Origin of the sequence: Rhodopseudomonas rhenobacensis (genome assembly GCF_014203125.1) — a bacterium.
Lineage (GTDB): Bacteria > Pseudomonadota > Alphaproteobacteria > Rhizobiales > Xanthobacteraceae > Rhodopseudomonas_A > Rhodopseudomonas_A rhenobacensis.
The window spans coordinates 1-56,220 of record NZ_JACHIH010000002.1 but is presented as its reverse complement, the minus strand read 5'-3'; the positions used below and the strand labels follow the sequence as shown (position 1 = coordinate 56,220).

Genomic DNA, 56,220 nt, shown 5'->3' with positions numbered 1-56,220 from the left:
AGCGCGTCGACGATGTGGCGGATCTCCTGGCCCTGCGCGGTGAGCCGGATCCGCACCGAGCGGCGATCGACCCGCGAACGCTGATGATCGAGGAAGCCGAGCTCGACCAGCTTCTTCAGATTGTAGGAGACGTTGGAGCCGAGATAGTAGCCGCGGGTGCGCAGCTCGCCGGCGGTCAATTCCTTGTCGCCGATATTGTAGAGCAACAGCGCCTGCACCGAGTTGATATCGGAGCGACCGCGACGGTCGAACTCGTCCTTGATCACGTCGAGCAGGCGGCGATGCAGCCGTTCCACCAAGGTCAGCGCTTCGAGATAGAGTGGCTGGACCGGCGCAGCACCGGTCGCGGCCGAAGCGGTTTCCACCGCCGTGGCAACGGCTTTGATCATGACATACCCCTGTTGGCTTTTTTGTCGACTTTTTCGACGAAACTTTTGTCCCGCCTGATAGCCACAACTTAAGCCGGGCGTTTGAAGATCCGCTTAAATAAGACAATAAAGAGATCATGAATTTAAGACAGTGAATCGCGGATTAAGCCTGCAAATCAAGGGCTTTTTGCAACCTTTCCTTGACGTTTGAGGCCCTTCGTTCACGCTTCGTCTGCGGCGGTGTCGCATTCAAAGACAGCATCGCTCAAATTCGAAAGGTTCGCGTAACACAGATGACCACGCTGTTAGGGTGACCAGTTTCTTTACGGCGCAAAACAGTAAAACAAATTCGCCCGTCGCGGCGCGCGGCGGCTTTACCAAATGCGATGCGTCGAAATTGACGGATGCAGGACGGCATCGGGGCGATGCCTGGCGCGGCGGAAGCTGCCGCGCATTTGATTCAAATTGCGTCGGACAATCGTCGGCGCGATCCGCGGCGCGCTATGGCGGGCGTTCGCGCGCCGCCATCCAGGCCAGCGCCAGATAGGCCGACAGCAACAGCGCCTCGAGCCCGACCACCAGCAGGCTGCCGCCGTAGATCGCCGGAAACATCAGCTCGATCACCGCCATCGACACCACGGTGGTGAGCCACACCACGGCGCCCCACGGCGTCGCCAGCCACAGCCCGACCGCGGCGACCAGTTCGATCACCGCGAAATACACCGTCGCGGTCTGCCAGGCCATCGGCTGATATTCGAAGGCGTCGTCCTCGCCGCCGACGAAGCCGGTGACCTGCGCCCAATGATACAGTCCCTTGGCGACCGCCAGCACCGCCATCACCCGCAGGAACAGCACCAGCCGCCGCGTCCAGGCGTTGTCCTCGGTCGGCGGGCGCGCGTTGGAGATCGCCGCCAGCGACATCGCGTTGTCGCGGATCGCGTTGTCACGGTTGTGGTCGCGGCTGGACGTGTCAGACATGCCGATCGCTGCTCATGCGGGAAGGACCTCCGGGCGGTGAGTCATGCAGCCTCACCCCCGCAAAATCAATCGCAGTTGCGGCAAATCAAGAGCAAGATGACCATATAATGCCAAACTGTCAGACTATAGAGTCCGTCAAATCATCCCCAGGAGTGATGCTACAATGGCGATCAAATTTGGCCGTCCGATCGAGATGCGCGACACCCCGCGGCAACCGGCCGCCGCGGCCCCGATGCTCGATCTGGTCGTCCGACCGCGCCGCAACCGCAAGTCCGAATGGGCGCGGCGGCTGGTGCGCGAAAACGTGCTGACCACCGACGACCTGATCTGGCCGATGTTCGTGATCGACGGCGACAACAAGCGCGCGCCGGTCGGCTCGATGCCCGGCGTCGAGCGCTTGAGCGTCGACCAGGTGGTGCGCGCCGCCGAGCGCGCGATGAAGCTCGACATCCCCTGCATCGCCCTGTTCCCGTTCACCGAGCCGTCGCTGCGCGACGAGAACGGCACCGAAGCCACCAACGCCGACAATCTGGTGTGCAAGGCGGTGCGCGCCTTGAAGCAGGAATTCCCCGACCTCGGCGTATTGTGCGACGTGGCGCTCGATCCGTTCACCAGCCACGGCCATGACGGGCTGATTCGCGACGGCAAGATCCTCAACGACGAGACCGTCGAAGTGCTGGTGCAGCAGTCGCTGGTGCAGGCGCAGGCCGGCTGCGACATCATCGCGCCGTCCGACATGATGGACGGCCGAATCGGCGCGATCCGCCAGGCGCTGGACGCCAACGGCTTCCTCGACGTGCAGATCATGGCTTACGCGGCGAAATACGCCTCGGCGTTCTACGGCCCGTTCCGCGACGCGATCGGCTCGGCCAAGGCTCTGACCGGCGACAAGCGCACCTATCAGATGGACAGCGCCAACACCGACGAGGCGCTGCGCGAGGTCGAGCTCGATCTCGCCGAAGGCGCCGATATGGTGATGGTGAAGCCCGGCATGCCCTATCTCGACATCGTGCGCCGGGTGAAGGAGACCTTCGCGGTGCCGACCTTCGCCTATCAGGTGTCCGGCGAATACGCGATGATCGCCGCCGCCGCCGCCAACGGCTGGATCGACGGCGAGCGGGCGATGATGGAAAGCCTGCTCGGCTTCAAGCGCGCCGGCGCCGACGGCGTGCTGACCTATTTCGCCCCCGCCGCAGCCGAGAAGCTGAAGAAGCACGGCTGAGCCGGTCTTCACTTCGTCGCGCGGCCGCTCCCGGCCGCGCGAGGACGGGCGGCCCGACAGGCGGCGCGACGCGAGGTGAGCGCGCCGCTGGCCCGCCGCAAGGCGGTGGGTCAGTGAGTCGCGGCGTATGGACGGCACCAGCGCCGGGCACGCGTAGTTGCGCGCGAGCACTTGTAACCGCGGTTGCGCGTCTCCATGTCCTGCGACGTCATCCGGGCGTTTCGGTCCGGCAGGGAGCACCTTGCGATGTCTGACAATGGCGGAAGCGACAATGGCGGAAGCGACAATTCGGCCTGGCGCGGCGGCCCCGATCCGCGCGAGCCGGCGTTCGATCCCTGGCTGCAGCCGGAGCTGTTTCGCGGCGTGCTGACACGCCGGGTGTTCGCCTTCCTGATCGACCTGGTGCTGCTGGCGATCCCGATCGTCCTGGGCGTGGTGTTCATCAGCGTGTTCGGCGTGGTCACGCTGGGGCTCGGCTGGGCGCTGTTCTGGCTGGTGTCGCCGGCCTCGGTGATCTGGGCGCTGGTGTATTACGGCGCCACTCTGGGCGGCCCCTCCTCGGCGACCGTCGGGATGCGGATGATGGATCTGCAGATGCGCACCTGGTACGGCGAGCCGAGCTATTTCGTGATGGGCGCGGTGCACGCCATCCTGTTCTGGGTCTCGATCACCATGCTGTCGCCGTTCGTGCTGCTGGTCGGGCTGTTCAACGGCCGCCGCCGTCTGTTGCACGACATCGTGCTCGGAACCGTGATCATCAACAGCGCGGCGCTCGGCCGGGACGCCCAGCCGCTGCGATCGTTCTAAGTGCAAGTGAACCGCATTGACCATCCGGCCGGACGGCGCGATGCTGCTGCTGCGACGCAACCGGAGTGACCCGTAACCGTGCTGTCCCGCTGCCAATGGAGGTTGACCGCAATCCGTGACTCAGCACTCGCGTGACACCCCGCAGTTCTACCTGACGGCGCCGTCGCCCTGCCCCTATCTGCCGGGCCGGCACGAACGCAAGGTGTTCACCCATCTGGTCGGCAGCAAAGCCGGCGAGCTGAACGACCTGTTGACCCATGGCGGCTTCCGCCGCAGCCAATCGATCGCCTACCGGCCGGCCTGCGACCAGTGCCGCGCCTGCGTCTCGGTGCGGGTGGTGGCCAACGAATTCCGCCCCTCGCGCAACCAGCGCAAGATCCTCGCCCGCAACGCCGACGTGATCGGCGAACTGCGCAGCGCGGTGCCGACCTCCGAGCAGTATTCGGTGTTCCGCGCCTATCTCGACCGCCGGCATCGCCACGGCGGCATGGCCGACATGACCGTGCTGGACTACGCCATGATGGTCGAGGACAGCCACGTCAAAACAAGGATCATCGAGTATCGCCGCCGCGGCCCCGACAGCGGCATCACCGGCCGCGGCGAGGATCTGCTGGCGGTGGCGTTGACCGACATCCTCAATGACGGGCTGTCGATGGTGTATTCGTTCTTCGAGCCCGGCGAGGACAGCCGCTCGCTCGGCACCTTCATGATCCTCGACCACATCGCCCGCGCCCGCAGGCTCAGCCTGCCCTACGTCTATCTCGGCTATTGGATCGAAGGCTCCAAGAAGATGGACTACAAGGGCCGCTATCTGCCGCAGCAGCGCCTCGCGCCTTCGGGCTGGGTCCGGATCGATGCCTCGGGCGAAAGCGCGGTCGAGCCGCAGGATTAGCCGCCAGATCGATGATCTCGTTAACCTGACAGTCATCGCGGTACCACTAGACCACTCTTACCACTAGACCACCCTGTATCGTCCTCACATCTGGAGCACACCATGTTTCGCAGCGTCATCGCCGCCGTTATCTTGTTGCTCCCCTCGGTCGCCCTGGCCGACAGCAAATCGTCCGCCGCCTGCGCCGCGCAGCTCACGCCGGAGGCCAAGCTGATCTACAACACCGCGGCCCCGTCGATCCGGCCCGACACCGTGATCAAGGATACGCTCCCCGGAATCGTGCGGCCGATGGTGATTTCCGGCAAAGTGGTCCGCGCGACCGCGCAGGACAGCGGCAGGGCCGCCGGGCTTTGCTTGAAGCAATTGCAGTAGGCCCGTCAGCTCGCGATAAAATCGAACACCAGCTTGGCGTTGAGCGCGATGATGATCACCGCGATCAGCGCCGCTGCGGCGGTGAGCCAGCGCGGGGCGACGAATTCCCCCATCTTGGCGCGGCTGGCGGTGAACATCACCAGCGGCACCACGGCGAACGGCAACTGCAGGCTGAGCACCACTTGGCTGAGGATCAGCAATTGCCCGGTGGCCTTCTCGCCGGCCCAGATCGTGACGCCGACCGCCGGCACGATGGCGATCATCCGCGTCACCATGCGGCGCAGCCACGGCGCGATCTTGAGCTGGATGAAGCCTTCCATCACCACCTGGCCGGCCAGCGTCGCGGTGATGGTGGAGTTGAGCCCGCAGCACAATAGCGCGATGCCGAACAGCGTCGGCGCCAGCGCCGAGCCGAGCAGCGGCGCCAGAAAGGCGTGGGCCTGATCGAGTTCGGCGACATCGGTCTTGCCGACGTGATGGAAGGTCGCCGCGGCGAGAATCAGGATCGAGGCGTTGATGGTCAGCGCCAGGCACAGCGCCAGCGTGGAATCGATGGTCGCGAGCTTGATTGCCTCGCGCTTTTCCGGAACGCTGTCGCCATAGCCGCGGGTCTGCACCAGGCCGGAATGCAGATAGAGATTGTGCGGCATCACCGTGGCGCCGAGGATGCCGAGCGCAAGATACAGCATGCCCGGATTGGTCAGGATCTGCGTGGTCGGCGCGAAACCGCGGATCACCGCGCCCCAGTCCGGATCGGCCATTGCGATCTGCACCGCAAAGCACGCCGCGATCACGCCGAGCAGCGCCACCACGAAGGCTTCGATCCAGCGGAAGCCGAACGCCTGCAGCGCCAGGATCAGGAACACGTCGGCGGCGGTGATGATGACGCCGATCTCGAGCGGAATCCCGAACAGCAGATTGAGCCCGATCGCGGTGCCGATCACTTCGGCCAGATCGGTGGCGGTGATGGCGATTTCCGCCGAGATCCACAGCGGCCACGAGGCCCAGCGCGGATAGGCGTCGCGGCAGGCCTGCGCCAGATCGCGCCCCGCGCCGACGCCGAGTCGCGCGCATAATGACTGCAGAACGATCGCCATGATGTTGGAGATCAGCGCCACCGCGAGCAGCGCGTAGCCGAATTTCGAACCGCCGGCGAGCGAGGTCGCCCAATTGCCGGGGTCCATGTAGCCGACCGCGACCAGATAGCCCGGGCCGAGGAACGCCACCAGCTTGCGCCAGAATGAGCCGCTCTTGGCGACCCTGATCGAGCCGAACATGTCGGCCAGCGACGGCTCGCCGCGCTCGCCGCGCCAGCTGCCCGGCACCACGGGAATTGCGGCCGGCGTGGCGGCCTGTTCATGAGTTAACAGCGGGGTTTTAGCATCCATTTCGAGAGCCTGACTCGGAACGGGCGTTAATGCAACTGATTTGCATGTGCAAGTGGCCAGATTCCCATCATTTTTCTTCGGAACTTAGAAAGGTTCCAAGAACAACGCAGAATCGGGAACCCGGTTCCATGCTGCCATGCGGGATCGTGCAAAGTCACGCTCGGAGGGGATCGGTGGTGGCGCGAGAGCGACAGCTCGAGCGAACCCGGAATCTCGCAACAGGCATCGAGACGCGGGAAAGTCCGACTTCCCATCGAGCGATTTTTCGCGCAGAACCGCGCCATGAGCGAACACAACGGCCCGCCCGCCACCTTGCAACAGCGCCTGCGCTGGCTGATGACGCCGCCGCAAGCCTATCTGGCCTATGCGCTGGCCGTGCTGCTGATCGGCGGGCTGTCGTTCTATGCCGGCTCGCTGAAGCCGAACAAAAAGAGCCTGGTGCCGCCGCCCGCGGCGCAGCACTCGGCGCCGCCGCAGAACTAAAGCATCTTCGGTTGGGGTTGCATCATCCAACCCAAATGCAGTCGTCATTCCGGATTGCGAGTTCGTCAGAACGAGCAAGTCCGGAATCCATTCTCCCTGCAGGGGTTATGGATTCCGGGCTCACTCGCAGCTGTCGCTGCTCGCGCCCCGGAATGACAGCTAGGGAATCTGGAAGCGCGTCGATCTCACGCGAAAGACCGCCGCGCGTTTGCGCTGCTATTCGATGCCGCGGCCGAACTTGTTGGACTTCGGGAATCCCTTCGGCGGCATCCGGCCGGCGTCGGCGCGGTTGCCGCGCCATTCCGCCAATTCCTTGATCGACGCGGTGAACTCGCGGCCGGCGGAATCCCGCCAGGAGAAGCCGTCCTTGGCGGTGAAGGTGGCGATGTCGGACAATCCGCCGTCCTTGTATTTCTGCAGCCGCACGCCGCGGCCGCGCGCCATTTCCGGCACCTGGTCGAGCCCAAAGATCAGCAGTTTGCGGTTCTCGCCGATCACCGCCACGGTGTCTCCGGAGACGGTGCAGACCGCCCTCGCCTCGTTCGGCATCTCGACGTTGAGGATCTGCTTGCCCTTGCGGGTGTTGCCGACGCAATCGTCCTCGCCGACGATAAAGCCCTGGCCGTCATGGCTGGCCACCAGGAATTTGCGGCCGCCAGTGTGGACGAACAGCGCCACGATCGCGGCGTCCTGATCGAGGTCGATGAACATCCGGATCGGCTCGCCATGGCCGCGGCCGCCGGGCAGTTTGGCGACGTCGAGCGAATAGAACCGGCCGTTGGTGGCGAACAGCAGCAGCTTCGAGGTGGTCTCGGCGAAGAACGCCTTGTCGAGCTTGTCGTCGGTCTTGAAGGTCAGCCCCGACAGATCGGCGACGTGGCCCTTCAGCGTGCGCACCCAGCCCTTGTCAGAGATCACCACGGTGACCGGCTCGCGCTCGACGAAGGCCTCCTCGATCGCGGCGAGATCGTGCTCCGGCGCATCGGCAAACTGCGTGCGGCGCTTGCCGAGCGCGGTCTTCGGCCCGAACATCTCGCGCACCTTGCGGACCTGCTCGGCGACCTTGGCCCACTGCTCGGGCTCGGATTTCAGGATCGCGTTGATGTCCTTCAGCTCGGCGCGCAGGTTCTTGTCCTCGGTGCGGATCTCGAATTCCTCGAGCTTGCGCAAACTGCGCAGCCGCATGTTGAGGATCGCCTCGGCCTGGATGTCGGTGAGGTTGAACGCCTTCATCAACACCGGCTTCGGCTCGTCCTCGGTGCGGATGATCTTGATCACCTTGTCGATGTTCAAGTACGCGATCAGGTAGCCGCCGAGCACTTCCAACCGATGCTCGATCTGCGCCTTGCGGTAGTTGGAGCGGCGCAGCAGCACGTCGCGCAGATGGTCGAGCCATTCGCGCAAGCATTCGGCGAGGCCGAGCACTTTCGGGATGCGGCCCTTCACCAGCACGTTGAGATTCAGCGGGATCTTGCTTTCCAGCTCGCTCAGCCGGAACAGCGATTCCATCAGCAGCTCGGGATCGACGGTGCGCGACTTCGGCTCGATCACGACGCGGACGTCTTCGGCGGATTCATCGCGGACGTCGCCGACCAGCGGCAGCTTCTTTTCGTTCAACAGTTCGGCGATCTTCTCGATCAGCCGCGATTTCTGCACCAGCCAGGGAATCTCGGTGATCACCACCACCCAGGTGCCCCGCGCGCCGTCTTCCTGATGCCATTTGGCGCGGGTGCGGAACGAGCCGCGCCCGGTGGCGTAGGCTTCGGCGATGCTCTCGCGCGAGTCGATAATGACTCCGCCGGTCGGGAAATCCGGCCCCTTGACCCACTTCAACAGCGCCTTCGACTTGGCGTCCGGCTTCTCGATCAGATGCAGCGCGGCGTCGCAGAGCTCCGCGGCATTGTGCGGCGGGATCGCGGTGGCCATGCCGACCGCGATGCCCTGCGCGCCGTTGGCGAGCAGGTTGGGAAAGCCGCCCGGCAGCACGATCGGCTCTTTCGACTGGCCGTCGTAATTGGCGCGGAACGCGACGCCGTCCTCGTCGATGCCGTCCAGCAGCAGCCGGGCGACGTCGGTCATGCGGGCTTCGGTGTAACGATAGGCGGCCGGATTATCGCCGTCGATATTGCCGAAATTGCCCTGGCCGTCGACCAAGGGATAGCGCGAGGAGAAATCCTGCGCCAGACGCACCAAGGCGTCGTAGATCGACTGGTCGCCGTGCGGATGGAACGAGCCCATCACGTCGCCGACGATCTTGGCGGATTTCTTGAACGGCGTGCCGGGGTCGAGCCGCAACAGCCGCATGCCGTAGAGGATGCGCCGATGCACCGGCTTCAGCCCGTCGCGGGCATCCGGCAGCGCGCGGTGCATGATGGTCGACAGCGCATAGGCGAGGTAGCGCTCTTCCAGCGCCTCGCGCAGCTGGACGTCGTGAATCTCCGCAGGCTCAGGCGGAATCAGTCGTTTTCCCATGCCGGGGGATTACCCTCTGGCGCCGACTTCGACAACAAACGAATCGCCGTTGCCGTCCCCCACGGCGACGCTCAAGTTCCCCGTGGCCGGCTGGAATTGCGTCCCCGGCCGCTTTGTCCTAGATTTTCCGGGCAAGGTGTCCCCCGAGTTTCTGGAGCTGGACGATGACCAGCCGTGATATCAGGCTGATGACCCTGCCGCTGATCGCAGCGGGTGTCGCTTCCGCCTTGGCCTGGAGTGCGGCCCTGCTCGTCATTCGCCGGAACATGAGACTTCAGGCCCGCGGCCAGCTTTCGAAGCAATCGCCAGCGCCGGGCGCACCGGACGACGTCACCGACCCCGAAATCGAGCACGCCCTCAACCAGATCCGCATCGCCGTTGCCAAGCGCCGGGCCAGGTCGTGATTCCAAGCACTACTCTGCCGCAGTCCGCGCCCGCAGCCGGACGACCGCGTTGATAAATCCGTCGCGGGCGTCGGAATGGCCCTGCCCGCGCGGCTCCAGTACGTTGCGCAGCAGGAACCGGCCGGTCAGCGCAAAGCCGTCCTGCAGGTCCTGGTCGGACCAGTCGTTGCGGGCGGCTTCGCCCTCGCGCAGGAACGGCGGCAGCCGCAGCAGTTTGTCGCGCCACGGCTCGCCAGCCTGGCGCGACACCGCGCCGCCGGATTTCGGCGAGACATAGATCAGGTCGGCGGTCGTGCCGGTCGCCGCGCAGCTCGCCAGATCCAGCCCGAAGCCGAGTTCGGTCAACATCGTCAGTTCGAAGCGGATCAGATGCACCGCGGCCTCGCCGACGTCATCGAAATCGTCCAGCGTGCGCTCCAGCCGCTCGTAGATCTCCGGCTGCGGGTCGCGCTCCGGCAACAGCCGCGCCAACGACGCCAGATGGGTCACGCCATAGACCGCGTGGCTGGAGGCCAGCAGCATCGCCGCGCGCATCCTGGTGCCTTCCAGCACGTAAGTGCCGAGATGTTCGTCGAGCCTGGCGCGCCACACCGCGCTCACGCTGTTGCCGGGCTGCAGCAGCGGCCGCAGCTTGGAGCCGGCGCCACCGCGCACCAGGCCGAGATGGCGGCCGTGGCCGCGGGTCAACAATTCGACGATGGCGCTACTCTCGCCATGCCGCCGCACCCCCAGCACGATGCCTTCGTCGGTCCATTCCATCGGCCGACTATACAGGACGGGACGAGTCTTCGCAGCCTCGGGCTACTGGTTGAACCAGCCCTTGGCGTCGCCGGTGAACGACAGATACAGCCCGGCGGCGGTGAGCATCGTCGAGACGATCTCGAGCCAGCTGTCGAACTGCAGGCCGGAATCGCCGATGATCTGCACCAGCGACACCGCCGACAGCGCCAGCGAGCCGATCAGCACCCAGCGCGGCCAGGCCTTGCGGCGCTGCGCGGCGAGCCAGACCAGATACACCAAGGTGACGATCAGGCCGGCCGCGATCAGGTTCGCCGCCATGATCACGCCGTCGCCGATATCGAGCGTCGGCGTGCGGTCCTGGAACGCCACCGACAGCGCATCGAGCCCGAGCGAGGCATAGAGCAGCGCCTCGAACAGTTGAACATTCCTGGGCGTCGCCATGATCCGCGCTAATCCTTCGGGAATTCGAGGCCCATCTCGTGATAGCGATTGGGATCGTCGCCCCAGTTCTCGCGCACCTTGACGAACAGGAACAGGTGGACCGTCTGGCCCAGAATCTCGGCGATCTCCTTGCGGGAATCCGCGCCGATCGACTTGATGGTGGCGCCGCCCTTGCCGAGCACGATCTTGCGCTGGCTTTCGCGCTCGACGAAGATCGTCTGCTCGATCCGCACCGATTTGTCCTTGCGCTCTGTCCAGGTGTCGGTCTCCACCGTGGACTGATACGGCAATTCCTGGTGCAGCTGCCGAAAGATTTTTTCCCGGGTGATTTCCGCCGCCAGATGCCGCATCGGCGCGTCCGACATCTGGTCTTCCGGATAGTGATACGGCCCCGGCGGCACCTTGGACGCCAGCGATTTCCGCAGGTCCTCGACGCCGTCGCCGGACAGCGCGGACACCATAAACGTCTCGTCGAATTTCAGCCGTGCGTTGGCGTCCTGCGCCAGCTTCAAGAGCTTTTCCTTGGAGACGATGTCGACCTTGTTGATCACCAGGATTTTTGGATGATTGACCTGCGACAGCTTGGTCAGGATCGCATCGGCCTCCTCGTCGATGCCCTCGCGGGCGTCGAGCAGCACGCACACCAGATCGGCATCGTGCGCCCCGCTCCACGCGGTCTTCACCATGGCGCGGTCGAGCCGGCGCTTCGGCAAGAAGATGCCGGGGGTGTCGACCAGAATGATCTGGGCGTGGTCCTCGATCACGATGCCGCGGATCAGCGCGCGCGTGGTCTGCACCTTGCGCGACACGATGGTGACCTTGGAGCCGACCAGCGCATTGACCAGCGTCGACTTGCCGACATTCGGCGCGCCGATCAGCGCGACGAAGCCGCAGCGGGTCTCCGCCGGCGTCGCCTCATTCTCAGCGCCCGTATCGTTCACAGCTTCATCCACCACTGACACCTTCCCGCGCCAGCATCACCGAGGCTGCGACTTTTTCTGCGGCGCGTTTGCTGCCGCCAACGCCCTCCGCGGGTTCCAGACCGGGCAGATCCACCGCGACCCGGAATTGCGGATCGTGATGCGGCCCGGTGCGTTCGACTTCGCGATAGACCGGGGTCGGCAGACCCTTGCCCTGCGCCCATTCCTGCAACACCGTCTTGGCGTCGCGCAGCGGCCGTACCGGCTTGCGCATCCGCTCCAGCCAGTTGCGCTGCACGAAACTTTCCGCGGCCGGATAGCCGCCGTCGAGAAAGATCGCGCCGATCACCGCCTCGCAGATGTCGCCGAGCACCGATTTGCGCAACCGCGCGCTGGCGCCGGCACCGACCGAACCGAGCTTGATGCCGTCCAAGAGATCGAGGCTGCGCGCCACGTCCGCACAGGCTTCCTTGCGCACCAGATCGGCGAGCCGCTTCGACAGTTCGCCTTCGTCGGCGTTGGGAAACGCCCGATACAGCATGTCGGAGACCACGAGGCCGAGCACGTGATCGCCGAGAAATTCCAGCCGCTGATAGCTGTCGGCGCGGCGCGATGATTTCAGCGCCGAGACGTGGGTGAAGGCGGTGGTCAGCAGCTGCGGGTCGGCGAAGGCGTGGCCGATCCGCGCTTCGAGCGCGGCGGCGGCGGCTTTGGCGTCGGCCTTGCTACGTCGCTTGCGGGCCGCCGGGGTCTCCCGGTCCGCCTCGGGGGCAGCCGCGGTGTCCTCGGGGGTCTGCGCCTGCTCGATGGTGCTGTCCTGCTTCATCGCACGATGTTGAAGATACGATTCCAGCGCACCGCGGTCGGCCAGCGCCAGATCTGCCAGGCATGTTCGCCTTCCGCGATCGAGAAGAAGATCATCTGCGCCCGGCCGATGATGTTCTCGAACGGCACGTAGCCGACCGCCGACAGCACCCGGCTGTCGGTGGAGTTGTCGCGGTTGTCGCCCATCATGAAGAAGTGGCCGGGCGGCACGTTGTAGACGTTGGTGTTGTCGTAGAAGCCGTTGTCGACGCAATCCAGCGACTCATAGCTGACGCCGTTCGGCAGGGTTTCTTTCCAGCGCTTGACGCGCGCGGTGGCGTCGGAGCCGCAGGGGTCCTCGCCGACGAAATCCGACAGCCGCTCGCGCTTCACCGGCACGTCGTTGATGTAGAGCAGCCCCTCTCTCATCTGGATGCGGTCGCCGGGCAATCCGATCACCCGCTTGATGTAGTCGGTGGAATCGTCCTTCGGCAGCCGGAACACCACGACGTCGCCGCGCGCCGGCTCCGAGCCGAAGATCCGGCCGGAGAAGATCGGCGGCGACAGCGGCAGCGAATAGTGGCTGTAGCCGTAGGAATATTTCGAGACGAACAAGTAGTCGCCGACCAGCAGCGTCGCCTTCATCGAGCCCGACGGAATGTTGAACGGCTGAAACAGCACGGTTCGGATCACCAGCGCGATGATCAGGGCGTGGATGACGACGCGGATGGTCTCGCCGATTCCGCTTTCCGGTTTTGTCCCTGAGGTCACGCTCATCGCTTTCTCATTCCCGTCGCGTACGCCGCGCAGCGGCAGTGTTCTCAACAGAAGCGAGACCGCTTCGCGATGAGACTTGATGTGGTGGGCGATTCCCCCGGCCCGCGGGTCGCGGCCCGCGGGGCGCCGCGAGCCGATGGAGACTCCGCGCGGGTTTTAGACCGTTGTTTCATCCCGCGCAATCAACGGCTCCCGGAAAACTTCCTAATACTATGATATATCGACGTTTTTTAGTTTGCGCCGGAAAACTGCCCAGGCCCGGCGGGGTTACCCCTGGCTGATACTTACCGCCGAAATGATGACGAAGGCCTGCGCCAGCGGCCAGTCGTCGGTGATCGACAGGTCGATCCGGGCCTCATATCCCGGCGGGGTCATGGCGTCGAGCCGCGCCTTGGCGCCGCCGGTCAGCGCCATGGTCGGCCGGCCGCCGGGCATGTTGACCACGCCCATATCCCGCCACCACACGCCGTTGCGGATCCCGGTGCCGAGCGCCTTGGAGCAGGCTTCCTTGGCGGCGAACCGCTTGGCATAGGTCGCCACCACCATTTTCTCGCTCTTGGCGCGGCGCGAAGCCTTGGCGCGCTCGACCTCGGTGAACACCCGGTCGAGAAAGCGGTCGCCGTGGCGCTCGATCACCTTGGCGACGCGGCGGATGTCGATCAGGTCGGAGCCGATGCCGAGGATCATGCGGTTGCCTCGAGACTCTCGCGGCCGCGCGCCATCGCGGCGCGCATCCTGCGGATGGATTCGGAAAGACCGACGAACAGCGCCTCGCCCATCAGATGGAAGCCGATGTTGAGTTCGGCGATCTGCGGCAGCGCCGAGATGGTCTGCGCGGTCGCATAGTCGAGCCCGTGGCCGCCGTGCACCTCGAGGCCGACCGATTGCGCCAGCTTGGCGCCGGCCACGATGCGTTGCCATTCCGCCTCGGCCTTCGCCGTATTGCCGGCCTCGACCGCGTCGCACCAGGCGCCGGTGTGGATCTCGATCACCGGCGCGTGCAGCTTCGCCGCCATCTCGATCTGCGCCGGGTCGGCGGCGATGAACAGCGAGGTGCGGATGCCCGCATCGTTGAAGCGCGCAATGAACGGCGCCAGCGTGTTGTGGTGGCCGATGACGTCGAGACCGCCCTCGGTGGTGACCTCCTCGCGGCGCTCCGGCACCAGGCAGACCGCGTGCGGCCTCGTGGCCAGCGCGATCTGCACCATGTCGGGGGTCGCCGCCATTTCGAAGTTCAGCGGCTTGGAGATCTCCGCCTTCAACCGCGCCATGTCGGCGTCGCGGATATGCCGGCGATCCTCGCGCAGATGCGCGGTGATGCCGTCGGCGCCGGCCTCGATCGCGGCCAGCGCCGCGCGCAACGGATCGGGATGCTTGCCGCCGCGGGCGTTGCGCAGCGTGGCGACGTGATCGACATTGACGCCGAGGCGCAGCGGAAGGGCTTTGGACATGGAGAACTCGCGAGGACCAGGAACGAAGAATTAGCCATTCACCCGCTCGACCTTGGCGACCACTGCCTTGGCGCGGAGCTGGTTGATGATCGCGCTGAGATGCTTGAGATCATAGACCTCGATATCGATGTTCTGCTCGGTGAAGTCAGGCGAGCGGCGGTGCATGCTGATATTGTCGATGTTGCCGTCATGGTCGGCAATCACCTGGGCGATCTGCGCCAGGCTGCCGGGCTCGTTGACGTTCTGCACGAACAGGCGCGCCGGAAAACGCTGCGGCGAGGACTCGTCGACGTCCCAACGCACATCGACCCAGCGCTCCGGCTCTTCCTCGAAATCCTTCAAGGCCGGCGACTGGATCGGGTAGATGGTGATGCCCTCGCCCGGCGTGATGATGCCGACGATGCGATCCCCCGGCACCGCGCCGCCGTTCGGGGCGAACTTCACCGGCAGGTCGGAATTGACACCGCCGACCGATATGATCGAGGTGAAGCGACCGGCGCCGTCGGGGGTCTTGACCCGGTCGGCGGTCGCCTTGCGGTTGCTGGTGACGAAGCGACCGACGCGCTCCTCCTTGTAGTCCGGGTACATCGCCCTCGCGACGTCAGACGCGCGCAATTCGCCGCGCCCGACCGAGGCCATCACCTCGTCGATCGAGGGCCGCGCCAGCCGCGGCAGCGCGCCCTTCAGCTTGTCGTCGGCGTAATCGATCTTGGCGCGGGAAAACAACCGCTCGACGATGCGGCGGCCGAGTTCGGCATATTGATCGCGCACCGCGGTGCGGGTGGCGCGGCGGATCGCGGCGCGGGCCTTGCCGGTCACCGCCAGCGATTCCCAGGCCGACGGCGGCGCCTCTTGGGCCGCCGAGGTCAGCACCTCGACCTCGTCGCCGTTCTGCAATTCGGAGGACAACGGCGCGAACTTGCCGTTGATCTTGCAGCCGACCGCCGAATTGCCGACGTCGGTGTGCACCGCATAGGCGAAATCGATGACGTTGGCGGCGCGCGGCAGCGCGATCAACTTGCCCTTCGGGGTGAAGCAGAACACCTGGTCGTGGAACAGCTCGAGCTTGGTGTGCTCCAAAAACTCTTCGGGATTGGAGCTTTCCGACAGGATCTCGATGGTGTGGCGCAGCCAGGCGAAGGCGTTGCTCTCGCGTTTCAGCATCTCGGTCGGCGAGCCGACGCCGTCCTTGTAGAAGGCGTGCGCAGCGATGCCGATCTCGGCGATCTGGTCCATCTCCTCGGTGCGGATCTGCAGCTCGACGCGCTGCTGGCCGGGACCGATCACCGTGGTGTGGATCGAGCGGTAGTCGTTCTGCTTCGGCGTCGAGATGTAGTCCTTGAACCGCCCCGGCACTACCGGCCAGGTGGTATGGACCACGCCGAGCGCGCGGTAGCAGGATTCGACGTCCTTCAGCACGACGCGGAAGCCGTAGATGTCGGACAATTGCTCGAAGCCGACCGACTTGCGCTCCATCTTGGTCCAGATCGAAAACGGCCGCTTGCGGCGGCCGGTGACCTCGGCGGAGAGGCCGTTCTTGGCGAGGTTGGCGGAGAGCTGGGTCTCGATCTCGCCGATCAGGTTGCGGTTGCGCTCGGCCAGGGAATCCAGCCGCTGCATCACCACCGCGAAGGCGTCGGGGTCGAGGCTCTGGAACGAGAGGTCTTCCAATTCCTCGCGCATCTCCTGCATGCCCATGCGGCCGGCCAGCGGCGCATAGATGTCCAGGGTCTCCTCGGCGATCCGCTGCCGCGACGCCGGCGGCACGAATTCCAGGGTGCGCATATTGTGCAGCCGGTCGGCGAGCTTGATCAGCAGCACCCGGACGTCGTTGGAGATCGCCAGCAACAGCTTGCGCAGGTTTTCCGCCTGTTTGGCCTCGCGGGAGACCAGCTCGAGCCGCTTCAGCTTGGTCAGACCTTCGACCAGCGCGCCGATCTCGTGACCGAAGATATTGTCGATTTCGGTGCGGGTTGCCTCGGTATCTTCAATCGTATCATGAAGCAGCGCCGCGACGATGGTGGCGTCGTCCAGCTTCAGATTGGTGAGGATCGCGGCGACTTCCAAAGGATGCGAGAAATACGGATCGCCGGAGGCGCGGGTCTGCTCGCCATGCGCCATCATGGCGTAGACATAGGCGCGGTTCAAAAGGTCTTCGTCGGTATCCGGATTGTAGGAGCGGACCCGCTCGACCAGGTCGTACTGCCGCATCATCCGCGAGCGCGGCCGCGACGGCTTCACCGCAGCCGGCTTCAACACCGCGACCGTTCCGGCCGCGGCCTCCATCTGCCGTGAATTACGGCTCCAATAGGCCATCCAATCGCAACCTCTTTGCCGCGCAAGCTCTGGGATTTCCGCGGGCGAAGCGTCAAACCACGCCGTCATCCTGGCCAAAGGCGCGCCGTCAGACCGCGGCGCCGACCAGAAATGAAAGCATATTCATCGCCTTCGACGGTCGGAGTCGACGTCTTCCGATCGCGGATTCGTGCAACAGAACGAAGGACAAGTTCACGACTTTAGAGTGTTTTGTGATGAAGTGAAGCCGTTTCGCTGCTGCTCGAATTGCCATCAGTCTTAGGACCGCGGCCGCACCTCGTACACCCGCAATCGGCGATTGCGCCGCACGCCAGCTCTGCACGTGCCGAATAGAAAACGGCCCGGAAACCGTCCGGGCCGCAAAAAAAACTCTGAGTCGGGACGAAAGCGCAGCGCTATTCGTCTTCCTCGGGCTGCTCCTCGGGGGGCGCCAGGCCTTCCAGGCCCTTCAGCAGCTCTTCCTCGGTCATCCGCTCCGGCGCCACCTCGGTGTCGTCGGCATCGACGCTGGCCCCGGCGGAGCCGATCAGCGGCACGGTGTCGGGCTCGGGCTCGTCGACCTCGACGAACTTCTGCAGCGAATGCACCAGTTCCTCGCGCAGATCCTCGGGCGAAATGGTCTGCTCGGCAATTTCCCGCAACGAAACCACCGGATTTTTGTCATTATCGCGATCGATGGTGAGCTGCGAGCCGGACGAGATCATCCGGGCGCGGTGCGCAGCCAGAAGGACCAGGTCGAACCGGTTGTCGACCTTATCAATACAATCTTCCACGGTGACGCGCGCCATCGACTGTCGCTCCGTTAAATGGGACGAAAATGCGGGTTATGACCCGCTAGGTATAGGGGGTTAGGGGTTTCTGCAAGAACCAATTTGCCCTTCGCCGCCCGGATCGCCGGCCTCCGGCGGCACGGCGGCGGGTGCGAAAAAACCATTTTGCCGTGGGAGAAGGTCAACAAAACGCCTGTATTGCCCTCACAAAAGTATACACTCACCTCGCTTGCGTTGTTCAGCCAGCAGTGGTGACTGTCTCGGTCTGCCGGGAATTTTACGCCCAGAAACGCGCCTTTGAAATGCGTGGCAGTGCGCCGCGCCAAAAACCTTAACAACAAACCGACCGTGAGAAAACTTGATGTCCTCTGCTAGCAGCAAAATCGCGCTCTTCATTGACGGAGCCAACCTTTATGCCACCGCGAAGACGCTTGGCTTCGATATTGATTACAAGCGATTGCTCAAGGAATTTCAGAGCCGTGGCACGTTGGTGCGGGCGTTCTATTACACCGCCATCATCGAGGATCAGGAATATTCGTCGATCCGGCCGCTGATCGATTGGCTCGACTACAACGGCTATACCGTCGTCACCAAGGCGACCAAGGAATTCATCGACGCCTCCGGCCGCCGCAAGGTCAAGGGCAACATGGACATCGAGCTCGCGGTCGACGCCATGGAATTGGCCGAGCACATCGACCAGATGGTGCTGTTCTCCGGCGACGGCGACTTCCGCTCGCTGGTCGAGGCGGTGCAACGCCGCGGCGTCCGCGTCACCGTGATCTCGACGATCTCCAGCCAGCCGCCGATGATCGCCGACGAGCTGCGCCGCCAGGCCGACGTGTTTACCGACCTGGTGGAGCTGCAGTCCAAGCTCGGCCGCGACCCGGCGGAGCGCCCTGCCCCGCGCGAACCGCGCCACACCCCGCAGTTCCTGCAGCGCGCCGCCACCACGGCGCCGCGCGCCGAGGATGACGAGTTCGAAGACTAAGCGCGGAGTGGTTCGACGGCGATGGCCGTCGCAAAGACCGAACCGGACCGCAACTGCCCGCTGTGCCCGCGGCTCGCCGAATTTCGCCGAGCCGCGCGCTTGCGCGAGCCGTCTTGGTTCAACGCCCCCGTCCCCACCTTCGGCGATCCCGACGCCAAGCTTTTGATCGTCGGCCTCGCGCCGGGGTTACAGGGCGCCAACCGCACCGGCCGGCCGTTCACCGGCGACTTTGCCGGCGACCTGCTCTACGCCACGCTGATCGAATACGGCTTTGCCAAAGGCGTCTATCAGGCGCGGCCCGACGACGGGCTGCGGCTGGTCGATTGCCGGATCGCCAATGCGGTGCGCTGCGTGCCGCCGCAGAACAAACCGCTGCCGGTCGAAATCAACACCTGCCGGCAATTCCTCTCCGCGGTGCTGGAGACCATGCCGCGGCTCACCGCCATCGTGGCACTCGGCCGGGTGGCGCATGATTCGACGGTGAAAGCGCTCGGGCTACGCGCCGTCGCGGCGCCGTTTTCCCACGGCGCGGTGCATCCGGCCGGCACCCGCACGCTGTACGACAGCTATCATTGCTCGCGCTACAACACCAATACGCGGGTGCTGACGCCGCAGATGTTCCGCGACGTGTTCGCCAAGGTGCGCAAGGATCTCGGTTGAGCGTGTCCCGGACGCAGGCAGCGTTCTTTACGCTGCTCCGCGAGCCGGGACCGTCGCAAAGGCAGCGCCCGTAACGGCCCCGGATCTGCAGCGCACCACGCCGCAAGGGCGGCGCGAACACTCAGCCCCGCGCCCGCATGATGCGGCCCTTCTCGCGGCCCCAGTCGCGTTTCTTCTCGGTGTCGCGCTTGTCGTGCAGCTGCTTGCCCTTGGCGAGCGCGAGCTGCAGCTTCACCCGGCCGCGCTCGTTGAAATACATCTTCAGCGGCACCAGCGTCATGCCCTGGCGCTCCACCGCGCCCATCAGCTTGTTGATCTGCTTTCTGTGCAGCAGCAGTTTGCGCGGCCGCTTCGGCTCGTGGTTGAAGCGGTTGGCCTGCAGATATTCCGGAATATTGGCGTTGATCAGCCAGATCTCGCCGTCCTTCGGATCGGCGTAGGATTCCGCGATCGTCGACTTGCCGTTGCGGATCGATTTGACCTCGGTCCCGGTCAGCGCGATGCCGGCTTCCAAAGTGTCCTCGATCGCATAATTGAACCGCGCCTTGCGGTTTTCCGCGATCACCTTGATCGGGCGTTCTTTACTTTCGGCCATATCTCAAATTGCCTTTGGGCGTTCGCTCGGGTTCGGTTCGGACAACGCCCGGCCACGACGTCTAGTCTATCTGGTCTTCAGCAGATCGCGAATTTCGGTCAACAGCTCTTCTTCCCGGGTCGGCTTAGGCGCCGGCTTCGCGTCGTCGTTGCGCTTCAACCGGTTCATGAAGCGGATCACCATGAACAGCACGAAGGCGACGATCAGGAAGTTCAGCGTCAGGGTGAGGAAATTGCCCCAGGCCAGCACCGCGCCCTGCTTCTTGGCGTCGGCGAGGTTGGTCGCGGTCACCGCGTTCGACAGCCCGGTGAAGTAGTTCGAGAAGTCGAGCCCACCGGTGATCGCACCGATCAGCGGCATGATGATGTCGCCGACCAGCGAGGACACGATCGCGCCGAACGCAGCCCCGATGATGACGCCGACTGCCAGATCGACGACGTTGCCCTTCATGGCGAATTCGCGGAATTCCTTCAGCACGGCGATCCTCCCGCGTGGTTGCGCGCCGACGCCGCGGCCGGGCGGGCTAATTGATCAGCCCGGCATGCATCATCGCGCTGCGGATCACCGCGCGGGTCGGCTCGGTCACCGGGATCAGCGGCAACCGCACCTCTTCCTGGATCCGGCCGAGCAGCGCCAGGCCGTGCTTGGCGCCGGAGACGCCGGGCTCCTTGAACACCGCGTCGTGCAGCGGCACCAAGCGGTCCTGCACCTTCAGCGCCGCCGCATAGTCGCCCTTGAACACGGCCGTCATCAGATCCGCGCAGGGCTTCGGCGCCACATTCGACACCACCGAGATGCAGCCATGGCCGCCCGCCGCCATATAGGCCAACGCGGTCATGTCCTCGCCGGAGAGCTGGATGAAATCCGGTCCCATGGCATGGCGCTGCAGCGACACCCGGGCGAGATTGGCGGTGGCATCCTTGACGCCGGCGATGTTCTTCAATTCGTACAGCCGCGTCATAGTCTCGACCGACATGTCGACCACCGAGCGCGGCGGGATGTTGTAGATGATGATCGGAATGCCGATCGCATCGTTCACCGCCTTGAAGTGCAGATACATGCCCTCCTGGGTCGGCTTGTTGTAATACGGCGTCACCACCAGCACCGCGTCGGCGCCCGCGGCTTCGGCGTGCTTGGCCAGTTCGACGGCCTCCTTGGTGGAATTGGAGCCGGCGCCGGCGATCACCGGAACCCGGCCCTTGGATTCCTGGACGCACCATTCCACCACCTTGTGGTGCTCGGCATGGCTGAGCGTGGGACTCTCTCCGGTCGTGCCGACCGGCACCAGGCCGGCGGTTCCTTCGGAAATCTGCCAGTCCACCAGCTTGCGAAACGCGTCTTCGTCGAGCGAACCATTCTTGAAGGGCGTGACCAGGGCGGTGAAAGACCCCCGAAATGCGGCTGTGGTGGCCAAAGCTATTCTCCTGACTCGTCGCGGCTTCGCATCAACGCGCCGCGCCTGACTAAATTCAAAGCAATTCATACCGGGTCTGCCGCGGCGGCGAAAGGTCCGTCTCCGGATCGCCACCCCTGCGTCGGTCTCATTGCGCCCGGAACGCCAGCGGCCTCCCGAACCGATCGGGCAAGCCGTCAGGACGCCACGGGAGCCGCGTAATCGGCGTCGCTGACCTGCTCCAGCCAGGTGGCGAAGCTGCCGTCCAGCGCCTCCTGCATCGCGATATGGGTCATGCCGTTGCCGGGCGCCGCACCATGCCAGTGCTTTTCGCCGGGCGGGATCCACACCGTGTCGCCGGCGCGGATCTCCCGCAGCGGACCGCCTTCGACCTGCACCCGGCCGACGCCGTCGACCACATAGAGCGTCTGGCCAAGCGGATGGGTGTGCCAATGGGTGCGGGCGCCGGGCTCGAACGCCACCCGGGTCGCCATCACCCGTGCCGGCGCCGGCGCCGCCACGATCGCATCCTGCCACACCGTGCCGGTGAAATAGTCCGTCGGCGCGCGGCGCGTCGGCCGCGAGCCGGCCTGATAGATCTCCATGGTGACCTCCCTGCGCGCGGCCATGATTGGCCGCGCTTGTTTTTGATTGCAGTGCCGAGTCGCCCGGTTAGCCCTTGCTTACCCCTTGGCCTTCCAGGCGGCGTAGCGCGCCTTGGTGGCGTCGTTCATCGGATAGAGGCCCGGCAGCTCGGCGCCGGCGTTGACCTCGTTGACGATCCAGCCTTCCATCCGTTCCTGCTCTTCGCCTTCGGCCAAGACCTGATCGAGCAACGCCTGCGGGATCAGCACCGCGCCATCCTGATCGGCGACCACCACGTCGCCCGGAAACACCGCGACGCCGCCGCAGCCGATCGGCTCGCCCCAGCCGACAAAGGTGAGACCGGCGACCGAGGGCGGCGCGGCCGCGCCGTTGCACCACACCGGCAGTCCGGTGCCAAGCACGCCTTCGAGATCGCGCACCACACCGTCGGTGATCAATGCCGCGACGTTGCGCTTGGCCATCCGCGCGCAAAGAATGTCACCGAAGATGCCGGCATCGCTGACGCCCATCGCGTCGACCACGGCGATGCAGCCTTCCGGCATCGCCTCGATCGCGGTGCGGGTCGAGATCGGCGACGACCACGACGCCGGCGTCGCCAGATCCTCGCGCGCCGGCACGAAGCGCAGCGTGAACACTTCGCCGACCAGACGCTGCTGCCCGGGACGCAGCGGACGCGCGCCGCGCATCCAGACATTGCGCAGCCCCTTCTTCAGCAGCACGGTGGTGATGGTCGCGGTGGAGATGCGAGAAAGAGTGGCTTTGGCTTCGGCGGTCAACGACATGAATGAGCTTCCGGTGAGATGAACTGGAGCCGCATCTTGCTGCTGACGGATGCGGCGTCAAGCCGCGTAAACAGGCAACTGCGCTGTGAAACCAACCACCCATCAGCGGAGTTTATCGGGGTGTGGCCCGCATACTTATGCCCACAGCGCTCCGCGCGATGTGAATTTTACTCGGCGTTGAAACGCGCTATGAGACATTCAACGAGTGAGCTTGGAGGCTATGGTCGCACCCCTTTCCCCGCCCCGCATTTTGCCCAGTGGCGACGCCGCGATCACCGTCGAGTTCGGACGTGAGATCGATCAGCGCGCCAGTGAACGTGTACTTCAACTCGATCGCGCGCTGTCCGAAGCGCCGATCACCGGCGTCAGCGAAACCGTCCCGACTTATCGCTCGCTGCTGGTGCACTACGATCCCGAACAAATCGGCTTCGACGAGCTCGGCGAACGCCTCACCGCGCTGGCGCAAGCCGAAACGCCATCCACCGCGGCCAGCATCCGGCATTGGCGGATTCCGGTGTGCTACGGCGGTGAGTACGGCGTCGATCTCGACGACGTCGCGACCTCGCTCGGCCTGTCGCCGGAGGAAGTCGTCAGGCGCCACGCCGCCGGCGATTACCGGGTGGCGATGATCGGCTTCACGCCGGGCTGGTCCTATCTCAGCGGGCTCGATCCGAGCTTGACGATGCCGCGCCGTCAAAGCCCGCGTCTACTCACGCCCGCCGGCACGATCTCGATCGGCGGCGTGCAGGCCGGCGTGCAATGCCTGCCCGGCCCGAGCGGCTGGCATCTGTTGGGACGCACCCCGGTGCGAACCTATCAGCTGCATCGCGACCCGATCTTTCTCTTGGAGCCAGGAGACATCGTGCGGTTCTTCGCAATCGACGCTCGGCAATTCGCCGAGCAGGATGCCGCCGCCGAGCGCGGCGCCGTCGTCGCCGAACTGGTGGCCTGATGAGCAAGCTGATCATCAACGCCGTCGGGCCCGCGACCTCGGTGCAGGATGCCGGCCGGCACGGTACGCAACGCTACGGCCTGCCGCCGAGCGGCGCGATGGATCCGCTGGCGCTCGCCGCCGGCAATGCGCTGCTCGGCAACGCGGCGTTCGCAGCCGCGATCGAAATCGGCCCGCTCGGCGCTTCGTTCACCGCGCGCGGCGCGCTACGCGTGGCACTCAGCGGCGCGCAGCGTCCTGCGGATATCTCGGGCCGGCCGCTGCCGCATAACAGCTCCGTCACGCTCGCCGACGGCGACGTGCTGACGCTCGGCGTCGCGCGCGGCGGGGTGTTCAGTTATCTGGCACTGGAAGGCGGCATCAAGGGCGAGCTGATGTTCGGCAGCCTCGCGGTCAACGCCCGCGCCGGGCTCGGCAGTCCGTATCCGCGGCCATTGCAGCCCGGCGACGAAATCGCCGCCAGTTTCGCCCGCGAGCTGCCCGATCAGAGCATCGACCTGCCCGTCCAATCCGAGCAGCCGATCCGCGTCGTGCTGGGGCCGCAGCATGACGAGTTCGGCGACGCCGTGCAGGCGTTTCTCGACGCCGAGTGGCGGGTCTCGGCGGCGAGCGACCGAATGGGCTACCGGCTCGAAGGCGAGAGCATCCCGCATCTGCACGGCCACAACGTGGTGTCCGACGGCACCGTGAACGGCAGCATCCAGATTCCCGGCAACGGCCTGCCGATCGTGCTGATGCCCGATCGCGGCACCACCGGCGGCTATCCGAAGATCGCCACCGTGATCACCGCCGATCTCAGCCGGCTGGCGCAGACCCAGGCCGGACGCGGCTTCCGCTTCAAGGCCGTTACCATGGCGGAAGCGCAGGCCGAGTACCGGGCGATGGCCAAGCTGCTGCGCGGCCTGCCCGGCCTGGTCCGCGCCGCGCGCAGCTCCTGGCTCGACCTCGAGGCCTTGCATCGCGCCAACGTCGCCGGCATCGCGGTCAGCGCGTTCGACGGCTGATGCATGACGTGCGAAAATCGCTCTCGATTTTCGCACACGATCGTGCGCAAACAATCCGTCAAATCCAACGGAATGAAGTAGTCACATGACCACCATCGATCTGAACTGCGATCTCGGCGAGGGCTTTGGCGCCTGGCAGATGGGCAACGACGCGGCGATGATCGAGCTCGCCAGCAGCGTCAACATCGCCTGCGGCTTTCACGCCGGCGACGCCGACATCATGCGTGCCACCGTGGCATTGGCGAAAGCCGGCGGCGTCAGCATCGGCGCGCATCCCGGCTACCGCGACCTGCACGGCTTCGGCCGCCGCCCGGTCGCCGGCCTCAGCGCCGCCGAGATCGAAAATCTGGTGGCGTATCAGATCGGCGCGCTGCAGGCGGTCGCCTCCCTCGCCGGCCACAAGGTGACCCACGTCAAGGCGCACGGCGCGTTGTCCAACGTCGCCTGCGAGGACGACATGACGGCGAACGCCATCGCCGCCGCGATCAAGGCGGTCGACCGCAATCTGATCTTCGTGGTGCTGGCGAATTCGCGGCTGGTGAAGGCCGGCGAAGCCGCCGGGCTGCCGCTGGCGCATGAAGTGTTCGCCGACCGCGCCTATGAGGACGACGCCACGCTGGTGTCGCGCAAGAAGCCCGGCGCGGTGCTGCACGATCCTTCGAAGATCGCCGAGCGCGTGGTGCGGATGGTCGAGGACGGCGCCGTGGTCTCGGTCACCGGCAAGCTGATCAAGATGCGCACCGACACGGTGTGCATCCACGGCGATACGCCGGGTGCAGTCGAGATTGCCCGCGGCGTTCGGCAAGCACTGAAAGCCGCCGGGATCGCGGTCGCGCCGTTCGCCGGGGCTTGAGCGCTCAGAACGGGTGGGTCGACAGGGTTCCGAAGATCACCGCAGCGATCAGCGCCAGCGCCGCATAGGGAACCAGCTCGGCGATCTGCTGGCGCAGCCGCGCCGGCGCCGCCGGCAGCTCCAACCTGCTCTCCCAAGATGACTCGCTCATGGTCCGTCTCCACATCGTCCCCGCATAGGAAACGACGAAGCGGCGACGGACAAGGGGACCGCGAAAATAGCGATGCCGGCGCCGCGCCGGGGCCGCAAACGGGGCGATTTTTCTCTGCCTTAGGTTTGCCACAGCGGTTTCATTCGCCGCCCCGACCGCCTCCGGAACCCGGTGCAGCCTTGTATTGTGTCCGGATCGGGGTTAGCTCCTGCCCTTCAACCGGACAGATCAGATCATGAACCAGGCGGCTGCGCCCAAAGTCAGCTTCGTTTCGCTCGGGTGCCCGAAGGCGCTGGTGGATTCCGAACGCATCATCACCAGGCTGCGCGCCGAGGGCTATGAGCTCGCGCGCAAGCACGACGGCGCCGATCTGGTGATCGTCAACACCTGCGGCTTTCTCGACAGCGCTAAGAAAGAGTCGCTCGGCGCGATCGGCGAAGCCATGGCCGCCAACGGCAAGGTGATCGTCACCGGCTGCATGGGCGCCGAACCCGAACAGATCGAGGCCGCCTACCCCAACCTGTTGTCGATCACCGGCCCGCAGCAATATGAGAGCGTGCTCGACGCGGTGCATCGCGCGCTGCCGCCGCTGCACAATCCGCATCTCGATCTGGTGCCGGCGCAGGGCATCAAGCTGACGCCGCGGCACTACGCTTACTTGAAGATTTCCGAGGGCTGCAACAATCGCTGCAGCTTCTGCATCATCCCGAAGCTGCGCGGCGATCTGGTGTCGCGCCCGGCCGGCGAGGTGTTGCGCGAGGCCGAGAAGCTGGTGAAGGCGGGCGTCAAGGAATTGCTGGTAGTGTCGCAAGACACCTCGGCCTACGGCGTCGATCTGAAATACGCCGAGAGCCCGTGGCAGGATCGCAGCGTACGCGCCCGGTTCTACGATCTCGCCAAAGAACTCGGCGAACTCGGCGCCTGGGTCCGGCTGCAATACGTCTATCCCTACCCGCATGTCGACGAGGTGATCGAGCTGATGACGCAGGGCAAGGTGCTGCCCTATCTCGACATCCCGTTCCAGCACGCCAGCCCCGATGTGCTGAAGCAGATGAAGCGCCCTGCGGCGCAGGACAAGACGCTGGCGCGGATCAAGCGCTGGCGCGAGCAGTGCCCTGAACTAACATTGCGCTCGACCTTCATCGTCGGCTTCCCCGGCGAGACCGACAGCGACTTCGCTTACTTGTTGGATTGGCTCGAGCAGGCCGAGATCGATCGCGTCGGCGCGTTCAAATACGAAGCGGTGCGCGGTGCCACCTCGAACGCGCTGCAGGGTCAGGTCAGCGACGAGGTCAAGACCGAGCGCTGGAACGCGCTGATGGCGCGGCAGCAGAAGATTTCGGCGCGGCGGCTGAAGCGCAAGGTCGGCACCAGGCAGCAGGTGATCATCGACGAGGTCGGACCGACGGTGTCGAAGGGCCGCTCGAAAGCCGACGCGCCGCAGATCGACGGCAGCGTGTACCTCACCAGCCGCCGCCCGCTGCGGGTCGGCGAGATCGTCACCGCCAAGATCGAACGCGCCGACGCCTACGATCTGCACGGCACGGTGGCGGGGTTTTAGAGCAAACCAGAAGGCGTCGTGTCCCGGGCGCGGCGCAGCGCCTTGGCGCTGCTCCGCAGAACCGGGACCGTTACGCGTGCCGCGTTCCGTAACGGCCCCGGCTCTGCAGCACACCACGCCCATGGGCGTGGCGTGCTTTGTCCGGGGCACGTTTCCTGAGCTCGAAGAGTGTAGCCGGGATGAACGACGATCCTCTTCTACGGCTTCAAAATCGACGCGCCCGTGGTCGCGCGGCTCTCCAGATCGATATGCGCCTTGGCGACGTCTTTCAGCGCGTAGGCGTGGTTGATCTGGATGTGCAGCGTGCCCTCGATGATCGCCGAGAACAGCGCGTCGGCGCCTTCGATCAGTTCCGAACGCTTGCTGATGTAGTCGTTGAGCTTCGGCCGCGTGGCGAACAGCGAGCCGTGATTGTTGAGCTCGGTCAGCGCGAACGGCGGCACCGGGCCCGACGCGTTGCCGAAGCTGACGAATAGTCCGCGCGGCTTGATGCAGGACAGCGAGCCCGGAAACGTCGTCTTGCCGACGCCGTCATAGACCACGTCGCAGAGTTCGTTGCGGCTGATCTGCTTGATTCGCGCGACGAAGTCTTCCTCGGTGTAGATGATGACGTGGTCGCAGCCCGCCTGCAGCGCGAGCTCCGCCTTGGCCTTCGAGCCCACGGTGCCGATCACGTTGGCGCCGAGCGCCTTGGCCCACTGACATGCGAGCAGCCCGATGCCGCCGGCCGCGGCGTGAATCAGCACGCGGTGCCCGGGCTCGACCCTGAAGGTCTTGTGCAGCAGGTACCACACCGTCAGCCCCTTCAGCATCAGCACGGCGCCCTGCTCGTAGGTGATGTGATCCGGCAGCTTCACCAGCTTGTCGGCCGGGATGTTGCGCTCGGTGGCATAGGCGCCGAGGTTGTAGTAATAAGCGACGCGGTCGCCGGGGTGGAAATTGGTCACCCCGGGGCCGACCGCGACCACCTCACCGGCCGCCTCGTTGCCGGGAATGAACGGCAGCCCGGGCGCCTTGTAGAGGCCGGTGCGGAAATAGACGTCGATGAAGTTCAGGCCGACGGCGTGCTGGCGAATCCGCACCTCGCCGGTCCCCGGCTCCGGCAGATCGATCGCCTCATAGACCAGGGCTTCCGGTCCTCCGACCTTGTGCACCCGTACCGCCTTCGTCATCCCGTCCTCCTCGAAATCGTCGCGCCAAACGAAGGCTATCGTCGCAGCATTGTCAACCGAGTCGCATCATGTCGCGCCGGCCTTGCTCGGCTTAGTTTCCGGGCCTATCAGCGCTCGCTCACGCTCATCGGCGGAGTCGGCTCAATAGCCGAATGACCGCGTCGCCGCAGCCGATATAAAGCGCAATCGCGCACAGCGCGGTGGCGACCGCAAGGCTCACGCGGAAATCCTCGGCCAGCACGTATACCGCGAGCACCGCCCACAGCGCGATCAGCGCAAGGTTGAAGATCCGCAGCCGTTGCACCCGCACCGGATGAATCACATGGAACGGCACGAAGGTCAGCACGATCAGCGCCGCCATGGCGAGGCTCGCCAGCCATGGCGCGGGATGCAGCAGAAACAGGTAGAACGCCGCCGCGTTCCACAGCGCCGGAAAACCGCGGAAGTGATTGTCCGCGGTCTTCATGCGGCGGTCGGCGAAGTACAAGGCGCTGCTCATCACGATGCCGATGCCGAGCAGCGGGGCCGCGAGCGGCAAGAGCATGCCGCTGGCGGTGATCGCATAGGCCGGCACGAACACGTAGGTGACGAAGTCGACCACCAGGTCGAGCGTATCGCCGGACCAGTCCGGCTGCAGCCGCGCCACGTCGAGCCGCCGCGCCAGCGGTCCGTCGAGCCCGTCGACCAACAGCGCCACGCCGAGCCAACCGAACATCGCCGCCCAATGCTCGCGGACCGCTTCCAGCAGAGCGAGCAGCGCGAGCCCGGCGCCCAGCGCCGTCAACAAATGCACGCCGAACGCGGCGGCGCGCCGCGCGCTGGATGGGGACGGCGATTCGGGCTGGCCTTCTGGGGTCATTGCTCGGCTGCTTATCAGGAAATTGCCGGCTTTGCATATCCGGCACCGCGCCGCCCGCCTCCGAAGCCGCCGATTCTGCTCCGACGCGGGCTTGAAAAAGCCCCCGCGAGCGTCAATTGTGAGCCATGAACGATATTCTCCCCAAGCCGAACCATTTCGACGTCATCGTGGTCGGCGGCGGCCCCGCCGGCGTCGCCGCGGCGATCGCCATCGCCATCACCGGCGCGAACACCGCCTTGGTGGCCCGCCGCCTGCCCTATGCCGACAATCGCACCACCGCCCTGCTCGGCGATTCGGTCGATCTGCTGGAGCGGCTGGACGTGTGGCGGCGCTGCGCCGGCAAGTCGGCGGCGCTGCGGGTGATGCGGCTGGTCGACGACACCGGCCGGCTGATCCGCGCCCCCGAGGTGCGGTTCGCCGCCAACGAGATCGGCCTCGACGCGTTCGGCTACAACATCGAGAACCGCACGCTGATGCTGGCGCTGGAAGAGCGCGCCGCCGAATTGCCCAGCCTCACCCGGTTCGACGACGAGGCGGCGAGCATCGTTCCCGAGGAGACCGTCGCGACGGTCAGCACCCGGCAGGGCGAGGCGATCTCGGCGCCGCTCGTGGTCGGCGCCGACGGCCGCAAATCGGCCAGCCGCGAGGCCGCCGGCATCAAGGTGACGAGCCGCGCGCTGCAGCAGTCGGCGCTGACCTTCAACGTCAGCCACGCCCGGCCGCATCAGAACATCTCCACCGAATTTCATACCGCGCATGGTCCCTGCGTATTCGTGCCGTTGCCCGGCAAACGCTCCAGCGTGGTCTGGGTCGCCGATCCGGGCGACGCCGAACGGCTGATGGCGCTGAGCGACGCCGACCTGTCGGCCGCCGCCGAAGGGCAGTCGCATTCGATCCTCGGCACGATGTGCGTCGAGCCCGGCCGCAACCTGTTTCCGCTGGCGATCGAAAAGCCCGATCACTTCGCCGCGCAGCGCATCGCGTTGGTCGGCGAAGCCGCCCACGTCATCCCGCCAATCGGCGCGCAGGGGCTGAACTTGGGCCTGCGCGACGCCGCCGACATCGCCGAGATCGTGCGCGCAGCACTCGCCGCCGGCGAGGATCTTGGCTCGGCCGCGGTGCTGGCACGGTTCGAAAAAGCCCGCCGGCTCGACGTCGCCAGCCGCACCATGGCGATCGACGTCGCCAACCGCTCGCTGCTGAGCGACCTGTTGCCGGTGCAGGCGGCGCGCGCGCTCGGCATGCATCTGCTGGGCGGCGTCGGGCTATTGCGGCGGCTGGCGATGCGCGAAGGCCTGGCGCTGGCCTGGCGTCCCGGCCGCCACTGAGGCAACTCAATCTAAAACGCGATCTGGCCGGTCTTGATCAGCCACATCACGCTGGTCAGCGTCAGCACCGAGATGAACGTGCCGGTCAGCACCGCGACGGAGGCCGGCTCGACCCAGCTGTCGTATTGCCGGGCGATCACGAACACGTTGAGCGCCGGCGGCAATGACGCCATCAGCACCGCGGTCACCGCCCATTCCGGCGGGAACGGTCCGATCGCGATCATCAGCGAGGCTGCGATCAACGGGTGCAGCACCAGCTTGATCGCGACGACGCCGGGGATCTCCCACGGCACCCGCCCGAACGGCCGCAGCGCGACCGTCACGCCGAGCACGAACAAAGCCACTGGAGCTGCGGCGTTCTGCAGGAACTGCAGGGTGTTGTCGACCGCGACCGGAACAGGCAGGTGCAACGCCGCGGCCAGCGCGCCGCAATAGGCCGCGACGATCAAGGGATGAAAGACGATAGCGCGCAGCACCATGCCGATCGTCGAGAGCAGCGGCCCGCGGTCGGTCCCGGTCAGCGCCATCAGCAGCGGCACGATCGAAAACAACAGGATGCTGTCGAAGCAGAAGATCAGCGCGGTCGGCACCGCCGCCTTAGGCCCCAGCACCGCCAGCGCCAGCCCCGGCCCCATGTAGCCGATATTGCCGTAACCGCCGGCCAACGCCGCGATCGTGGTCTCGCGCAGCGACAGCCCGCCGATCCAGCGCCCCGCCGCCCCGGACAGCAGGAATACGCAGCTGGTGCCGAGCGTGGTGGCCACCACGAACGGCAGGTTGTTGAGTTCCTCGAACGGCGTCCGCGACATGATGCGGAAGAACAGCGCCGGCAGCGAGACGTACAGCAGGAAGAAATTCATCCAGGCCAGGCCGTTTTCCGGCAGCCGCTTCCAGCGACCGCAGGCGAAGCCGACAAAGATCAGACCGAAATAGGGAAGCGCCAGGTTGAGGACGTCGAGCATTGACGAATCGACGTTATTTCTGGCGAAGGGCGCCCGGCCGGGCGGCTTCGGGGGTCCGGGGCGCGCCACGATTCATCGGTTTACCCCTAGCATCGGCCACAATCCTGGTTTATTCGACGAAGGATGATCAAAACCAGAACCGCCAGGTTTCAGATCGGACAGATCGTACGGCACCGGATCTTCTCGTTCCGGGGCGTGATTTTCGATATCGATCCGGAATTCAACAACACCGAGGAGTGGTGGCTGTCGATCCCCGAAGAGGTTCGGCCGCACAAGGATCAGCCGTTCTATCACCTGCTCGCGGAAAATTCGGACTCCGAATACGTCGCCTATGTCTCCGAGCAGAACCTGCTGCCGGATGACTCCGGCGAGCCGATCCGCCACTCGCAAGTCGCCGAGATTTTCGTCAAGGACAAATCCGGCAGCTACCGGCCGCGCAATCCGTCGCTGAACTGATCACCCGGTCGAACTGATCAGCTGCGGCGCCGTTCGGCCGCAGCCCTCGCCGTCAACATTTCTCCGGGCATATTTCACCAGGCAAAATAAAAGGGGAGCTGGTGAGCTCCCCTTGCTGTTTGCGTGTCGGCTTACTTCGCCGCCGGAGCGGCGGCCGCGGGCTGCTGCGCCTCGAGCTTCTTGCGCTGCTCTTCGGCGCGCTTCTGCAGCTCTTCCTGCAGCTTCTTCTGGGTCTCTTCGAACTGCTTGGGGTCGGTCGGCGGGCCGTCATAGGCCTTGGCGAATTCCGCCAGCGGCAACGGCAGCGTCAGCGGCGCGCCGTTGGAGTTGATCGCCTGCACGATCAGGTTCTGGCCCTTCTTCAGGTTGCCGAGCAGTTCCGGGGTGACCTCGTAGTCCGACATGCAGCCGTTGGCGAAGCAGATCACATAGGGGCTCTGCGCCGGCGGGTTGTTGTCGACGATCACCCGGGTTCCGTGCACCAGCTGCATGCCGAGCGGCAGCGTGACGCGCAGGATCTTCTTCGGCTCGCCTTCCGGCTCGATGATCACCGCGGCGATCACCGGCTGGCCGGATTCGATGCGGCCGTCCTTGCCGGTGAAGCAGACCTGCTTGGCGTTGGCGTCCTGCCCCTTCAGGCAGAACTTGGTCCACGGCGCGTAGATCAGCTGCACCTGCTGGTCGGCCGGCGGCGTAGCGGCGGGGGCGCCGGCAGCCGGGGCTGCGGGCGCTGCCTTCTGCGCCCCCTTGGCCGCGGGCGCGGCTTTCGGAGCCGCCTTGGGAGCGGCGGGCGCGGCCGCGGGAGGCTGCTGCGCCTGCGCCGCAGGAATTACGGTCATGGCGGTCATTGTTGCCGCCAGCAGGGCGATAGCCCGCCCGCGCGGCAAGGCCGACGCGGCCAAGAGACGGAAATTCATTGCGGAGACCCTTTCTGAAGCGGTAACGCACCCGCAAATCATCGCGGACGCTGACATCTCACCGGTCGGCGGCTGTCTCGGTGCCAATTGGGGCGGATACGTGACAGGACCGGCGGCGTGGTCAATGGCCCGCATTCAATACAACGGCAGGCGAAAAGATCAATGCCGGCCACAACTCTCTGCTGACATAGCCGATCCCTCCCCGCTGGCTGTGGTAAAATTTCTTGTGGGAGAAAGCGAATCACATCGTTCCCTGCTGCAGGCCGCCGGCCGGTCGATGATCCGGCTCGCTGCGGCTTGCGTGGTCGCGATCTCAGGGTGTGGGCCGGTGTCGGCAGATCCGCCCGCCGCCGCACCGACTCACGGCATCGCGATGCACGGCGCGCCGGCGCTGCCCGCCGACTACGCCGAGATGCCCTATGTCGACCCGCAGGCGCCCAAGGGCGGCCGCCTGATCCTCGGCCTACTCGGCGCGTTCGACAGCCTCAACCCGCTGATCGTCAAAGGTCTCGCGGTGCAGCAGATCCGCGGCTACGTGATCGAAAGCCTGATGGCGCGCGGCAACGACGAGGCCTTCACGCTGTACGGCCTGTTGGCGCAGAGCGTCGAGACCGACGACGCCCGCAGCTACGTGACCTTTCGGATCGACCCGCGGGCGCGGTTCGCCGACGATCACCCGCTGCGCGCCGAGGACGTGATCTTCTCCTGGCAATTGCTGCGCGACAAGGGCCGGCCCAATCACCGGATGTACTACGCCAAGGTCGCCAAGGCCGAAGCGCTCGATCCGCTCACCGTGCGATTCGATTTCGGCGGCACCAGCGACCGCGAGCTGCCGCTGATTCTCGGGCTGATGCCGGTGCTGCCGAAGCACGCCGTCAATGCCGAGACCTTCGAGGAGACCTCGCTTAGCCCACCGCTCGGCTCAGGACCCTATCGAGTCTCGGCGGTACGCGCCGGCGCCAGCGTCACGCTGACCCGCAACCCGAATTATTGGGGCCGCGACCTGCCGATCAATCGCGGGCTGTGGAATTTCGACGAGGTGAGGCTCGACTACTATCGCGAGTCGAACGGCCTGTTCGAAGCCTTCAAGCGCGGGCTGTACGATGCGCGGGTCGAGAACGAACCGCTGCGCTGGCATGAGGGCTATGATTTCCCGGCGGCGCGCCATGGCGAGGTGATCCGCGACACCATCCGCACCGGGCTACCGCAGCCGTCGGAATATCTGGTGTTCAACACCAGGCGGCCGGTGTTCGCCGATATCAAGGTGCGCGAGGCGCTGACGCTGCTGTTCGATTTCCAGTGGATCAACCGCAACTACTTCTACGGCCTCTATGCCCGCTCCGCCGGCTACTTTGCCGGCTCCGAATTGTCAGCCTATACCCGCCCGGCGGACGCTCGCGAGCGCGAATTGCTGCAACCGTTCCTGTCCCGGCTGCCGGCTGCAATCGTCGACGGCAGCTATCGGCTGCCGGCGAGCGACGGCTCCGGCCGCGACCGCGTAGCGCTGCGGCAGGCGCTGGCATTGCTGGCGCAGGCAGGCTATGAGCTCGACGGCACGATGTTGCGGCAGCGCTCGACCGGCCAGCAACTGAGCTTCGAGATTCTGGTCACCGCGCGCGATCAGGAACGCATCGCGCTGGCGTTCGTCCGCGACCTCAAACGCGCGGGGATCCTGGCCAACGTCCGCGCCGTCGACGGCGTGCAGTTCGACCAGCGCCGCCTCGCCTTCGATTTCGACATGATCCAGAACCGCTGGGACCAGTCGCTGTCGCCCGGCAACGAGCAATCCTTCTACTGGGGCAGTGCCGCGGCCGACAATCAGGGCACCCGCAATTACATGGGCGCCAAGGACGAGGCGATCGACGCGATGATCGCGGCCTTGCTGGAAGCCCGCGAGCGGCCCGATTTCGTCTCCGCCGTGCGCGCCTTGGACCGCGTACTGACCGCAGGTTTCTACGCGATTCCAGCGTATAACGTGCAACAGCAATGGATCGCTCGCTGGAATCGGATAGAACGGCCTAAGGTCAACGCCCTGACCGGTTATCTGCCCGAAACCTGGTGGCACGCGCCGCCGACGTCGCAAAGGTGATCCCGTGAACCAGAGCAACGCGTCACCCACGCTCGACGGCTTGTTTCGCCGGATCCTGGCCCGCCAACCCAACGCGCTGGCGCTGGTCGATCCGGACAACACCCCGCGCATCACCGGCGAATTGCCGAAGCGGATGACCTATGCACAGGCCGACCAGGCGATCTCCGCGCTGGCGGCGCATTTCATCGCCGCGGGCCTTCCGGCCAACGCGGTGATCGCCGTGCAGCTACCGAACTGCGTCGAGTTCTTCCTCACCGTGCTGGCGGCGCACCGCGCCGGGCTGGTGGTTGCGTTGCTGCCGCAGCTGTGGCGGCAGGCGGAATTGACCGTGGCGCTGAACCGCACCGGCGCGCGCGCGATCGTCACCACCAGCAAAATCGACGGCGTCAGCCATGCCAATCTGGCGATGGACGCCGCGGCGGAAGCGTTTTCGATCCGCCATGTCTGCGGCTTCGGCAGCGACCTGCCGGAGGGCATGGCGTCGCTCGATGCCGTGATCGCCGAGCCGGTGGAGTCGCCGATCGTCCGCCAGGACGCCCGCCGCGCCGCGATCATCTCGTTCGACGTCACCGCCGACGGCTTCCGCCCGGTGCCGCGCACCCATCTGAACCTGATCGCCGGCGGCCTGGTGCTGTCGCTGGAAAGCCGGCTGACGCAGGGCGCGACGCTGCTCTCCGCGATGGTGCCCTCCTCGTTCGCCGGGCTCACCGCCTCGCTGGTGGTCTGGCTGCTCACCGGCGGCACTTTGGCGCTGCACCATCCGTTCGACGACGAGAGTTTCGAACGCCAGATCGCCGAACTCGACTGCGACGCGCTCAGCGCCCCCGCCGGCCTCGCGCTGCGTCTGGCCGAGAACGGCACGCTGGAGCGCTCGCCCAAGCTCGGCAGCGTGATGGCGCTGTGGCGGGCGCCCGAACAGGTGGTCTCCAGCCCAGCCTGGTCGGAGGGCACCTCGACGCTGACCGACGTCTATCTGTTCGGCGAAGCCGGACTGCTCGCGGCGCATCGGCCCGACAACGGCCTGCCGTTGCCGATCAAGCTCGGCGTCCACGGCGCGCCGCGCGACGCTGCGGGATCGTCCAATGCCGGCGAATTGCTGCTGACGCCGGCCGGCACCCTGGCGCTGCGCGGCCCGATGGTGCCGCTCGCCGCCTATGCGCCGGACGCGTCCAGCCGGCTCGAAATCGACAGCGCCCCGCCCGACTATGTCGACACCGGCTACGCGGCGCGCACCGATCGCACCACCGGCGCGCTGTGCGTGACCGCGCCACCCGCCGGCATCATGGCGGTCGGCGGCTATCGCTTCCTGTCGCAGGACCTGCTGGAATGGGCGAAACGACTCGGCCAGGGCGCGCTGTTGACCGCGCTGCCGGACCGGCTCAGCGGCTATCGGCTGGCCGGCCGCGCCAAGGACAACGCGCGAGCGCGCGAGGCGTTGGCTGAACTGGGGCTGAACCCGCTCATGGTTGAAGCGTTTCGGGACAGTTCTTCGCAGTCCGATTCAAATCGGCAAGCGGCGTTGACGGGCCATTAAGTGCACCGGGTTAGGTTCGGCGGGTCCGAACCCATCGCCGGTAGTCCATGTCCCATCAAGGCCCGATCATCCTGCTCTCCTCGTCGACACCGGCGTCGCTGACGGCGGCGTTGTCGGATGCAAAGTTATTCCCGGTCATCGACGCCACCTGGTCCGACGTCGCCCAGGCGGTGGAGCGGCTGCAACCAGCCGCGGTGGTGGTGTCCGGCGGCTATGACGAGCGCGCCCTCGCCGCGCTGGCCGCGCAGGTCGCCCGCAAACAGCCCTACGTGCCGTTGATCGTCACCGATCCCACCGGGCCCTTGCCCGACAACGCGATCAGCTTCGCTTCCAACGACGGCCGGTTCGACCGGCTGGCGCCGCGGCTCAGCGCCGCGCTGCGGGTGCGGACGCTGCATGCCACGGTGCTGCGCCGGCTGGATTCCGACCCCGACTTGCGCGCGTCGCTGCTGCAGACCGATCCGCTCGACGAAGCCACGGTGCTGCTGATCGGCCGCGGCTCCGGCTACCCGGCGCTCTCGGTCGCGCTCGGCGAACGGCTCGGCGTGGTCGGCACGCTGAGCATCGAAGGCGCTGCCAAGCACCTCAATGCGCGCGACCTCGACGGCATCATCCTCGGCGAAGGTTTTAGCCCGCGCGTGGTCGATGCCTTTCTCACGGTGTTGTCCGAGGACGCCCGCTTCCGCAACTTCCCGATCCTGGTCACCGTGCCGGGCGTCACCGCGATCTATGACCTGCCCAATCTCGAACTCGCATCCGGCGATCCGATGCGCGCGGTCGACGAAGCGCTGCCGCTGATCCGCCAGCACGCGTTTGAGGCGAGACTCGGCCGCACCCTGCAATCGATCGACGCCGGCGGCCTGCTCGATTCGCGTACCGGGCTGTTGACCACGGCCGCGTTCGACCGCGACTTTGCAACCGCGGTGTATCACTCGCACGACCGCGGCAGCGGGCTGTCGGTGGCGCGCTTCGCCTTCGATCAGCACGACGAGCGCGTGCTGCTCGATGCCGCGCGGATCGTCAGCCGGCTGATGCGCAAGATGGATTTCGGCACGCTGCAGGACGACGGCTCGATCGTCGTGGTGTTCGCCGCGACCGATCTGCGCAACGCCCACGCCATCGCAAGGCGGCTGTCCAGCGTGATGCGGCAGACCTCGCACAGCACGCGGCGGGAATCCCGCATCGATCCCACTGTCAGCGTCGCCACGTTGCTGCCGAACGATTCCGCGCGTGCGGTGCTCGGGCGGTTGTCACAGGACGGCCAGCGCGCGGCATCCTGATACCCGTCGAACGCGCCATCGGCGCCGATGCCGATGGCCATTTTCCTTGTGGCAAACCTGTGACCGCGCCCGCCCTAAGCCGCCTTGCGGTCTTCCGCCAAATTGGCGAGCTGGCGCAGGATTTCGGTGGTGCCGATCAGGCGCTCTTCCGGGGTTTCCCAGTCCTGCAGGAACACCACCTTCATGTCCGGCCGCACCTTGGCGGCCTTGCCGTGCTGCTTGATGAAGAACACCAAGCGATCCGGCTGCGCGAACGAGTTGTCGCGGAACGAAATCACCACGCCCTTCGGGCCGGCATCGACCTTCTCGACATTGGCGCGGCGGCAATACGCCTTGATCGCCGCGACCTTGAACAGATAGCGCACCTCGTCCGGCAACAGGCCGAAGCGGTCGCGTAGTTCGGCGGCGAAGGCGTCGATCTCCTCGTCGGTGTCGAGATCGGCGAGCCGGCGATACAGCGACAGCCGCACCGACAGATCGGCGACGAACTCCTCCGGGATCAGCACCGGCATGCCGATGGTGATCTGCGGCGACCAGCGGTCGGCGACCGGCTCGACCACGCCGGCCTTGAGGTTGACGATCGCTTCTTCCAGCATCGATTGGTACAGTTCGAAGCCGACCTCCTTGATGTGGCCGGACTGCTCTTCGCCCAAGAGATTGCCGGCGCCGCGGATATCGAGATCGTGCGAGGCGAGCTGGAAGCCGGCGCCGAGCGTCTCCAGCGACTGCAGCACTTTGAGCCGGCGCTCCGCCTGCGCGGTGATCTGGTGCTGCGACGGCAGCGTGAACAGCGCATAGGCGCGTAGTTTCGAGCGCCCGACCCGGCCGCGCAGCTGATAGAGCTGCGCCAGACCAAACATGTCGGCGCGATGCACGATCAGCGTGTTGGCGTTGGGAATATCGAGACCCGACTCGACGATGGTGGTCGACAGCAGGATGTCGTATTTGCCGTCGTAGAACGCCGACATGATGTCTTCGATCACCGTCGGCGGCATCTGGCCGTGGGCGACCGCGACCTTCATCTCCGGGACGTGCTTGTCGAGGAAATCCTTGACGCCGGCGAGATCCTCGATCCGCGGGCAGACATAGAACGCCTGGCCGCCACGATAGCGCTCGCGCAATAGCGCCTCGCGGATCATCAACGGATCGTGCGGCGCCACGAAGGTGCGCACCGCCAATCGATCGACCGGCGGCGAGGCGATGATCGACAGATCGCGCACCCCGGTCAGCGCCAGTTGCAGCGTGCGGGGAATCGGCGTGGCGCTCAGCGTCAGCACGTGCACCTCGGCGCGCAATTGCTTCAGCCGCTCCTTGTGACTGACGCCGAAATGCTGCTCTTCATCCACCACGATAAGGCCGAGGTCCTTGAACTTGATCGACTTGCCGAGCAGCGCGTGGGTGCCGACCACGATGTCGATGGCGCCCTCCGCAATGCCCTTCTTGACCTTTGAGAGTTCTTTCGGCGGCACCAGCCGGGAGGCCTGGCCGACATTGACCGGAAAACCGCGAAACCGCTCGGTGAAATTGCGCGCGTGTTGCCGCGCCAAAAGCGTGGTCGGCACCACCACGGCGACCTGCTTACCTTCCATCGCCACCGCAAAGGTGGCGCGCAATGCCACTTCGGTCTTGCCGAAGCCGACGTCGCCGCAGACCAGCCGGTCCATCGGCTTGCCGCTTTCGAGATCCTGCAGCGACGCGTTGATGGCGCCGAGCTGATCCTCGGTCTCGTCATAGGGAAACCGCGCGCAGAACTCGTCGTAGAGATGCGGCTGTATCACCAGCTTCGGCGCTTCGCGCAGATGCCGTTCGGCGGCGATCTTGATCAGCTCGCCGGCCATTTCGCGGATGCGGTTCTTCAGCTTGGCCTTGCGCGCCTGCCAGCCGGAGCCGCCGAGCCTATCAAGCTCGACATGGGCGTGGTCGGAGCCGTAGCGCGACAACAGCTCGATGTTTTCGACCGGCAGAAACAGCTTGGTCTCGGCGGCGTAGTGCAGCTCGAGGCAGTCATGCGGCGCGCCGCCGACCTCCAGCGTCTGCAGCCCGACGAAACGGCCGATGCCGTGCTCAACATGAACCACGAGGTCGCCGGCCGAAAGACTGGTGACTTCGGAGATGAAGTTGTCGAGCTTGCGGCTGGCCTTGCGCGGCCGCACCAAGCGGTCGCCGAGAATGTCCTGCTCGCTGATCACCGCGATAGTGTCGGTCTCGAAGCCGGCCTCCATTCCGACCACCGCCAGCATCGCCTCGTTGCGCGGCGTCGCCTGCACCGTGCGCCAGGAATTCACGGATGTAAGGTTGAGCAGCTTGTGGTCCTTCAACATGCTCGCCATGCGGTCGCGCGAGCCTTCGCTCCACAGCGCCACCACCACCTTCTTGCGCTGGCCCTGCAGCGCCTGGACATGCGCCACCACGGCCGCGAACACGTTGACCGCGGCGTCGGCGCGCTCCGGCGCGAAGTTGCGGCCGGCCCGCGCCGCGGCATCGATGACGTGGCCGTCGTCGGCCGGCACCGCGAACGGCGTCAGCCGGGCGAGCGCCACGCCTTGCAGTCGCTTCTCCCATTCGGGCTCGGCCAGATACAGCCGATCCGGCGGCAGCGGATTGTAGATCGCGCCGCCGCCGGGAATGTCCCGCGCCTCGCGCCGCGCCAGATAGTAATCGCTGATCTGCTTGAAGCGTTCGCGCGCGGCGTCTTCGCCTTGGGGTTCGATCGCTATCGGGGTGCGGTCGAGATAGTCGAACAGCGTGTCCATCCGCTCCTGGAACAAGGGCAGCCAGTGCTCCATGCCGGGATAGCGGCGGCCTTCGCTGACCGCTTCATAAAGCTGATCGTCGCGCAGCGGCGCGCCGAATTCGGCGACATAGCCCATGCGGAATTTGCGGATGGTGTCGGTGACCAGTTGGAATTCCGAGATCGGCACCAGATCGAGCGCGCGCATGTCGAGCAGCGTGCGCTGGGTCTCGGCGTCGAAGGTGCGGATCGATTCCAGCGTATCGCCGAAGAAGTCGAAGCGCACCGGCTGATCGAGCCCGGCCGGAAACAGATCGAGGATGCCGCCGCGCACCGCGTATTCGCCGGGCTCGCGCACCGTCGAGGAGCGGCTGTAGCCGTTGTGCTCGAGCCAGGCGACGATCGACTCCATCGACACCGCGTGGCCGGGTGCCACCGACAGCGCCTGCGCGGCGATCACTTCGCGCGCCGGCACCCGCTGCACCACGGCGTTGACCGTGGTCAGCACGATCAGCGGCTTGTCGCTGCCCTTCAGCCGCGACAACCGCGCCAGCGTGGTCAGGCGCTGCGCCAGCACGCCGCCATGCGGCGACACCCGGTCGTAGGGCTGGCAATCCCACGCCGGGAATTGCATCACCGCCAAGTCCGGCGCGAAGAACTCCAGCGAGCGCGCCAATTGCTGCATCCGCGGGCCGTCGCGGCAGATCACCGCGAGCGACACCGCCGGCGGCTTCGGCCGCGCCGCGACCGCGCGCGCCAGATCCGAAACGATCAGCCCCTCGGCGCTCTCGGCGACGTTGGCGAAGGTCAGAGCCTGCCCGGGGGCGAGCAATTCCGCGGGCGAGCGGGTCGGTGATTTCATGCGTCGCGGTCCATGTTGCCGTAGGTCTTGATGCGCTCGAACAGCCCGCCCTGGAATTGCGCCGGCAGCGCGGCGTCGCCGGTCACCGCGGCATAGAGCTCGTGATCGGTGAGCTCGATCAGTTGCTCCAGCTCGTCGACTTCATGATCGGTCAAAGTGCCGATCTCGGCGTCGGCGAACTGGCCGAGGATCAGATCCATCTCGCGGGTGCCGCGGTGCCAGCACTGGAACAAAAGCCGCTTGCGCCGGACGTCGAGATCGCCGCTGGATCGTGTCGTTCCTGTCATTGTCAAACCTGTCTGAACGCCGAAAGCCCGGACGTGCCGGGCGCGATTGATATAGCGGCCCACTCCGCCGCTGTCAGCCTCTGATCGCGCATTGCATTCGGCGCAAAATGCATTCAATCGTCGTCGATTGCCGGCACGTTCCGTGGCCCAGAGTCGTTCGATGCGCCCTCCGCTGCTCAATCCCTTGTTCGCACCGATCACCAGTCTGCCCGGTGTCGGGCCGAAGCAGGACAAGCTGTTCCGCTATCTGCTCGACCGCAGCGAGACGCCGCGGCTGGTCGATCTGTTGCTGCATCTGCCGGTCAGCGTGATCGACCGCCGGGCGCGGCCGAAAATCCGCGACGCGGTGCCGGGCACGGTGGTGACGCTGGAAGTCACCGTCGACCGGCATCGGCCGGCGCCGCAAGGCCGCTCCCGCGCGCCGCATCTGGTCTATGCCAGCGACGACACCGGCGACGTGGTGCTGACCTATTTCCGCGCCCAGCCGGGCTATGTCGAAAAGCTGCTGCCGGTCGGCGAGAAGCGCTACGTCTCCGGCACCGCGCAGATGTTCGACGGCACGCTGCAGATCGTGCATCCGGACCGCGTGGTCGACGAGGCCGGCCTCGCGCTGCTCTCCGGCATCGATCCGGTGTATCCGCTCACCGAGGGCCTGGCGGTCGGATCGTTGCGCCGCGCCGTCGCGCAGGCGCTGCTGAAATTGCCGACGCTGCCGGAATGGACCGCGCCGGAAGTGCTGCGGCGTTGCGGCTTTCCGCCGTTCGCCGAGGTGCTGGAGCGGGTGCATCGCCCGGTTGAGCTCACTGACATCCTGCCCGACGGGCCGTTCTGGTCGCGCCTCGCCTATGACGAATTGCTCGCCGGGCAATTGGCGCTGGCGCTGGTGCGTGCGCAGTTGCGCCGGCCCGCCGGCACCCGCAACGCAGGCGATGGCGGATTGCGGGCCAAGATCATCGACGCGCTGCCCTACGCGCTGACGGCGTCGCAGCAGGCCGCCGCCGCGGCGATCGCCGAGGATTTGCGCCAGCCGGTGCGGATGCTGCGGCTGCTGCAGGGCGACGTCGGCTCCGGCAAGACCGTGGTGGCGCTGCTCGCCGCAGCGGCGGTGGCCGAAGTCGGCAAACAGGCGGCGCTGATGGCGCCGACCGAAATTCTGGCGCGGCAGCATTTCAAGACCATCGCGCCGCTCGCGGCACATGCCGGCTTGCGGGTGGCGATTCTCACCGGGCGCGAGAAAGGCAAGGAGCGCCGCGAGATTCTCGCCGCGCTCGCGAGCGGCGAGATTCACTGCCTGGTCGGCACCCACGCGCTGATCCAGGACGACGTTCTGTTCAACGACCTGGCGCTGGCGGTGGTCGACGAGCAGCATCGTTTCGGGGTGCGCGAGCGCCTCGCGCTCACCAGCAAGGGCGCCGCCGTCGATGTGCTGGTGCTGAGCGCGACGCCGATTCCGCGCACCTTGGTGCTGAGCTATTTCGGCGACATGGACCTCTCTGAGTTGCGCGAGAAGCCGGCCGGCCGGCAGCCGATCGACACCCGCGCGGTGCCGAACAGCCGGCTCGCCGAGGTGATGGACGCGGTCGGCCGCGCGCTCGGCGCCGGCAAGCTGGTGTACTGGATCTGCCCGCTGGTCGAGGAATCCGAAACGGTCAATCTCACCGACGCCGAGCAGCGCTTCGAGAGCCTGAAATTCCGCTATGGCGACCGCGTCGGCCTGGTGCACGGCAAGATGCGCGGCCCCGACAAGGACCGGGTGATGGCGCAATTCGCTGCCCACGAAATCGGCCTGCTGGTCGCCACCACCGTGGTCGAAGTCGGCGTCGACGTGCCTGACGCCACCATCATGGTGATCGAGAACGCCGAGCGCTTTGGCCTCGCGCAATTGCACCAGCTGCGCGGCCGCATCGGCCGCGGCTCGGAATCCTCAACCTGCCTGCTGCTCTACAAGGAGCCGCTCGGCGAAATGTCGGCGGCGCGGCTGCGGGTGATCCGCGAGACCACCGACGGCTTCCGGATCGCCGAGGAGGATCTCAAGCTGCGCGGCGAAGGCGACGTGCTCGGCACCCGCCAGAGCGGCCTGCCCGGCTACCGGATCGCGCGGCCCGAGGTGCATGCGCAGCTGATCGCGCAGGCCCGCGACGAGGCGCTGCAGATCCTCAAGGACAATCCGAAGCTCAAGGGCGAGCGCGGCGAGGCGCTGCGCTGCCTGCTCTATCTGTTCGAACGCGACGAGGCGCTGCCGCTGATCGGCGCGGGGTGATTATCTCGATGCGCGGTCATTCCGGGGCGCGAGGCCGAAAGGCCGAGCGAACCCGGAATCTTGCGGCAGCCAGAGCGTGGAGCGAGATTCCGGGTTCGCTCGCAGCTATCGCTGCGCGCGCCCCGGAATGACTCAAATCAATTCCACAAATCTCTAATCGACCTTCGCCGGCCGCCGCGAGAACGCCGATTCCGGCGCATCGCTGACGGCGCGGGCGGCCATCACGGTGCCGGCCAAGGCGGCGATCTTCTTCTGCGGATCGGAGCCCGGCTGCACCACGCCCGCCGACATGATCAGCGTCGCCGCGGCCTCGGCGGTCATGTCGACTTCGATCACCTTGCTCTTCGGCACGTAGAAGAAGAACCCGGTGGTCGGGTTCGGCGCGCAAGGCAGGAACACCGACATGTGCTCGTCGCGACCCGGCAGCTTGGTGGCGATCTCCTCGCCAGGCGGCTGCGAGATCAGCACCAAGGACCACATCCCCGGCGCCGGAAATTCCACCAGGCCGACCTTGCGGAAGCTGGAGCCGGTGGCCGAGAACAGCGTCTCGAACACCTGCTTCAGCCCGCGATAGATCGCCCGCACCACCGGCATCCGGCCGAGCAGCCGCTCGCCGAGATCGACCAGGGTGCGGCCGATCAGATTGGCGGTGAGGAAGCCGAGCAGCGTCAGCGCCACGAACGCCACCACCAGCCCGGAGCCCGGCACGCCGAACGGCAGGTAGTGCTGCAGGTAGGTTTCCGGGCGATAGTCGGCCGGCACGAACGGCCGCACGAAGGCGTCGACCCAGGTCACGAACGACCAGGTCAGATAGAACGTGATGGCGATCGGGCCGGCCACGATCAGCCCGGTGAGGAAATAGTTGCGGATCCGCGCCATGAAGCCGCGGGGCGGGTCGTGCGGGAGCTCGAGGGGGCCTTCGGTGGGGGATTGATCGTTACGGGTCATCATGGATCCAGGTCATTTGGAAGAACATCGTGGCTGGACCACGAATCGTCAACGCCGTCCGAGCCGACGGCGCTGCCGCGCATTCTAGCAGACCATCGTGCAGACTATTGCATGTCGAATGCCAACCGAGAGCCTTCCCGGGGATAATATTATCGATCGCAAACGCGCGATAACCTTTTGTAATCAGAAGATTATTGCCACGGATCGAAATTTGGCGAAGATCCGCCGCGGGCGGCCTGCGACGGTTTGCCTATTCGACGGTCACCGACTTGGCGAGATTCCGCGGCTGATCGACGTCGGTGCCCATCACCACGGCGGTGTGGTAGGCCAGAAGCTGCACCGGGATGGCGTAGATCATCGGCGTGAACGCCGCCGCCATGTCGGGCAGGATGATGGTGACCGTCGACTCGATGGTCGCCTCGGCGGCGCCCTTGGCGTCGGTCATCAGGATGATGTTGCCGCCGCGCGCCGCCACCTCCTGCATGTTCGACACCGTCTTCTCGAACACCCGGTCGAACGGCGCGATCACCACCACCGGCATGTTCTCGTCGATCAGCGCGATCGGGCCGTGCTTGAGTTCGCCCGCCGCATAGCCTTCGGCGTGGATGTAGGAGATTTCCTTCAACTTCAGCGCGCCTTCCAGCGCCAGCGGATAGCTGGTGCCGCGGCCGAGATAGAGCACGTCCTGGCGCTTGGCGATGTCGCGCGCCAGCTTCTCGATCTGCGGTTCAGTGCCGAGCGCCGCCGCCATCAGCCGCGGAACTTCCACGAGGCCATGGACCAGCCGGCCCTCGTCCTCGGCGGACAATTCGCCGCGCGCCTTGCCGGCCGCAACCGCCAGCGCCGCCAGCACCATCAGCTGGCAGGTGAACGCCTTGGTCGAGGCGACGCCGATCTCCGGGCCGGCCAGCGTCGGCAGCACCACTTCGCTTTCGCGGGCGATGGTCGAGGTCGGCACGTTGACCACCGACAGCGTATGCAGGCCTTGCGACTTGGCGTAGCGCAGCGCCGCCAGCGTGTCGGCGGTTTCGCCGGACTGCGAGATGAAGATCGCCAGATCGCCCTTGCGCAGCGGCGCCTCGCGGTAGCGGAACTCGGAGGCGACGTCGACTTCGACCGGCACCCGGGCGAAGCGTTCGAACCAGTATTTGGCGATGAAGCCGGCGTAGCTCGCGGTGCCGCAGGCGGTGATCGAGACGCGCTGGATATCCTTGAAATCGAACGGCAGCGTCACCGGCATGGCGACCTGCTCGGTCGCCATGTCGACGTAGCGCGCCAGCGTGTGGCCGACCACTTCGGGCTGCTCGTGAATTTCCTTGGCCATGAAGTGCCGATAGTTGGCCTTGTCGACCACCAGCGATGAGGCGCCGGATTTCAACGTGTCGCGGACGGTGACGACGCCCAACTCGTCGCGCACCACTGCGCTGTTGCGGGTCAGCACCACCCAGTCGCCGTCTTCCAGATAGCTGATGGTGTCGGTGAACGGCGCCAGCGCGATCGCGTCCGAGCCGAGATACATCTCGCCGTCGCCATAGCCGATCGCCAGCGGCGAGCCCTTGCGGGCGCCGATCAAGAGATCGTCGTGGCCGGTGAAAATGAACGCCAGCGCGAAGGCGCCGCGCAGTTGCGGCAAAGCCTGCCGGACGGCGTCTTCCGGCGACGCGCCGATCGCGAGATAAGAGTCGACCAGATGCGCCACCACCTCGGTGTCGGTCTCGCTGCTGAACACCGCGCCCTGCTTCTCCAGCTGCTGGCGAAGCTCGCGGAAATTCTCGATGATGCCGTTGTGGACCACGGCGACGCGCGCGGTGGCGTGCGGATGGGCGTTGCTTTCGGTCGGTTTGCCGTGGGTCGCCCAGCGGGTATGGCCGATGCCGATGTGGCCTTGCAGCGGCGAGGTCTTCAGCAGCTTTTCCAGGTTGCGCAGTTTGCCTTCGGCGCGGCGTCGCGCCAGATGCGTCCCCTCCAGCGTGGCGACGCCGGCGGAATCATAGCCGCGATACTCAAGACGCTTCAGCGAATCGACCAGTTGATCCGCTACCGGACCATTTCCCAGAATGCCGACAATGCCGCACATGCGGATCAATCACTCCACGGTTGATAAACCAGAATGGGTCTTACGAGCTTCGGCGAATGCGAAGCTAATCAATAATCATTGCGGAGTAAGACAACGTTAATTTTAACGGTAAACCCTGCCGACCCGTTGGCGAACTACTTGGCGTCCTTGTCGGCGCCGGCGGGCTTGGCCTTGCCGCGCGACTTCACCTCGCGAAACCGCTTCGCCCAGCCCTGCTTGATCGCCTGCTGGCCGCGCGCAACCGCCAAGGCATCGTCAGGCACGTCGCGGCTGATCACCGATCCGGAGCCGATATAGGCGCCCGCTCCGATCGTCACCGGCGCCACCAGCGAGGAGTTCGAGCCGACGAACGCGCCGGCGCCGATCTCGGTCTTGTACTTGCCGAAGCCGTCGTAATTGCAGGTGATGGTGCCGGCGCCGATATTGGCGCCCTCGCCGATATGGGCGTCGCCGATATAGGTGAGGTGATTGACCTTGGCGCCGGCGTCGATGATCGCAGCCTTGGTCTCGACGAAATTGCCGATCTTGGCGCCGTCGCCGAGCGAGGTGCCGGGCCGCAGCCGCGCAAAGGGGCCGACCGAAGCCTTCTTGCCGATCGTCGCCTGCTCGATATGCGAAAACGAATGGATCACCGCGCCATCGGCGATGCTGACGCCGGGCCCGATCACCACGAAGGGCTCGATGGTCACGTCCTTGCCGAACTGAGTGTCGGCGGCGAGAAACACCGTTTCCGGCGCGATCATCGTCACGCCGGCGTCGAGCGCCGCGCGCCGCAGCTTGGCCTGCATCACCGCTTCGGCCTCGGCGAGCTGCGCCTTGGTGTTGATGCCGCGAACTTCGTCCTCACTGGTCTCGATCACGGTGGCCTCCAGTCCCAGGTCGCGCACGATCGCGACCGCATCGGTCAGATAATATTCGCCCTTGCTGTTGGCCTTGCCGATCTTGTCCAGGATGCCGAGCGCGGCTCGGCCGTCGAACGCCATCACTCCGGCGTTGCACAGGCCGATGGCGCGCTCGGCGGCGCTGGCGTCGGCCTGTTCGCGGATCGCGACCAGCCGATCGCCTTCGACCAGCAGGCGGCCGTAGCCGGTCGGATCGGCGGGCCGAAACCCGAGCACCGCCAGCGTCGCGCCGTCGCGCAACGGCTGCCGCAGCCGCGCGAAGGTGTCGGCCGAGATCAGCGGGGTGTCGCCGAACGCGATCAGCAGATCGTCGGCGCCGGCGGCGATCGCGTCGCGCGCGGCCAGCACGGCATGCGCGGTGCCGAGCCGCTCGCCTTGCACGAAGGCCGCCGCATCGGGCCGCACCCGCTTGGCCTCGGCGGCCACCGCACCGTGATCCGGGCCGACCACCACGGCGAGTGACGCGCCGTCGCCGTGCGGCGCGGCCTTCAGCACATGGGCGAGCAAGGTTTCACCGGCCACCGGGTGCAGCACCTTGGGGGTCGAGGAGCGCATCCGCGTTCCCTCGCCCGCGGCAAGGACGATAGTCAGGCTGGTTCGACGCGACATGCTTTTCGGATTCCCGTGGCGGTCTGCGGTGCTGCGGCGTTCATATGGGTTTTTCGCCGCGCTGCAAACTCCGACCGGATCCACGGAGTCGTACGAGCGACAATCGTGCGCAGTTTCCCTGATAATGTCGAAGGTGTGATTCGCCTTGCTGCGAGGGGGCAGCAGACGTCGTATGGCAAAAAATCGCGATGAGCTGGCGGCAAGCCTGAACACCGAATCGGAAGGCAGCCTGATGGGCTTGCTCGCCGAGGAGGAGGATTTGGACCGCCGCGCGCTGTGGCGCTTGGGCTCCTGGGCGGTCGGGTCGATCGGCGCCCTGGTGCTCGCCATTCTGGCCAGCCAGTCCTCGATCCAGGTCCGGCAGGAACAGGCCGCCGCCGCCGATCTGGCGCGGCAGTCGCAGCAGATCCAGCGCATCGCCAAGGAGGCTCAGACCGAGACCAATCGGCTGGCGTCGGCGATCGACACCCTGAACGGCGACCGCGACCGGCTGTATTCGCGCATCACCATGCTCGAACAGAACGTGGAAACCGTGACCGGCTCGATCAAGCGCCAGGCCGCCAGCCCCCCGGCTTCGCCCGCCGCAGCCGCCACCGAGCCGCGCCCGGCGCAACATGCCGCCGCCGCCACGCCTGCTCCCCCGCCGAAGGCGCCGCCGCCGCCCGCGACGGTGGTTGCAGACGCCGGCGAGCCGCCGCCCGCGCCGCGCGAGCCGGCGCCGCTGCGGCCCGCCCAGGCCGCCTCGCTGATCCCGCTGGCCGCTTCGGCACCGCCCACCGCCAACCCGCCCGCTCCCCCCACCACTGCCGCCGCGACCGCCGCGCCGAGCCCAGCGGTGGTCGCGCCCCCCGCGGCGGTCGATGCCGCGCCGCGCCGGCCGCTCACCGAGTTGCAGGCGGTGACGCCGAAACCGCCGGCGCCGCTGGTGGCCGCGAAGTCGATGTTGGGACCGCCGGAGCCCTCCGCGGCCAAACTCACCGAGCCATCGCCGTCTGCAGCCGCATCGCCCGCGCCCTCGCCGCCCGCGACGTCGTCGCCGGCATCGCCGCCCGCGGTGATCGCCGCGGTCGATCCTGAACCGACCGAACCCGAGGCGCAGCCGGTGGCGGCGCCGCGCACCGCGTTCGGCGTCGATCTCGGTGGCGCGAACTCGGTCGAGGGGCTGCGGATCCTGTGGCAGCGGCTGCTGAAGTCCAACGCCTCGCTGACGGCGCTGCGGCCGCTGCTGGTGGTGAAGGAGCGGACGTCCGGCGCCGGCATGCAGTTGCGGCTGGTCGCGGGACCGATCAGCGATGCCTCCACCGCCGCCAAGCTGTGCGCCGGGATGGCTGCGGCCGAGCGCTATTGCGAGACCGCGGTCTACGACGGACAGCGATTGTCCGCCGGGACGACTGGTGGCGCCGCACCAGCGGCCGCGCCACGGCCGAGCCGCAAGCGCACCAGCGCGCGGCTGCCGGTCGCCGAACCGGAGCAGGTTGCGGCAAACCCGCCACCGCCGCCGCCGCCGCCCGCCGCCGCGTCACCATCCCCGCTGATGACGCTGCTCGGCGTCCGCTGACGCCCCGCATCGACGGATGCCCGCAGCGACGGATGCCCCGACGACTTGCTAGGGCCGCATCGGGTTGTCCTGGCGCGCGAACCGCCGCATAATCGCCGGATGAAAAAACAACCCTTCCGACTGACCCCGTATCAGGTGCAATGGCTGCTGATCGTCGGCTTTCTCACCGTCGGCTATGCGCTGTATCTTCGCTATCTGGCGATCGAGCTGTCCACCGTGGCGCTCGCCTGCGACGCCGGCTTGCCCACCATGCTGTGCAAGACCCGGATCCTGATGACCTATCTGTTCCGCAATTCGGTGTTCGGGATCGCCGCCTTGGTGATCGCGGTGCTGCACGTGATCCGGCCCTCGATCGTGCTGCTCACGGCGGGACTGGTCGCCGCCGGCTTCGGCATCGTGCTGTACAATATCGGGCTGTCGGGCCTGGCGATCGGCCTGCTTATTTTGGGGTTTGCTCGCCCCGCGCCTGCCACAGCGTAAGACCGAGCAGAACGTAGCCGGCGCAGGTCCACAACGACTGCCAGTTGTTGGGACCTTCGTTGAAGCCGGTGTACAGCGCGGTCACCACCAACACCCCGGCGAACACCGCCTCCGCAATCGGGCGCGTGCCGGTCTTCGGCCGGTTCAACAGCATCAAGGCGAAGAACGGCACCACCGCCATGGTCAGCGCGGCGAACGGGAAATCGCGGTAGCGCGGATCGAACAGGAAGCCGAGCGCGGTCATCGCGGCGATCAGCGTGGTGATCAACAGCGTCAGCCCGAGCCCACGCGCGAGCCAGGACGTGGTGCGGCCCTCGCGCGGCCCGAGCAGCTCAAGGAAGGTCGGCAGCGCCCGACCCGAGATCAGCGCACTGGCCGACAGAACAGGCGCCAGCGTCGCGGCGGCCAGCAGCCCGCCCCACGCCATCCAGCCGCCGATGCCGAGGCTCTCATAAATCATCTTGTCGGCCGCCACGCCGAACAGCACACCCGCCGACGTCGCCGAGGCGGTGATTCCGAGCCAGGACAATAGCCGCGGCGACCACGGCCGGCGCCGCATCGTCAGCATCGCCGCGCCGAACACCAGCGCGCTCAAGCCCAGCCCGCAGCCGAGATAGATCTTCCACAACGGATAATTATTGACGCTCTGGCCGGCGGGATATTTCAGCGCCCGCTCGTCGGCACCGATCAGACCCCAATAGCCGCCGACGGTGCCTTCGAGCTGCCGCTTCCAGGGCTGGTCGTAGGCCTCGATCAGGTTGACGCGGAATTTCTCCTTCTTGGCCAGATCGAGAATTTCCGCCACCACGCGCGCCTGGTTGGTGCGCGACGGCAAGGCGCCTTCGCGCATCCGCCCGGCGCTCGGCCAGCCGGTCTCGCCGATCAGGATTTCCTTGCCGGGGAACGCGACCCCCATCCGCTTGCGGATCGAATCGACATGGGCTGCGGCGTATTTGGCGCGGACCGGCATGTCCTCCCAATACGGAAGAATATGGATGGTGACGAAATCGACCGCCTCATAGACCTCGCGGTTGCGCAGCCAATATTCCCAGACGTCCGCATAGGTCACCGGAACCTGGACCTGCGGCTTGACCAGCCGGATCATGGCGGCGAGATCGGCCGCGGTCATCTCGCCGCGCAGCAGCACCTCGTTGCCGACCACCACGCCGCTGATCACGCCGGGATATTCCTTGGTCAGCCCGACTACGGTGGCGATCTCGGCCAGGTTCTTGTAGCGGTTGCTGCCGAGCCAGATCCCCTGAAGCACTTTCAGGCCGACCTTCTCCGCCAGCGCCGGCACCTGGTCGAGGCCGTTCTGCACCGAATAGGTCCGTACGCATTTCGAGATCGTCGCCAGCTGCGCGAGGTCCTGCGCGATCTGCTCCGGCGCGATCTTCGTCGAGGCGATCAGCGGCGTCTGGCTGCCGCGGAACGGCGCATATGAAACGCATTCCAATTTGTCGGACGGGTCGATCGGCGCGCGCACCAAGGCGACCGGCGTGGCCAGCCACCACCACGCCGCGACAATGAGACCCAACGAGACCAGGAGAAGCGCCAGCGGCGTGCGAAGTGAAATCGGTTCCATCCTCCACGAGGACCCGTCGATTAGCCGGTCATCGGCGATCTGCCAAGACCGGATTGCTGCAAATCGAAACTTCGCACCGGCACCGCGTTGTTCACCCGGCAGTCATCCGCGAAGATCTATTGCGGCTTTGCTGGACAAATTCCAAAATGTCCGTCATGGAATTTCTCAGGGCCTGCGCCGTATTCGGGACTAAATTGACGACCACAGACTGCGACGTCTGACCGGTCGGGCCAGAGCAAAAAATCGGGGATTTTATGCGTGGACTGCTGATCGAGCTTCAGAACGCCGTGCTGCGTTGCCTTGCCGTGAGTGGAGTGGCCCTGCTGATCGGGGTCGGAGGAGCGATCGCCCAGAGCGGCGACCTGCGCGCCCAGGACCAATCCGGCAACAAACCCGCCGCCCCCGCCAATAACGCCGCCCCCCCTGCCCCCGCCGATGCCCTGAAGGACAGCCAGCGCAAGACCGACGAGTTCGTCGAAGCCGCGCAGGCGATCAACGGCCCGGCCGGCAATCCGGAATGCGTCTGGCTCGGCCGCCGCGTCGTCGGCCTGATGTGGCGCGACGATCTCGACACCGCGTTCCGCCACCTCGATCTGTACGATCGGTTCGGCTGCCCCGGCGGCCACGTGCAGGCGACCTTCCGCTGCCTGGTGCGATTCGGCGCGATCGACCCGAAGGCGCCGGACAGCCTGACCGGCCGGGTTCACGCCTGCTGGATCAATCCCAACGCGCAGCCGCAGCCGGCAGCGTCCGCCGCCAGCACGCCGGCTCCGGCCGCGGCTCCCGCGCCGACCCCGGCGCCGCCTGCGGCGAAATGAGCTAACGCCGGAACGATGCGAGATTCCGGCGGTTGAAAACGCCGCCGCCCTCAAATCGCCACGGCGCCATAACAGTTGTTTGTTGACGTGGCAGAGCTATGCTTGGTTTGCCGCAGCCTTGGTCGGACCTCGGGGACGGGTCCGTTTCCCTGCCATGTTGGCCCCGTATGGTTTTGTCGCGATGCGCGCCGTCGTCGCCGTTCTGGTCTTTGTCACCGCCGCTCATGCTGCTATCTGGGGAATCTTCAGGGAACAGCAGCAGGCGCCGGATTTCCGAGGCATCCTTCCCAGCGTCTCCTACGCACCGTTTGACGGCACCGGGCATCCGGACGTCGACAACATCCCCAATGCCGAGCGCATCCGCTCCGACCTGAAGACGCTGGCGCCGATCAGCCGCGCGATCCGCTTGTACTCCTCGACCGGCGGCGTCGAGCTGGTGCCGCCGATCGCCGGCGAAGTCGGCCTCAAGGTCACCGTCGGCGCCTGGATCGACAAGAACGTCGACCGCAACGAGCGCGAGATGCTGTCGGCGATCGACCTCGTCAAGCACAACAGCAACGTCAACGGCATCGTGGTCGGCAACGAAACCATCTACCGCGGCGAGCAGAAGGTCGAAGACCTCATCAAGCTGATCCAGCGCGTCAAGGGCCAGGTCAACGTCCCGGTGACCACCGGCGAGATCTGGAACATCTGGCTCGAGCATCCCGAGCTCGCCTCCTCGGTCGACTTCATCGCCGCGCACATCCTGCCCTATTGGGAAGGTTTTTCCGACACCAAGGCGGTCGACCAGGCGCTGATCATCTATCAGAAGCTGCGCGACGCGTTTCCCGGCAAGCGCATCGTGATCGCCGAATTCGGCTGGCCCTCCGCCGGCTACAATCTCAAGGACGCGGTGCCCGGCCCGTTCGAGCAGGCGGTGACGCTGCGCAATTTCGTCAACCGCGCCGAAGCCGTCGGCATGGAATACAACATCGTCGAGGCGATCGATCAGCCCTGGAAGTTCTTCGAAGGCGGCGTCGGTCCGTATTGGGGCATCCTCAACGCGGCGCGCGAACCGAAATTCGCCTGGAGCGGCCCGGTGGTCGATCCGGCCTATTGGAAACTCGCCGGCATCGCGCTGTTGGTCGGCATCCTTTTGTCGACGCCGATCCTGCGGCTGGCGCAGCCCAGCGCGATGCAGTCGTTCCTGCTGTCGGCGGCCGCCCACGGTGTCGGCGCCTGGGTCGCCACCGTGTTCGCCTATTGGACCGGGCATTATTTCGTGTTCGGCTCGGCGCTGGCGCTGACGCTCGGCCTGATCCTGCTGGTGCCGCTGGTTCTGATCGCGATGGCGCGGATCGAGGAAATCGCCGCGGTCGCGTTCGGCCGCGCGCCGATCCGGCTGTTGAAAAAGCCGGCCGCGACGCTCGCGCCGCCGCCGACCGTGGCGTCGCCGCCGCTCGCGCTGGCTGCAGCCGCGCCCTCCGCCGACATGGTGCAGGCCGAGGCGGGCGAAGCCGGCGCCGCGGCTGGCGCCGCGGCCGACGCGCCCAAGATGCCGAAGGTGTCGATCCATATCCCGGCCTATTTCGAGCCGCCGGATATGCTGAAGCAGACGCTGGATGCCGTCGCGCGGCTGGATTACCCGAATTTCGAATGCGTGGTGATCATCAACAACACGCCGGATCCGGAATTCACCCAGCCGATCCAGGACCACTGCCGCGAACTCGGCGAGCGCTTCAAATTCATCAATGCCGAAAAGGTCGAGGGCTTCAAGGCCGGCGCGCTGCGCATCGCCATGGAGCGCACCGCGGTCGACGCCGAGATCATCGGCATCATCGACGCCGACTACATGGTCGAGCCGGACTGGCTGAAGGACCTGGTGCCGGCGTTCGACGACCCGCGGGTCGGGCTGGTGCAGGCGCCGCAGGACCACCGCGACGGCGACCGCACGCTGATGCACTACATCATGAACGGCGAATATGCCGGGTTCTTCGACATCGGCATGGTGCAGCGCAACGAGCTCAACGCCATCATCGTGCACGGCACGATGTGCCTGATCCGCCGCGCCGCGATGGAGATGGTCGGCGGCTGGGCCGGCGACACCATCTGCGAGGATAGCGACCTCGGCCTCGAGATCATCGAGCACGGCTGGCTGACCCATTACACCAACCGCCGCTACGGCTATGGCCTATTGCCGGACACCTACGAGGCGTTCAAGAAGCAGCGGCATCGCTGGGCCTATGGCGGCTTCCAGATCATCAAGAAGCATTGGCGGCGCTTCCTGCCGGGCGCCAGCCGGCTGACGCCGGATCAAAGGCGGGAATTCGCGCTGGGCTGGCTGAACTGGCTCGGCGCCGAAAGCCTCGGCGTGGTGGTGGCGATCCTCAATCTGATCTGGGTGCCGATCGTCGTATTCGCCGACATCGCGATCCCCGACAAGATCCTGACGCTGCCGATCATCGCCTCCTTCGTGGTGACGCTGGCGCACTTCCTGGTGCTGTACCGGCTGCGGGTGAACATCACCGTGCCGCGGATGCTGGGCGCGATGATCGCGGCGATGTCGGTGCAATGGACGGTGTCGCGCGCGGTGGCGCAGGGCCTGATCACCGAGCACCTCGCCTTCGCCCGCACCTCGAAGGGCGGCTTCTCGCTGATGTCGGTCGAGTTCCAGGCGTTCTGGGAAGCGGTGATCGGCGTGCTGCTGCTGGTCGGCGCCGCCGTGCTGGTGGCCTCCAACGCCTACAAGGAAGTCCACGAGATCTACATCTTCGCCGCCGTGCTGGTGCTGCAGAGCCTGCCGTTCCTGGCCGCGGTGGCGATCGCCATCCTGGAGAACTCGCGGATCAATTCCTTCGCGTTCTGGACCAACACCGGCGTGCGCACCGCCGAATTGATCGGGCTGCGGCCGGTGGCGTTGCCCAAGACCGTGCCGGCGGCGATGCCGGCGCCGCAGCCGGTGGCCTCGGAAATCCACCGCGATACCGTGTAATCGCCTCCTGGGCGGTTCACGGACCGGGCGAAGCCCGCCGGATAAGACCATGGGACGCCAAGCCGTTTCGGCGTCCACAACGTTGCTGTCGCGATCCGGCACGGGCTTGACCCGCCCCGTCCCGCCCCCTACACAGCACGCCACGTGAGCGCGTAGCTCAGACGGTAGAGCACGTGACTTTTAATCATGGGGTCGAGGGTTCGAGTCCCTCCGCGCTCACCATGAAATCAAGATAAATAGTCGTCCGTGAAGAAGGCCAATCAAGCGACCTGACGGCTCGTTGATGGCAGCGGTTTGGTTCGCATGATGGCGGCCAACCAGGCGCGCAAAAGGCTGAGCCAGAGGACCAGGAGCCTGAAGTTGTAGCCGGCGGCGGCGAGCACG

51 protein-coding genes and 1 tRNA gene (1 of these 52 only partly in view) are annotated in these 56,220 nt (G+C 66.1%); 23 read left to right on the top strand and 29 right to left on the bottom strand.

The features are described from left to right. Positions 1-389: the 5' portion of a transcriptional regulator LdtR gene (gene ldtR / locus HNR60_RS02140; protein ID WP_184253810.1), read on the bottom strand. The gene continues 127 nt to the left of window position 1, outside the view; only the first 389 of its 516 coding nucleotides appear in the window; it begins with the start codon at positions 387-389; its stop codon lies off the left edge, out of view. Between the two features lie 480 nt (positions 390-869). After that, a complete protein-coding gene (locus HNR60_RS02135) occupies positions 870-1,346 on the bottom strand; it encodes a DUF6163 family protein (RefSeq protein ID WP_184253808.1) in 477 nt (158 codons plus the stop codon). A 163-nt stretch (positions 1,347-1,509) separates the two neighbouring features. Between HNR60_RS02135 and hemB the strand changes: the two genes are divergently transcribed. The 4 genes from hemB to HNR60_RS02115 all read left to right on the top strand — a co-directional run bounded on the left by hemB (position 1,510) and on the right by HNR60_RS02115 (position 4,639). Next, positions 1,510-2,568: a porphobilinogen synthase gene (gene hemB, locus HNR60_RS02130; protein WP_184253806.1), complete on the top strand. Its 1,059-nt coding sequence runs from the start codon at positions 1,510-1,512 to the stop codon at positions 2,566-2,568. Between the two features lie 246 nt (positions 2,569-2,814). Beyond that, positions 2,815-3,375, top strand: a complete 561-nt coding sequence (locus HNR60_RS02125) for an RDD family protein (protein ID WP_184253804.1) — start codon at positions 2,815-2,817, stop codon at positions 3,373-3,375. Between the two features lie 115 nt (positions 3,376-3,490). Next, complete coding sequence (locus tag HNR60_RS02120; protein ID WP_184253802.1) at positions 3,491-4,267, top strand: arginyltransferase; 777 nt, start codon at positions 3,491-3,493, stop codon at positions 4,265-4,267. Between the two features lie 102 nt (positions 4,268-4,369). Further along, positions 4,370-4,639, top strand: coding sequence for a hypothetical protein (locus HNR60_RS02115; protein WP_184253800.1), 270 nt, complete (start codon positions 4,370-4,372; stop codon positions 4,637-4,639). A gap of 5 nt (positions 4,640-4,644) precedes the next feature. Here the strand turns inward: HNR60_RS02115 and HNR60_RS02110 are convergent, their stop codons facing one another. After that, positions 4,645-6,027: an Nramp family divalent metal transporter gene (locus HNR60_RS02110; protein WP_184253798.1), complete on the bottom strand. Its 1,383-nt coding sequence runs from the start codon at positions 6,025-6,027 to the stop codon at positions 4,645-4,647. A gap of 282 nt (positions 6,028-6,309) precedes the next feature. Here HNR60_RS02110 and HNR60_RS02105 point away from each other — a divergent pair, with 282 nt between their 5' ends. Next, complete coding sequence (locus HNR60_RS02105; protein ID WP_184253796.1) at positions 6,310-6,510, top strand: hypothetical protein; 201 nt, start codon at positions 6,310-6,312, stop codon at positions 6,508-6,510. A 216-nt stretch (positions 6,511-6,726) separates the two neighbouring features. On the opposite strand, the gene parC is transcribed toward HNR60_RS02105, so the two are convergent. Beyond that, complete coding sequence (gene parC / locus HNR60_RS02100; protein ID WP_184253794.1) at positions 6,727-8,982, bottom strand: DNA topoisomerase IV subunit A; 2,256 nt, start codon at positions 8,980-8,982, stop codon at positions 6,727-6,729. 164 nt (positions 8,983-9,146) lie between these two features. Between parC and HNR60_RS02095 the strand changes: the two genes are divergently transcribed. Continuing rightward, positions 9,147-9,386: a hypothetical protein gene (locus HNR60_RS02095; RefSeq protein ID WP_184253792.1), complete on the top strand. Its 240-nt coding sequence runs from the start codon at positions 9,147-9,149 to the stop codon at positions 9,384-9,386. 9 nt (positions 9,387-9,395) lie between these two features. On the opposite strand, the gene recO is transcribed toward HNR60_RS02095, so the two are convergent. From recO to rpoZ, 9 genes are all read right to left on the bottom strand, one after another. Continuing rightward, complete coding sequence (recO, locus tag HNR60_RS02090) at positions 9,396-10,145, bottom strand: DNA repair protein RecO (RefSeq protein ID WP_184253790.1); 750 nt, start codon at positions 10,143-10,145, stop codon at positions 9,396-9,398. A 42-nt stretch (positions 10,146-10,187) separates the two neighbouring features. Then, complete coding sequence (locus HNR60_RS02085; protein ID WP_184253788.1) at positions 10,188-10,568, bottom strand: hypothetical protein; 381 nt, start codon at positions 10,566-10,568, stop codon at positions 10,188-10,190. Between the two features lie 8 nt (positions 10,569-10,576). Continuing rightward, positions 10,577-11,509, bottom strand: coding sequence for a GTPase Era (gene era, locus HNR60_RS02080; protein WP_184253786.1), 933 nt, complete (start codon positions 11,507-11,509; stop codon positions 10,577-10,579). Between the two features lie 4 nt (positions 11,510-11,513). After that, the gene (gene rnc, locus HNR60_RS02075) at positions 11,514-12,314 is read right to left on the bottom strand and encodes a ribonuclease III (RefSeq protein ID WP_184253784.1); all 801 of its coding nucleotides are present in this window, start codon (positions 12,312-12,314) and stop codon (positions 11,514-11,516) included. Further along, positions 12,311-13,069, bottom strand: a complete 759-nt coding sequence (gene lepB, locus HNR60_RS02070) for a signal peptidase I (RefSeq protein ID WP_184253782.1) — start codon at positions 13,067-13,069, stop codon at positions 12,311-12,313. Before lepB ends, rnc begins: the two co-directional genes overlap by 4 nt. Positions 13,070-13,336: 267 nt before the next feature. After that, positions 13,337-13,756, bottom strand: a complete 420-nt coding sequence (acpS, locus tag HNR60_RS02065) for a holo-ACP synthase (protein WP_184253780.1) — start codon at positions 13,754-13,756, stop codon at positions 13,337-13,339. Further along, positions 13,753-14,520 carry a pyridoxine 5'-phosphate synthase gene (locus HNR60_RS02060; RefSeq protein WP_184253778.1) on the bottom strand — a complete coding sequence of 256 codons (768 nt, stop codon included), beginning with the start codon at positions 14,518-14,520 and terminating at the stop codon, positions 13,753-13,755. Before HNR60_RS02060 ends, acpS begins: the two co-directional genes overlap by 4 nt. 30 nt (positions 14,521-14,550) lie before the next feature. Next, positions 14,551-16,836, bottom strand: a complete 2,286-nt coding sequence (locus HNR60_RS02055) for a RelA/SpoT family protein (protein WP_184253776.1) — start codon at positions 16,834-16,836, stop codon at positions 14,551-14,553. A gap of 395 nt (positions 16,837-17,231) precedes the next feature. Next, complete coding sequence (gene rpoZ, locus HNR60_RS02050; RefSeq protein ID WP_184253774.1) at positions 17,232-17,624, bottom strand: DNA-directed RNA polymerase subunit omega; 393 nt, start codon at positions 17,622-17,624, stop codon at positions 17,232-17,234. A gap of 343 nt (positions 17,625-17,967) precedes the next feature. On the opposite strand from rpoZ, the gene HNR60_RS02045 reads away from it, so the two are divergent. Further along, the gene (locus HNR60_RS02045; protein ID WP_184253772.1) at positions 17,968-18,594 is read left to right on the top strand and encodes a LabA-like NYN domain-containing protein; all 627 of its coding nucleotides are present in this window, start codon (positions 17,968-17,970) and stop codon (positions 18,592-18,594) included. A gap of 21 nt (positions 18,595-18,615) precedes the next feature. Further along, entirely contained in the window at positions 18,616-19,254 is a 639-nt protein-coding gene (locus tag HNR60_RS02040) for a uracil-DNA glycosylase (protein ID WP_184253770.1), read from the top strand. A gap of 121 nt (positions 19,255-19,375) precedes the next feature. Here the strand turns inward: HNR60_RS02040 and smpB are convergent, their stop codons facing one another. The 5 genes from smpB to HNR60_RS02015 all read right to left on the bottom strand — a co-directional run bounded on the left by smpB (position 19,376) and on the right by HNR60_RS02015 (position 22,630). Further along, positions 19,376-19,849, bottom strand: coding sequence for an SsrA-binding protein SmpB (gene smpB / locus HNR60_RS02035; protein WP_184253768.1), 474 nt, complete (start codon positions 19,847-19,849; stop codon positions 19,376-19,378). Between the two features lie 66 nt (positions 19,850-19,915). Beyond that, complete coding sequence (gene mscL, locus HNR60_RS02030; RefSeq protein WP_184253758.1) at positions 19,916-20,326, bottom strand: large conductance mechanosensitive channel protein MscL; 411 nt, start codon at positions 20,324-20,326, stop codon at positions 19,916-19,918. A 46-nt stretch (positions 20,327-20,372) separates the two neighbouring features. After that, entirely contained in the window at positions 20,373-21,263 is an 891-nt protein-coding gene (gene dapA, locus HNR60_RS02025) for a 4-hydroxy-tetrahydrodipicolinate synthase (RefSeq protein ID WP_184253756.1), read from the bottom strand. Positions 21,264-21,439: 176 nt separating this feature from the next. Next, a complete protein-coding gene (locus tag HNR60_RS02020) occupies positions 21,440-21,847 on the bottom strand; it encodes a (R)-mandelonitrile lyase (RefSeq protein ID WP_184254337.1) in 408 nt (135 codons plus the stop codon). Positions 21,848-21,925: 78 nt separating this feature from the next. Next, a complete protein-coding gene (locus HNR60_RS02015; RefSeq protein ID WP_184253754.1) occupies positions 21,926-22,630 on the bottom strand; it encodes a ribonuclease activity regulator RraA in 705 nt (234 codons plus the stop codon). Between the two features lie 220 nt (positions 22,631-22,850). Between HNR60_RS02015 and pxpB the strand changes: the two genes are divergently transcribed. The 3 genes from pxpB (at position 22,851) to HNR60_RS02000 (ending at position 25,439) form a co-directional block, all read left to right on the top strand. Beyond that, positions 22,851-23,582: a 5-oxoprolinase subunit PxpB gene (gene pxpB / locus HNR60_RS02010; protein WP_184253752.1), complete on the top strand. Its 732-nt coding sequence runs from the start codon at positions 22,851-22,853 to the stop codon at positions 23,580-23,582. Continuing rightward, the gene (locus tag HNR60_RS02005) at positions 23,582-24,586 is read left to right on the top strand and encodes a 5-oxoprolinase subunit C family protein (protein WP_184253750.1); all 1,005 of its coding nucleotides are present in this window, start codon (positions 23,582-23,584) and stop codon (positions 24,584-24,586) included. The genes pxpB and HNR60_RS02005 overlap by 1 nt, the downstream gene beginning before the upstream one ends. Before the next feature lie 85 nt (positions 24,587-24,671). Next, complete coding sequence (locus HNR60_RS02000) at positions 24,672-25,439, top strand: LamB/YcsF family protein (protein ID WP_184253748.1); 768 nt, start codon at positions 24,672-24,674, stop codon at positions 25,437-25,439. A gap of 4 nt (positions 25,440-25,443) precedes the next feature. Here HNR60_RS02000 and HNR60_RS01995 read toward each other — a convergent pair whose 3' ends face one another. After that, positions 25,444-25,590, bottom strand: coding sequence for a hypothetical protein (locus tag HNR60_RS01995; RefSeq protein ID WP_184253746.1), 147 nt, complete (start codon positions 25,588-25,590; stop codon positions 25,444-25,446). Between the two features lie 235 nt (positions 25,591-25,825). Here HNR60_RS01995 and rimO point away from each other — a divergent pair, with 235 nt between their 5' ends. Beyond that, entirely contained in the window at positions 25,826-27,151 is a 1,326-nt protein-coding gene (gene rimO / locus HNR60_RS01990) for a 30S ribosomal protein S12 methylthiotransferase RimO (protein ID WP_184253744.1), read from the top strand. A 197-nt stretch (positions 27,152-27,348) separates the two neighbouring features. Here rimO and HNR60_RS01985 read toward each other — a convergent pair whose 3' ends face one another. After that, entirely contained in the window at positions 27,349-28,323 is a 975-nt protein-coding gene (locus HNR60_RS01985; RefSeq protein ID WP_184253742.1) for a quinone oxidoreductase family protein, read from the bottom strand. A gap of 124 nt (positions 28,324-28,447) precedes the next feature. Beyond that, entirely contained in the window at positions 28,448-29,182 is a 735-nt protein-coding gene (gene pcsA, locus HNR60_RS01980) for a phosphatidylcholine synthase (RefSeq protein WP_184253740.1), read from the bottom strand. Between the two features lie 125 nt (positions 29,183-29,307). On the opposite strand from pcsA, the gene HNR60_RS01975 reads away from it, so the two are divergent. Then, a complete protein-coding gene (locus HNR60_RS01975; RefSeq protein WP_184253738.1) occupies positions 29,308-30,510 on the top strand; it encodes a UbiH/UbiF family hydroxylase in 1,203 nt (400 codons plus the stop codon). Between the two features lie 11 nt (positions 30,511-30,521). Here HNR60_RS01975 and HNR60_RS01970 read toward each other — a convergent pair whose 3' ends face one another. Beyond that, entirely contained in the window at positions 30,522-31,472 is a 951-nt protein-coding gene (locus HNR60_RS01970; RefSeq protein ID WP_184253736.1) for an AEC family transporter, read from the bottom strand. Positions 31,473-31,595: 123 nt separating this feature from the next. Here HNR60_RS01970 and hspQ point away from each other — a divergent pair, with 123 nt between their 5' ends. After that, complete coding sequence (gene hspQ / locus HNR60_RS01965) at positions 31,596-31,928, top strand: heat shock protein HspQ (RefSeq protein WP_184253734.1); 333 nt, start codon at positions 31,596-31,598, stop codon at positions 31,926-31,928. Between the two features lie 131 nt (positions 31,929-32,059). Here hspQ and HNR60_RS01960 read toward each other — a convergent pair whose 3' ends face one another. Continuing rightward, positions 32,060-32,845: an invasion associated locus B family protein gene (locus tag HNR60_RS01960; protein WP_184253732.1), complete on the bottom strand. Its 786-nt coding sequence runs from the start codon at positions 32,843-32,845 to the stop codon at positions 32,060-32,062. A gap of 373 nt (positions 32,846-33,218) precedes the next feature. Here HNR60_RS01960 and HNR60_RS01955 point away from each other — a divergent pair, with 373 nt between their 5' ends. Genes HNR60_RS01955 through HNR60_RS01945 form a run of 3 tightly spaced genes read left to right on the top strand, consistent with a single transcriptional unit; the run spans position 33,219 to position 37,748 of the window. After that, positions 33,219-34,934, top strand: coding sequence for an extracellular solute-binding protein (locus tag HNR60_RS01955; protein ID WP_184254335.1), 1,716 nt, complete (start codon positions 33,219-33,221; stop codon positions 34,932-34,934). 4 nt (positions 34,935-34,938) lie between these two features. Continuing rightward, the gene (locus HNR60_RS01950; protein ID WP_184253730.1) at positions 34,939-36,468 is read left to right on the top strand and encodes an AMP-binding protein; all 1,530 of its coding nucleotides are present in this window, start codon (positions 34,939-34,941) and stop codon (positions 36,466-36,468) included. A gap of 47 nt (positions 36,469-36,515) precedes the next feature. After that, entirely contained in the window at positions 36,516-37,748 is a 1,233-nt protein-coding gene (locus HNR60_RS01945; RefSeq protein ID WP_184253728.1) for a nucleotidyl cyclase domain-containing protein, read from the top strand. A 74-nt stretch (positions 37,749-37,822) separates the two neighbouring features. On the opposite strand, the gene mfd is transcribed toward HNR60_RS01945, so the two are convergent. Beyond that, complete coding sequence (mfd, locus tag HNR60_RS01940) at positions 37,823-41,341, bottom strand: transcription-repair coupling factor (protein WP_184253726.1); 3,519 nt, start codon at positions 41,339-41,341, stop codon at positions 37,823-37,825. After that, positions 41,338-41,628 (bottom strand): FAD assembly factor SdhE, encoded by a 291-nt coding sequence (locus HNR60_RS01935; RefSeq protein ID WP_184253724.1) that lies wholly within the window; start codon positions 41,626-41,628, stop codon positions 41,338-41,340. Before HNR60_RS01935 ends, mfd begins: the two co-directional genes overlap by 4 nt. Positions 41,629-41,788: 160 nt before the next feature. On the opposite strand from HNR60_RS01935, the gene recG reads away from it, so the two are divergent. Further along, positions 41,789-43,888: an ATP-dependent DNA helicase RecG gene (gene recG, locus HNR60_RS01930; RefSeq protein WP_184253722.1), complete on the top strand. Its 2,100-nt coding sequence runs from the start codon at positions 41,789-41,791 to the stop codon at positions 43,886-43,888. Positions 43,889-44,041: 153 nt separating this feature from the next. On the opposite strand, the gene HNR60_RS01925 is transcribed toward recG, so the two are convergent. The 3 genes from HNR60_RS01925 to glmU form a co-directional block, all read right to left on the bottom strand. Next, on the bottom strand, positions 44,042-44,839 hold the full coding sequence (locus tag HNR60_RS01925; RefSeq protein WP_184253720.1) for a DUF502 domain-containing protein: 798 nt from the start codon (positions 44,837-44,839) through the stop codon (positions 44,042-44,044). A 247-nt stretch (positions 44,840-45,086) separates the two neighbouring features. Further along, complete coding sequence (gene glmS, locus HNR60_RS01920; protein ID WP_184253718.1) at positions 45,087-46,913, bottom strand: glutamine--fructose-6-phosphate transaminase (isomerizing); 1,827 nt, start codon at positions 46,911-46,913, stop codon at positions 45,087-45,089. Between the two features lie 134 nt (positions 46,914-47,047). Further along, a complete protein-coding gene (gene glmU / locus HNR60_RS01915; RefSeq protein ID WP_184253716.1) occupies positions 47,048-48,424 on the bottom strand; it encodes a bifunctional UDP-N-acetylglucosamine diphosphorylase/glucosamine-1-phosphate N-acetyltransferase GlmU in 1,377 nt (458 codons plus the stop codon). Between the two features lie 172 nt (positions 48,425-48,596). Between glmU and HNR60_RS24290 the strand changes: the two genes are divergently transcribed. Both HNR60_RS24290 and HNR60_RS01905 read left to right on the top strand, forming a co-directional pair. Beyond that, positions 48,597-49,982 (top strand): hypothetical protein, encoded by a 1,386-nt coding sequence (locus HNR60_RS24290; RefSeq protein ID WP_184253714.1) that lies wholly within the window; start codon positions 48,597-48,599, stop codon positions 49,980-49,982. A 99-nt stretch (positions 49,983-50,081) separates the two neighbouring features. Then, positions 50,082-50,462, top strand: coding sequence for a hypothetical protein (locus HNR60_RS01905; protein WP_011473049.1), 381 nt, complete (start codon positions 50,082-50,084; stop codon positions 50,460-50,462). On the opposite strand, the gene HNR60_RS01900 is transcribed toward HNR60_RS01905, so the two are convergent. Beyond that, positions 50,422-52,047, bottom strand: coding sequence for a glycoside hydrolase family 17 protein (locus tag HNR60_RS01900; RefSeq protein WP_184253712.1), 1,626 nt, complete (start codon positions 52,045-52,047; stop codon positions 50,422-50,424). The genes HNR60_RS01905 and HNR60_RS01900 overlap by 41 nt on opposite strands. Before the next feature lie 254 nt (positions 52,048-52,301). Here HNR60_RS01900 and HNR60_RS01895 point away from each other — a divergent pair, with 254 nt between their 5' ends. The 3 genes from HNR60_RS01895 to HNR60_RS01885 all read left to right on the top strand — a co-directional run bounded on the left by HNR60_RS01895 (position 52,302) and on the right by HNR60_RS01885 (position 56,058). Further along, positions 52,302-52,865: a beta-1-3, beta-1-6-glucan biosynthesis protein gene (locus HNR60_RS01895; protein WP_184253710.1), complete on the top strand. Its 564-nt coding sequence runs from the start codon at positions 52,302-52,304 to the stop codon at positions 52,863-52,865. 181 nt (positions 52,866-53,046) lie between these two features. After that, positions 53,047-55,836, top strand: coding sequence for a glycosyltransferase (locus HNR60_RS01890; RefSeq protein WP_184253708.1), 2,790 nt, complete (start codon positions 53,047-53,049; stop codon positions 55,834-55,836). 146 nt (positions 55,837-55,982) lie between these two features. Then, a tRNA-Lys gene (locus HNR60_RS01885) sits at positions 55,983-56,058 on the top strand. The last annotated feature ends 162 nt before the right edge of the window (positions 56,059-56,220 follow it).

Coding starts and splice junctions, on each gene's coding strand:
- HNR60_RS02020 (WP_184254337.1), bottom strand. CDS start 21,847: ATGGAGATCTATCAGGCCGGCTCGCGGCCGACGCGCCGCGCGCCGACG.
- HNR60_RS01900 (WP_184253712.1), bottom strand. CDS start 52,047: ATGGAACCGATTTCACTTCGCACGCCGCTGGCGCTTCTCCTGGTCTCG.
- HNR60_RS01985 (WP_184253742.1), bottom strand. CDS start 28,323: ATGACGAAGGCGGTACGGGTGCACAAGGTCGGAGGACCGGAAGCCCTG.
- HNR60_RS01960 (WP_184253732.1), bottom strand. CDS start 32,845: ATGAATTTCCGTCTCTTGGCCGCGTCGGCCTTGCCGCGCGGGCGGGCT.
- HNR60_RS02040 (WP_184253770.1), top strand. CDS start 18,616: ATGGCCGTCGCAAAGACCGAACCGGACCGCAACTGCCCGCTGTGCCCG.
- HNR60_RS02005 (WP_184253750.1), top strand. CDS start 23,582: ATGAGCAAGCTGATCATCAACGCCGTCGGGCCCGCGACCTCGGTGCAG.
- smpB (WP_184253768.1), bottom strand. CDS start 19,849: ATGGCCGAAAGTAAAGAACGCCCGATCAAGGTGATCGCGGAAAACCGC.
- glmU (WP_184253716.1), bottom strand. CDS start 48,424: ATGTCGCGTCGAACCAGCCTGACTATCGTCCTTGCCGCGGGCGAGGGA.
- HNR60_RS02095 (WP_184253792.1), top strand. CDS start 9,147: ATGACCAGCCGTGATATCAGGCTGATGACCCTGCCGCTGATCGCAGCG.
- pcsA (WP_184253740.1), bottom strand. CDS start 29,182: ATGACCCCAGAAGGCCAGCCCGAATCGCCGTCCCCATCCAGCGCGCGG.
- lepB (WP_184253782.1), bottom strand. CDS start 13,069: ATGAGCGTGACCTCAGGGACAAAACCGGAAAGCGGAATCGGCGAGACC.
- HNR60_RS02055 (WP_184253776.1), bottom strand. CDS start 16,836: ATGGCCTATTGGAGCCGTAATTCACGGCAGATGGAGGCCGCGGCCGGA.
- HNR60_RS01975 (WP_184253738.1), top strand. CDS start 29,308: ATGAACGATATTCTCCCCAAGCCGAACCATTTCGACGTCATCGTGGTC.
- HNR60_RS02045 (WP_184253772.1), top strand. CDS start 17,968: ATGTCCTCTGCTAGCAGCAAAATCGCGCTCTTCATTGACGGAGCCAAC.
- HNR60_RS02110 (WP_184253798.1), bottom strand. CDS start 6,027: ATGGATGCTAAAACCCCGCTGTTAACTCATGAACAGGCCGCCACGCCG.
- rpoZ (WP_184253774.1), bottom strand. CDS start 17,624: ATGGCGCGCGTCACCGTGGAAGATTGTATTGATAAGGTCGACAACCGG.
- mfd (WP_184253726.1), bottom strand. CDS start 41,341: ATGAAATCACCGACCCGCTCGCCCGCGGAATTGCTCGCCCCCGGGCAG.
- HNR60_RS02115 (WP_184253800.1), top strand. CDS start 4,370: ATGTTTCGCAGCGTCATCGCCGCCGTTATCTTGTTGCTCCCCTCGGTC.
- HNR60_RS01955 (WP_184254335.1), top strand. CDS start 33,219: ATGCACGGCGCGCCGGCGCTGCCCGCCGACTACGCCGAGATGCCCTAT.
- HNR60_RS01890 (WP_184253708.1), top strand. CDS start 53,047: ATGCGCGCCGTCGTCGCCGTTCTGGTCTTTGTCACCGCCGCTCATGCT.
- HNR60_RS02135 (WP_184253808.1), bottom strand. CDS start 1,346: ATGTCTGACACGTCCAGCCGCGACCACAACCGTGACAACGCGATCCGC.
- HNR60_RS01935 (WP_184253724.1), bottom strand. CDS start 41,628: ATGACAGGAACGACACGATCCAGCGGCGATCTCGACGTCCGGCGCAAG.
- recG (WP_184253722.1), top strand. CDS start 41,789: ATGCGCCCTCCGCTGCTCAATCCCTTGTTCGCACCGATCACCAGTCTG.
- rimO (WP_184253744.1), top strand. CDS start 25,826: ATGAACCAGGCGGCTGCGCCCAAAGTCAGCTTCGTTTCGCTCGGGTGC.
- hspQ (WP_184253734.1), top strand. CDS start 31,596: ATGATCAAAACCAGAACCGCCAGGTTTCAGATCGGACAGATCGTACGG.
- HNR60_RS02125 (WP_184253804.1), top strand. CDS start 2,815: ATGTCTGACAATGGCGGAAGCGACAATGGCGGAAGCGACAATTCGGCC.
- HNR60_RS02060 (WP_184253778.1), bottom strand. CDS start 14,520: ATGTCCAAAGCCCTTCCGCTGCGCCTCGGCGTCAATGTCGATCACGTC.
- HNR60_RS02105 (WP_184253796.1), top strand. CDS start 6,310: ATGAGCGAACACAACGGCCCGCCCGCCACCTTGCAACAGCGCCTGCGC.
- hemB (WP_184253806.1), top strand. CDS start 1,510: ATGGCGATCAAATTTGGCCGTCCGATCGAGATGCGCGACACCCCGCGG.
- glmS (WP_184253718.1), bottom strand. CDS start 46,913: ATGTGCGGCATTGTCGGCATTCTGGGAAATGGTCCGGTAGCGGATCAA.
- HNR60_RS01895 (WP_184253710.1), top strand. CDS start 52,302: ATGCGTGGACTGCTGATCGAGCTTCAGAACGCCGTGCTGCGTTGCCTT.
- HNR60_RS01970 (WP_184253736.1), bottom strand. CDS start 31,472: ATGCTCGACGTCCTCAACCTGGCGCTTCCCTATTTCGGTCTGATCTTT.
- HNR60_RS02015 (WP_184253754.1), bottom strand. CDS start 22,630: ATGTCGTTGACCGCCGAAGCCAAAGCCACTCTTTCTCGCATCTCCACC.
- HNR60_RS01925 (WP_184253720.1), bottom strand. CDS start 44,839: ATGATGACCCGTAACGATCAATCCCCCACCGAAGGCCCCCTCGAGCTC.
- HNR60_RS02085 (WP_184253788.1), bottom strand. CDS start 10,568: ATGGCGACGCCCAGGAATGTTCAACTGTTCGAGGCGCTGCTCTATGCC.
- HNR60_RS01945 (WP_184253728.1), top strand. CDS start 36,516: ATGTCCCATCAAGGCCCGATCATCCTGCTCTCCTCGTCGACACCGGCG.
- recO (WP_184253790.1), bottom strand. CDS start 10,145: ATGGAATGGACCGACGAAGGCATCGTGCTGGGGGTGCGGCGGCATGGC.
- HNR60_RS02000 (WP_184253748.1), top strand. CDS start 24,672: ATGACCACCATCGATCTGAACTGCGATCTCGGCGAGGGCTTTGGCGCC.
- HNR60_RS24290 (WP_184253714.1), top strand. CDS start 48,597: ATGGCAAAAAATCGCGATGAGCTGGCGGCAAGCCTGAACACCGAATCG.
- HNR60_RS01995 (WP_184253746.1), bottom strand. CDS start 25,590: ATGAGCGAGTCATCTTGGGAGAGCAGGTTGGAGCTGCCGGCGGCGCCG.
- HNR60_RS01905 (WP_011473049.1), top strand. CDS start 50,082: ATGAAAAAACAACCCTTCCGACTGACCCCGTATCAGGTGCAATGGCTG.
- acpS (WP_184253780.1), bottom strand. CDS start 13,756: ATGATCCTCGGCATCGGCTCCGACCTGATCGACATCCGCCGCGTCGCC.
- rnc (WP_184253784.1), bottom strand. CDS start 12,314: ATGAAGCAGGACAGCACCATCGAGCAGGCGCAGACCCCCGAGGACACC.
- pxpB (WP_184253752.1), top strand. CDS start 22,851: ATGGTCGCACCCCTTTCCCCGCCCCGCATTTTGCCCAGTGGCGACGCC.
- parC (WP_184253794.1), bottom strand. CDS start 8,982: ATGGGAAAACGACTGATTCCGCCTGAGCCTGCGGAGATTCACGACGTC.